The organism is Bacillus sp. FSL E2-8900 (assembly GCF_037966225.1).
Taxonomy (GTDB): domain Bacteria; phylum Bacillota; class Bacilli; order Bacillales; family Bacillaceae_G; genus Bacillus_A; species Bacillus_A cereus.
The window spans coordinates 2,165,867-2,223,537 of sequence record NZ_CP150193.1 but is presented as its reverse complement, the minus strand read 5'-3'; the positions used below and the strand labels follow the sequence as shown (position 1 = coordinate 2,223,537).

Sequence of the window (57,671 nt, the reverse complement as noted above, 5' to 3'; positions counted from 1 at the left end):
TACTGTCTACCAAGTGCCTCTTGTTCAAGAACATCAAACTGAACTGTATCATTTAAAAGCTTTTCTAAAGCATGAATGGATGATGTATCTCCAGAAAATAAAATATTTTTAATTGCTTGTACGTTATAAGTGAATTCATTCTTTCTATTTTCCGCTACTAACATGAGGAACACCTCTTCTATAATTTTTTTATTTAAGATTTAAAAGTGCTGCCGCATCTAATTGCGTAATTTCAGTTACTTCCTTACTGAATATTGCAACAGAGGCCCTATAATCTAAACTAGGCTTTACATCTTCCATCATTGTATTATTTAATAACTCTTGTCTATCCTTAAAAACCAACAAGTTTGGAGGATCATTTGGAGCTGATACTGTAATATGTACTGGCGGAATCATTAGTCCTTCACCTGTCGCTTTCAGCACCGCTTCTTTTCGAGTCCAATATGTTAAAAATCCTTCTATTTTCTGTTCATTTGGCAGTTTCATAACTTGCGCTATTTCAATGTCTGTTAATACACCTTCTGCCATTTTCATAACATCTACATTTGGATTCATTTGTTCTACATCTATGCCAACAGGTGCAGATTTTGTAAAAGCAACGACAACCCACTCACCTGAATGTGAAACGGATAATTGCGGCATACCTTCTGGTAATTGTGGTCTTCCATGCTGCACTTTACATACTGAGCACATTCGATCAATTGGTACTTGGACTGGTGACATAGAAAGTATCTTACCGAGAACTAATCTACTTACTACGCAACCTATTATAAAACGAGCTCGATCTGCCGAATGATGATACGAATTTGCTTTCTCTCGCTCTATATCATTTAGTAAATTGTAATGCCATGATTGTAAATCCGAAATTCTTGCCCACCATATTTGACAATCATTCTCATTCAAAGTTGGAATAGAATCTACAACTTTACTTTCTATCATGTAAACTCTCCTTTATTCAACGAATATCAATTTTCATAAGAAAGCATGCGTATATTGTTATTCATTGACAAGTACTTTCTCTTTTTCTGATACAAATAATGTTTTTTCTTTCTTCTTTGACATTACCTCTTTATCGGAAATACGTAAAGAAAATAGTAGTGCTATGAGCAAAAATATTGCTGATCCAATTAATGCTGCTTGATATGGTAAAAAATCGGATTGAGCGTTATTACTTCCAAAACCAGCTAGTATACTAGCTAAAACAGCTACTCCTATTGCTGAACCTAATCGATTTTGCACATTGAATATAGTAGTAGCTCTCCCCATAGAAGGCGGCGTGATATTGTTAAAGGCAGAAAATTGAACCGCACCGACAGATTGACCTAAGAAAATACCGATACCAAACAATAATGCGCGGATTTGCCACGGATTCGTATCGTGATTTACAAAACTTAATAAAACAAAGATAACCACGGTACAAATTAATCCAATAGAAATTACCTTTCGAGCTCCTAATTTCTTATATGACCATGGCACAATTTGTGAAGAAATCATTAATCCAATCGCCTCTGGAAATGTCGTAAGTCCTGATTCCAGCGCGGAAACTCCTATCACATTTTGATACATAAGTGGAAAAACAAATAACATTCCTAGTAAACCAGCTGATGAAAATAATGATATAAGGCTCATCTTTCTAAAGACTGGTTCTTTTAATAAACGTAAATCTAACATCGGTTGCTTTACTTTCAGTTCTACGATTATAAACAACGTAATGAATACACCCCCAGCTACCCCGGTACTCATAATTTCTGGAGAAATCCATCCTTTTGACGGTCCCTGGCTGAGTGCATATATGAGCATCGCAAATCCTGGTGCTGATAAAATAAAGCCGAGCGAATCAAAGCGACCAGCTGATTTTTCAACATGCTCTGCTAAAAATAGAAGTCCAAAGAGCAATGCAACGATTCCAAACGGTAGATTAATATAAAATACCCAACGCCAAGACATTTGATCTACAAAGAAACCACCGATGATAGGACCAACTGCTGGTGCTACAGCAATTGGAAGTATAATGAACCGGGAAATCTTCGGTCTTTCCTCTGGTGAAAATGTTCGAAATAACATCGCCATTCCAACCGGTGTTAAAAGCCCTCCGCCAGCACCTTGAATAATACGGAAAATATTCAATGAAGTAATATCGTTAGCCATTCCGCATAAAGCAGATGCAATTGTAAATACGAAAAGAGCAATTAAAAATACTCTTTTCGTACCAAAACGATCTCCTAACCAACCAGAAATCGGAAGGAAAACAGCTAAACTAACTAAATATCCAACATTCACCGTCCCCATTGCAGATGGAGGTACTTGTAGTTCTCTACTTATCGTTTGCAGTGCTACATTTACAATCGTTGCGTCCATCGCAGCCATAAACATCGCAGTTATATAAACGATACTTACAACTACTTTTGGATTTAGTTTTTCTTTCATTATCGTTTTCCTACTAATGTTTTTTCGCGAACTTGATTACCTTGTGGATTCAAATCTTTCCAGTTATATTCAACATATTCTAAGCAACTCTGCCTACTAGCTTCTTCATATACGACATTCCAGCCAATAGGTACATCGAGAAAAGCAGGCCAGAGAGAATACTGGCCCTCCTCATTTATTAATACTTTATATGTGTAATTATCATTTTCAAATGGATTCGTCATACTCTACTTACCCCTTTCTTATTCTGCAAATATTTCGCTAATACTTGTCCAATTTCCGTAAGTGGACCTGGCTGACATAGATCTTTATGTCTACAATCAATATCGTGCTGCACAATTTGCCCATCTAAATAATTTAGCCACGTATTTGGAGAAATAGGATCAAACCAGTCTGGTATAACAGTAGATCTAAAGAATAAGATATCTCCGTTATAAACTTTCGGTACATATTTCCCTAACAACCCTACTGAATTTACATATGTTTCTTTCAAGTTCAATATAGTCTCTTCTTCAAGACTTGCTAATGCACTTCCATCTTTACGAAGGATTTCAACTGCACTTTCCATTGTAAGTGGTTTACCATCCATGTTATCTGGGTCATATCCGCCTAAAGCAAGTAATGCGATTAACGCTTCCTCTTCAGTAGGCGCTTCCGTATTCGGTAAGAAGTGTCCAGGATAAGAATCAAGCATAACGAGTAATTCTACTTCTTCCCCTTCATTTTGTAGTTGCGCCGCCATTGCATGCACAACATTTCCTCCAAGCGACCAACCTAATAAACGATATGGTCCATAAGGCTGTACTTCACGAACATGTTTCAAGTAATCCGCCGCCATCTCCTCTAAACTTTTTGGAAGTTCTTCATTTTTAGCAATACCACGTGCTTGTACACCATAGATTGGATAATCTTTTCCTAAAGATTTCATAAGTCCTGCATAGCACCAACTTAATCCACCTGCTGGATGTACACAAAATAGTGGTAATTGATCCCCGCTTGCTCGTAATGGAAGCAACACATCAAGTGCACTTTGACCATTCCCCATCTCAAGTCTTTCAGCTAACCCTGCAACAGTCGGTGCTGCAAATAAAGTGCCAATGTTTAGTTCCACTCCAAGCGCCTCTTTCATGCGGCTCATAAGCTGCACTGCAAGGAGTGAATGGCCACCAAGATCAAAGAATCCGTCATCAATTCCAATTTGAGGTACACTTAGCACTTCTGTAAACAAGTCACATAACATTTCTTCTTGCGGTGTTCTTGGACCACGACTAGAAGATGATGCGATAAATTCTGGAGCTGGCAATGCCTTTCTATCTAATTTACCGTTTGGAGTTAAAGGTAACTCATTTACTACTACAAAAGCGTATGGAACCATATAATCTGGTAAACTACCACTAGCAAACTGACGCATTTCATTCGTATCAATCGCTTCATTATTTGATGCAACGATATAAGAAACTAACCGTTTATCCCCTGGTTGATCTTCACGTACAATAACAGCTACTTGCTCAACTTTAGGGTGCTTCATTATGACTGCTTCTATTTCTCCTAATTCAATTCGGAATCCACGAATTTTGATTTGATGATCTGCACGTCCTATATAATCTAGCGTCCCATCTTTACGCCAGCGAGCTAAGTCTCCTGTACGATACATTCTTGTACCTGGCTTTCCAAATAGATCTGCGATAAAGCGTTCAGCCGTTAATCCTGCTCTTCCTAAATATCCACGTGCAAGCCCTGCACCTGCAACATACATTTCTCCAACTACTCCAGGTGGCACTGGTTGTAAATAGTTGTCTAACACATACACTTTAAGGTCAGGTATACTGCACCCAATTAAACTATTTGCTCGTAAAGAGACGATAGTTTCATCTAATTCAATATAGCTAACATGTACTGTCGTCTCCGTAATACCGTACATATTAATAAGCTTTGGTGCGTTATGAGGATGTCGACTATACCAATCTTCTAAGCGACTTAGCTCAAGTGCTTCTCCTCCAAAAACAACATATCGTAAAGATAATTTTTGGCCAATCTCTTCATTTTCACGATCTGCTTGCATCAATTGATAGAACGCTGATGGAGTTTGGTTTAAAACCGTAACCTTTTCTTTAACAAGAAGCTGTAAAAATTCTTTCGGTGAGCGACTTACAGTATGTGGCACTACAACTAAACGCCCTCCGTATAATAAAGGTCCCCAAATTTCCCAAACCGAGAAATCAAAAGCGTATGAATGGAACATCGTCCAAACATCGTTTCCGTCAAACTGGAACCAATGATCAGTTGCTCCTAAAAGTCTTACTACATTTTGATGAGGTATCATAACGCCTTTCGGTCTACCCGTTGAGCCTGACGTATAAATAACGTAAGCAATATGTGATGGAGATAATGGCTTAATGCGTTCCACTTCATCAATATTTTCTTCACTATATTTCTCAACTTCTGCTATTACTTTTACATCATCAACTAAAACTTTTAGTGCCTCATCACATTCAATTTCCACTTCTGAATTCGTTAAAACACATGTTGGTTTCGCATCGTGTAGCATAAATGAAATACGGTCTGCTGGGTAATCTGGATCTAACGGAAGGTATCCAGCACCAGCTTTAAGAACAGCTAATAAGCTTACAACCATGTTTAATGATCTTGGCATCGCTAAAGCAACGAGTTGATCAGGACCAATCCCTTTTGCTATTAGGGATCGAGCTATTTTATTTGCTTTTCTATTTAACTCTTCATAAGTTAATTTCTTATCTTCAAAGACAACAGCTATAGAATTTGGATTTATATGAGCCTGCTTTTCAAACAATTGTGGCAATGTCATTTCTGGCGCAATTTGAAAACCACCATTCCACTTTTCTAACACTGTATTTTTCTCTGCTACAGTTAATATTTCTAATCTGCCAATTGATTGATCCGGATTTGTAGCTGCATCATCTAATAACAAAATGAATCGTTCTATTAGTTTTTGAACCGTTTCACGTTTATATAAATCGGTACTAAACTCTAGTAATCCATGTAAACCGTTCGGAGTACCATCAACCTTGTTACTCTCACTAATTTCAAATGTTAAATCAAATTTTGCAGAACCAACGCTTTGAATTTCAAGGCTCGCTTCTAAATCTGGTACATGAAACGTTGCTTCTGGTGTATTTTGAAAAGCTAACATAACTTGAAACAACGGGTGGCTGTTTCGAGTACGTACTGGATTTAACACTTCAACAAGCCTTTCAAATGGAACATCTTGATTTTCATAAGCTGCAAGATTTACCTGCTTCACTCTATTTAATAATTCTTTAAAACTTGGATCTCCTGACGTATTTGTACGTAACACTAATGTATTTACAAATAAACCAACGATATCTGAAAGTACATCATCATTTCTTCCAGCAATCGGACTTCCAATTGGTATATCAGTGCCTGCACCTAATCTTGTAAATAGTGCACTAAGCCCTGCTTGCAATACCATAAACAAACTAACTCCATTTTTACGTGCAAGCTCTACTAACCTACTATGCATACCTTCATCTATATGAAAATGAATTGTTTCCCCGCGGTAACTCGTCTCAATTGGACGCTGGAAATCTGTAGGTAACTCCATTTGGTCTGGTAAACCTTTAAGTTCTTCTTTCCAAAAATCTAATTGTGTTGAAATAAGACTCTCTGGTGTCGTTTCATCACCTAGCAATTGCTGTTGCCAAAGTGCATAATCTGCGTATTGAACTGGTAGTGTCTCCAGCTGAACTCTGTCACCTTGACATCGTGCTTTATACGCCGCTGTAAAATCTCTCGTTAACGGCTGTAATGACCAGCCATCACCTACAATATGATGTAATAAAATTAATAATACATGTTCGTTTTCACTCACTGTAAAAAGTTGCAAACGAACTGCCGGCTCAATATCGAGGTTAAAGCTATATCTTACCGCCTCTGAAAGTACACTTTCTAATTCATCTTTACATGTATTAGTTATAACCATTTCTAGATTTAAATTTTCCATATCTAAAATTTTCTGATAGGAACTACCTAATACGTTAGGGAAAATTGTTCTAAGTGTTTCATGTTTCTCAACTACATCATAAAAAGCACCTTGTAATGCTTCCCGATTCAATATTCCATTCATACGAATGACTAGCGGAATATTATAAGTAGGACTTGGACCTTCTAAACAATTTAAGAACCATAACCTGCGCTGTGCAAATGAAAGTGGAACTTCATTTGGCCTACTTGCTTTCTGAATAGCTGGTCTTGCGCTTTTTGCATGGTTTAATTGTTTCGCCAGTTCGGCAACAGTTGGTGATTCAAATAGTTTCCCAATTCCTAATTCCACACTTAACGTTTCACGAATTCTTGCCATTAAACGAGATGCGAGAAGTGAATGTCCACCCATTTCAAAGAAATTATCATCAATGCTAATTCGAGAAACACCAAGTACTTCTGCAAATAAATCACATAATATTTCTTCTTTCGGATTTCTAGCAACTCTCTCGTTGTTCATTCCATTAAAATTAGGAGCAGGTAATTTCTTTCTGTCAACCTTACCATTTGGCGTTAATGGTAATTCTTCTAGCACAACAAATGCCGATGGTATCATATAATTCGCTAAACTTTCTGAAACATAAGAACGAATTTCTGAAAGATTAATCGGTTCCTTTTCTTCTGCAACGATATACGCAATGATGCGTTTATCATTTGCACGATCTTCTCGTACCATTACTACCGCTTGTTGAATATTTTCATGTCGTTGTAATACCGTTTCAATTTCAGCTAATTCAATTCGGAATCCACGAATTTTAATTTGATGATCTGCGCGACTAATGTACTCTAACGCACCATCACTACGCCATTTCACAAGATCTCCTGTACGGTACATGCGCTTCCCTGATTCTCCATAAGGATTTGCAACAAACCGTTCAGCTGTTAACTCAGGTTTTCCTAAATATCCGCTTGCAAGTCCTTCCCCTGCAATATATAATTCACCAATAATTCCAGGTGGAACTGGTTGTAGCCCTGCATCCAATACATACACTTCTGTATTGCAAATTGGCTTTCCAATAGGTGGTATACCCTTTTCACCTTCATCAATGTTCATGAAAGTAGACCAAATCGTCGTTTCAGTTGGTCCATATAAATTAGTTATTGAACAACCTAATTCTTTTAATTTATTTGCTAAATGCGCTGGGAGAGCTTCACCACCAACAAGTATATTTAGCCCTTGTAGCTTCTCTGGATAATCAGTTACTAACGCCTGCCAAAGCGTCGGTGTAGCCTGCATAATTGTCACTCTTTCTTCTTGTAAAAGTGTCGTTAATGCTGATGGCTCTTGTATGTCTTCTTTTTGCGCAATTGTTAAACTTGCACCACTAATAAGAGGTAAATAAATTTCTAGAGCAGAAATATCAAACGCAAACGTTGTAACTGCTAATAAATGATCATTTTCATTTAATGAAAACTTTTGCTGCATAGCCATTAAAAAGTTACTTAAACCTCTCATAGGAACAATTACACCTTTTGGGTTTCCTGTTGAGCCTGAAGTATATATTGTATAGGCTGGGTTTAAAAGTGATACATCATTCTTACATGCTATATTCATACGAGAATATGTATCTAACGCTAGTTTCGTTTCTTCGTCATCTAATACAATTTTTTTCATATCCTTTTCTATAACTAACTTAGATGAAACAGATGAATGTGTTATGATACAAACTGGTTTTGCATCATTTACTATATAAGTAACTCTTTCTGCTGGGTATTCTGGATCTATTGGTAAATACGCTGCACCAGCCTTTAAGACTGCTAGCATACTAACTACCATTTCTATTGATCTAGGGAATACTAAAGCTACAAACTGATTTGGTCGTATTCCTTCTTCTACTAAATAATGTGCTAGTTCATTCGCTCGTTCATTTAGCTCTTTATACGTAAGGATTACACCGTCACAAGTAATCGCTAGTTTATTTGGATTTTTTTGCACTTGTTTTTCAAATGATATAGGTAAACTGATTAACTCATCGTCTTCCTTCGTTTCATTCCATTCCAATAAAACTTTATGATTTTCTTCAGGCAGAGTAATGTTTATTTTTCCAATCGGCTCGTTTTTCTCATAATTATTTATTACTAATTCAAATAGATTCATAAATCTTTCTTTATGCAATGCTAGCTCTGCGCCATTATATACTTCGGGATTCGCATCAAAATGAATCATTAGCTCATTTTGATCAAAACGTTTATATACATTTATCGATAAATCATCTACAGGTCCTGCTGATAAGTTATGCGTAATACCACGATTTCCAGCAAAATTAAGCCCGTAATCAAAAGGCATAACATTCACTAACGGTCCAAACAACCTTTGATTTTCACCTAGTAACTTTAAGTCTCTTCTTAATTCCTCATGACGGTATTTATAATGGCGACGTACATCTCGGATTTCTTTAGAAACTTGTTGCAATAATTCTGCAAGAGTTATATTTGGAGTTACTGTAATACGAAGTGGAACTAAATTCATTACCATACTTGGTGTATGAATAGATACAGAACCTAGACGTCCCATCATCGGTAAACCTAAAACAATATCATTTTCACCTGTTAATTTATGCATATAAATACTTGTTATAGCGACAATGAATTCCGGCCAACTTGTTAACGAAATATTGATATCTTCTAATAAAGTTTTCGTGCTAGAACTAGATAAATAAGCTGTTTCTCGTGAAAATCCATTTGATGTTCTCGGTGCTCGCTCTGCCAAGCTTACAACTTCTGGTTCATCCGCAAATTTTTCTAACCAAAAAGTACGATCTTCCTGAAATTTTTTAGACTCACGATACTCAATATCTTCTTGCACGACTTTTGTAAGAGAACCAAACGGCTTTTCATTCTTGTTTGTTTCTTCTATAAGTGATGTATACTCATTCGCCACTTTTTGGCTAAGAAGTGAAAATCCATAGCCATCCATCACAATGTGATGGATGCGCTGATACCAAAAGAAACGATTATTTTCAACTTGAATAAGTGCTTCAGTAAATAAAGTATCTTTTTTCAAATCGACTGGCATAGATAAATCATTTTTCATCCATACTTTAGCAGCTTCTTCAGGGTTTTCTTCTTTCCGAACGTCAATAAAATGCATATGAAACTGTGATTCTTCAATAACTTGCCATGGGCCAATTTCATCCTCTTCGAAGCGAACGTGAAGTGCTTCTGCTTCCATTACAACTTTACGTACAGCTAATTCAAAAATGTCTTGATGAATATTCCCGTTTATTTCTACATATTCCCCAGTATTATATATCGGATTAAGCGGATCTAATTGTTGCGCAAACCACATACCAGACTGCGCAGATGATAACGAATGACGAATCTTTTGACTGTTAGGCATTCTTTACTACCCCTTTATTATGTAGTCTATTTGTTACAGCACCTGTGCTGTTTGTGAAGATAGTAAACTGTACCAACCTGCAACAGTTGGACGTTCTGCTAAATGTGCAAAAGTGATTTCTTTCCCTTCACGATGCCACTTCTCTACTAAACTCATAATTCTGACCGAATCAAGCCCTCTATTTAATAAGTCCTCATCAATATCAATACTCTCTACTGGCTCACGAAGTAGTTGTGCAACTAGTTCATGCACTTCCTGTATAGTGATTCCTTCACTCTCATCATCTTTTACACTTTGTAAATCGTTTAGCAGTAGGTTTGTTGATGTCGTTACTGCACATCTATTAGATGCATACTCCAATGCTTGTTTATGATGCTCTAGTGAAAAATCAGCAACTGCATCTGCTACAAAGAACGGCTCTATACCATCCATAAATGCTTCACAAGCTGTTAAAAGACAGCCAATATGCGCATAAATACCGCAAATAATGAGTTGATCTTTTCCTTGTTCATTTAAAATTTCTAATAGATTTGTCTTTTTAAATGCACTATATCTCCATTTTGTGAGGAATATATCATCCTCATCAGGAGTAAGTTCATCAACAATTTTCTTTTTATCTGGTCCAGCAGGTATACCGTCACCCCAAAAGTCTTGTAATAAACCTCGTTGTTCTAACGTTTGCCCACCAGGTTGTGCTGTATAAATAACTGGTATACAAAGTTCCTTACATTTTTCTCTTATCACTTTAATATTTGAAATAAGTTCTACTTTTGGTGATTCTTTATCGCTATATGCATCAAGAAAATATTCTTGCATGTCATGAATTAAAAGCACTGCACGTTTCGGATCTGGTGTCCAATTCACTTTATTTTTTGGTAGTTCTGATTCAATTGGCATTTTATATACTGAAATAGATGGGATAGCCATCTAATCACTTCCTTCCGGTTTTTATTATTGTTTTACTGTAATAAGTTTTTCAGCAATGACTTTACGTAGTTCCTTTTTGCTGACTTTTCCGACTCCTGTTTGCGGGAATGATTCAATAAATTCAATTCGATCTGGAATTTTATAAGCCGCTATACCACGTTCTCTTAAAAACATTTTTAATTCACTTACTGCTGGAACTTGTCCGCGAGCTATAACAAAAGCACAGGTGCGTTCACCTAAATAATCGTCAGGCATAGATACAATTGCTACGTCATGGACCGCATCGTGTGCTAATAGATGATTTTCAACTTCTTCCGCAGCAACTTTCTCACCACCACGGTTAATTTGATCTTTATCTCTTCCTTCTACAATGATGTATCCTTGTTCATTTACTTTTACAAGATCACCTGTGCGATAAAATCCATCCTTTGTAAATGATCGCGCATTATGCTCTTCAGCTTTATAGTAACCACGAATTGTATATGGACCTCGTGTTAATAAACTACCTACTTCGCCCGGTTGTACATCGTTGTCATTTTCATCAACAACTCGTACTTCATCGAGTGCAGACATTGGTCTACCTTGTGTATGAATAATAATTTCTTCCGGATCGTCTAATCTTGTATAGTTCACTAATCCTTCCGCCATACCGAATACTTGCTGTAACGTACATCCAAATGTAGGGCGTATACGTCTTGCAACCTCAGCGCTAAACTTAGCACCACCTACTTGAATAACCTCTAAGCTCGATAAATCGGCATTACGAGAAGATGCAGCATCAAGCCAAATCATTGCTAATGGCGGAACGAGCGCTGTAATTGTAACTTTTTCTTTTTCAATAAGAGCAAAGGCCTCATCTGGACTACCACCAGTTGCCAATACCACTTTTCCACCCGCATAGAAAGTTCCAAATGTCCCTGGAGAACTCATTGGGTAATTGTGTGCTACTGGAAGAACTGCCATATAGACGCTTTCTGCATTCAAATTACAAATTTCAGCGCTAACACGTAAACTATAAATATAGTCATCATGTGTTCTAGGAATTAATTTAGAAAGACCTGTTGTGCCTCCTGATAATTGGAGAAACGCAACATCACTTGGCTGAACTTCTGGTAATGAGACGGGATCCATATACAGATCATTTATGTTCACAAACTCTTCTTCTTCTCCCACTACAATTACATGTTGTAAAGTTGGCACTTTCTCTTTCACTTCTCTTGCTAGTTTTCGATAATCAAAACCGAGAGCCTTATCTGAAATAACGTAAGCGCTCGCCTCGCCAAAATCACAAAAATAACTAATTTCACTGCTTCGATGTGACGGCAGTGCAAAGACAGGAAGCGCTCCAATTCGAAATAGTGCAAAACATATTTCGAAAAACTCGATAATGTTAGGTAACTGGATTACAACTCTGTCCTCTTTCTTTATTCCTAAATTTAGTAAACCTGCTGCTAAACGATCTACCTTTTTATTAAGTTCACTATATGTTATATGCTTCTTACCACTTACAACCGCGATTTGATCTCCATATTTCTCAGCCCGCTCTCTTAACACTCCTCCAAATGTTTCACCAAGCCAACATCCTTCTTCTCGGTAACGATCGGCAAATTCTTTTGGCCATTCTGTATAACCTACTAGCATTCTTTCTTCCCCCTATTTTTCATTAAGTGAACTATCTCTTAGCCCTAAAGCTTTTAGCATTGTTTGGAACTTAGCTGATGTTTCTGCTAACTCATCTTCTGGTTTTGACTCAGCAACAACTCCAGCTCCTGCATATAAACGCAGTGTATTTTCTTGTACTTCAGCACAACGAATTGTAACAATCCATTCTCCATCTCCATTTAAATCGCTCCATCCTAGCATTCCTGTAAAGAACTCGCGGTCAAATGGCTCAATATGCTGTATAGCCTCTCTTGCTTTTTCCATCGGAGTTCCGCAAACTGCTGGCGTAGGATGAAGGGCAATTGCTAATTGTAAAGAAGAAGTATTTGGATCCTTCAGTTCACCTTTCACTTCTGTAGACAAATGCCACATCGCTTCACTATGAATAACTGATGGCTTTTCTGGAACATGTAATGTATGACAATACGGACGAAGTGCAGCGGCAACCGCTTCAACTACTACCGCATGTTCATGTAAATCTTTTGGAGAAGAAAGTAATTCCTCTGCTCTTCTTTTATCTTCTACTGGGTCCTCACTACGTGGCCTTGAACCAGCTAACGGATTAGAAATAACTTGCATACCATTACGTGAAACAAGTAATTCAGGACTTGCTCCAATTAGCGTCTTACTGTTCTCTTTTTCATCTTTCGGTAAATTCACAGCAAATGTATAACCATGCTTATTATGTTCTGCTAATTCTCGCAGAAGTTTTTGCTTATCAATCTTTTCGGAAGATTTAACATCTAACGATCTGGATAGAACGATTTTCTTTAAATCACCGTCCTGTATTTTTTTAATTCCTTGCTTCACACCATTCATATAAACTTCAGGGTCTGGCATTGGCGTCATTTCAAATGTTACGTTCTCATTTGTTTCAAGCTGATTTGTTGTATCCAATTGTAAACGCTCAGAAATCCTACTATATTCTGGTACGATAAGTTGGACTTCTTTTCTACGATCAAATGGCAAAGCACCCACAACGATAGGATTTGGATTTCCAGCTTGTTTCGCATTACTTAATGTCGCTTGCACAAGCTCTGGGAAATTTTCAATTTCACGATGCTTTACTGTAGTAAACTCTCCTTCTGCTAATATCGTTCGAGTTGGTGAAGCGAAAAAGAATGAAGATTCAGTCTTATAATTTTCTAAAAGTTTTTCTGACAATTCCTTTACAGCTATATGTTCATTCATAATATAATAACCTCCTGAATTTTTATTAAACTCCTAACGTAGCACCGCCATCGACACATAAATTGTGCATTGTAATATGACTTGCTCTATCTGAGGCTAAAAATAACACGGCTTCAGCAACTTCTGAAGGTTGTGCAATTTTTTGTAATGGAATTCCGAGTCTATATGTATTTTGAGAACCAGCAATTATATTTTTAGCTCCATTCTCATCAGCCCATAGTAATCTTTGCATCTCAGTTTCAGTAGAACCTGGAGAAACTAAGTTGCAGCGTATATTGTATGCCGCAAGCTCTAGTCCTAAACATTTCATAAACATCGTCGTTGCAGCCTTTGACGCAGCATACGCAGCCATCTCCATTCTCGGCGTATTTGCCGCATTTGAACCGACTGTAACAATTGCCCCTGATTTTCTTAACATCATATTTTTACTTACCGCTCGGGACATATTGAAAACCCCTGTAGTATTTACAGAGAATGTTTTATTCCAATCTTCATCACTTAACGAATGAATTGGTCCCATACGTAAAACCCCTGCAACATTTATTAAAATATCTATTGGCGCTATTTCATTTGCAATATGATTTACCATGTCTTCAACAGCAGCGCTATTACTCACATCTAAACGAAACGTTTTCATACGTGTTTTATTTAATTCATTTTGATTTAAGAGTACATTTAACCCCTCTTCATTTTGATCAACCGCAATAACTGTGGCTCCTCTTTCTAAAAACATTTTGGCAACAACACTGCCTATGCCTTGTGCTGCACCTGTTACTAAAACTGTTTGCCCATCAAATTCCCCTAAGTTCATTTTCTCTATCCTTTCACATAAACATTAATTTCATTAAGTGACACAAATGATATTGATTTTCATTATCAGTTGTGTCGTAAAAAATAATACACTTACTAAACTAATTGGTCAAGTGCGCATTACTTTAAAATCCATTTTATTGATAATGTTTTTCATTTACTATCTTACACCGAAATGATAATGTTTCTCAATAAACTTGTCAATCTTTTTTTATTTTTCAGATAAAGTATTTTAATGCTTCTTAATAAAATCATATGTAAACGCATTAAAAGTACTTATATTATAAATAAAATTCAAAGTCCTCTTTTTAAAATTGAAGAAGCTAAACTAGAGATACGTTCATTTAAAATGCTTTATGAAAAACTCAAGTATATATTTTTTCAATATTTTTCTGAAAATATATCTTACAAATACTAATGAATGTCTTTTTTGTCATTTAAGATTTAATATATATTTCGAATACGATGTATCGATTTATTATATTTCAATATAATCCAAATCGGCATTTCACTCACTTTTACATCTATGAAAATCACAAAAGTAATTTAACCTTGTTAAAATAACTCATAAAAAAGCATCCTAATTAATAGAATAGGATGCTTTTTCGTAATCATATTGTTATAGAAGATTTATATACTTATGCTACGCTGCGATACTCTTCTTCTTTTTCTTTTTTCTGTTTAGGTGCTTGAATTAAAATTGCGATAATGAATGACACGACACATAATACACCGATCACCATGAACGTTGGTTTGAATCCACCTAGAAGTGCACCGATAAAGGAACCTGCAAGCGCCCCAAATCCAAATCCTTGATACACAATTCCGTAGTTCTTACTATGGTTTTTCATACCGAAGAAATCACCAACAATAGCTGGGAAAATAGTGATATTTCCACCAAAGCAAAACGCTACACTTGCTACACATACGAAGTAAATACCATAATTTAAATCTACAAAACTTAGAACTAAGACTGAACTCGCCATAACAACAAAAGTACCAGTAACGATTTTTAAACGCCCAATTTTATCCGATAATGGTCCTAAAATGATACGACCTAATGTATTGAAGATTGCAACCATAGCCACCGCATTAGCTGCTGTTGCTGCGCTAAGTCCTACAAGTTGAACACCAATGTCTTTTACCATACCAATTAAGTATAAGCCACTCATACATGATGTAAATAACATGATAAATAATAAGTATACTTGTTTTGTGCCTAACATTTCTTTCGTTGTGTATTCCTTAGTTTTTGTTTCATGAACTGCTCCTTGATCTGCAGCTTGATGGATTAAACAAGCACCAATTACAATCATAGCTGTAACAATTAAACCCCAGTATATAAATGCTTGCGATACACCAACTGATTCAATCAACTGTGCGTTAACGTATTTAAAGATTAAGCTACCTGAACCATATGCAGAGACAGAAATACCAGCAATTAAACCTTTACGCTCTGGAAACCACTTTATTAAATTTGATAGTGAAGTGATATATGCTGTACCATCTGCATAACCTACAACAACTCCCGCTAGTACATAAAGTAATATTAATGAGGATGCTTGTGAGCTAAGTATTAATCCTAGTCCTAATGCTAATCCAGCTATCATAATAAGTTTACGAAGTCCCCATTTTTCTTGCAATTTACTCGCAAATAAAGTTGAAAATGCTAAAGAAAGACTAGTAATTGAGAAAGTTATCGCAACAGCGTTAAGACTCCAACCGTATTTACTAACTAAAGGCTGATTGAATAAACTCCATGTATATATCGTCCCAAGCCCCATTTGTACTATAACTGTGCCAAGGACAACAAGCCATGGATTAACAGTTGATTTTTTCATACCTTTCCGCCTCCTCTTTCTATTTCAATGCTATTCGCTAAATTTACTTTTTTTATGTTCATTTTGGTCACCTCTTTTGATTTGACACCTTCATTGTATAAGATGTTTTCGTTTGTGTAAGCACTTACAAGGCGGAGCGTCAAAAACGTAGAATCAGTTACAAAAAACGAAGGATGAAATACAAAAACTACTTATTAAATACGTAACAGTTATTTAATAAGTAGTTTTTGTATAAGATCGATTTACATTTATTTTTGAACTCTTTTTTAAAAAGTGAAACAATAAAACCGTCTCTTTACTATTTATTAAAGAGACGGTTTTATTGGGTCAATTCATAAGCCTGACTTTCTTTATACGTTTATAATTGTTTCTTCAAATGTAACAATTGGCTCTACAAATTCCATCATAATGAAAGCATTTTTAATACGTCTTGTTAAAACTTCTTTTAATTCTGCACACATTTGTTCTGTAAGTGATTTTACAAATACAAAGTTGTGATAATAAATCACACTCTTCTCTTTACTTAATGGGTTTAAAAACATCCCCTCTTTTGTAACGAGAGCATTAGAATGTCCCGATAAAGTTGAAAGAAACGTCTCTAAAATTTTTATTTCTCTTTTTGAAAACGATTCTTCACAAACTACTTTAATATTCATTTCTGTTATCATTTATATATTCCCCCAACCATTTTTTCACAAGGGGATACTATAATACTATTAAATTTTCACAAGACTCCCCTTGTCGTTCATAAAATTCACCAGAAAACTAAGTTGACTAACTTGTTTTTTCCCTTTAGACATATAAATCTTTCCTTTCGTATATATTACTTCTACATTTGTAATTGATTACCTTTTTATATTAAAGTTTTCCTATGTTTTTAATTGGAATTTTACCAATTAGAGATCTTATTAATAAACGTATATTTTTCTTATACTCCTGAAAAAAACTTTACTTATCTACTTTACGTTTTGTGCTACATAGTGTCTGTCTTTTGAATAATTTGTTTCTCTGCAGTATTTAGTTTCGCTAATGCTGAAAACAATTTACTTTGCTTATAATACAGTGAAACTTTAATCAGCCCTCGCCTAACTTCTTTGCTTCCACTGAATTTTGAGGCGGGGGTCTTACTGCCCAGCAAATAGCGGGATAAACTTAAATAAAATATAACTTTTAACACAGGAGTACTTTATACTCTTCAATTAGAGAACAAATTTTTTTCCAATAAATAAAACTAAATATTCACTAATATATCTATCCGTGGTTTAATATATATAATAAAAAAATATTTCTGTCTTTAATGAGGAGGTACTATGAAAGCAAACGTAGGGGATACTATACTTTTTCAACGAAATAATTTAAAGATTACAGGATCTGTATTAAAACTTTATACTGAATCGGTCTTAGTTGAAATTACAAATGTAAGCGGTGGTACTTTTGAATTTGATCGAACAATTGTAAATCATAAAAACTATAAAGTTTTAAATACAAATACATAAAACAACACAAAATAGCCCCTGCTCAACAGCAGGGGCTATTTTATATAAAAATATTTCACTAGTTTATATACCCTAAAACATTAACAATCTTACTCGCTTTTAAATTGTTAATATGATAATAAATTTCTAAACCTCTTCTCTCTGCTCGTAACACTTTACCCTTCATTTTTGATAGATGTTGTGAAACAGTAGATTGCGGAATATTCAGTAACTCTGTTAATTGTGTTACATTACAAGTTTTTCTCGTACTTAATTCATTTACAATTTGCAGTCGGATTGGATGCGCCATAATTTTTAAAATATCTACATCTTCTTCTGAAACTAAAGTTTTTCTCATTTCACTCGTATATGTTGTCATAAGACATTCCCCTTTTATATGAATTCCATATTCATAAGATCTATTTCCAAATTTTTTAAAACCCTTGATTAAAACTTTCATATAGAAATAAAAGGATTTTAAATTTTTGAAAACAGAACTTACATTTACTTTATTTATTTATTTGGTACATATACATAATACAATGTTAATATGTGCTCTATGTGAAGTTCACATAAATTTGTGATGAAGATTTACTTAGCCACTCGCATCCTACTCATCTAATTACCCACTGCATAAAATCATCAGTTATTTTAACACATTTTAGGCGTTTGTATATACTATTTATAAAACAACTTTTATAAAGGGAGGATTCATATGCCTACAGCGTTACAAGAAGAAGTCGAAGAAGCACGGGAAACATATGTCAGTCGTATCATCTTAGTGGGAGGATCGACTTTATTTTTAGTAGGCGGGGTTATCTCAGCAATTTCAGCTTTTAAAGCTTATAATCGTTTGGAGAATACGCCGCCTTCTACAGATAATTCATAGATATTTTATAAAATAAAACGTCGCCTCCAATATGAAGAGACGACGTTTTATTATTCATACATATGACACTAAAAGTATCGGTAGATTCCCTACTCCATTTTTTAAGCTTACTTCACCACAAACCGCGTCTGACTACACCCATCCTTCTGCTTCGTTACTTCTAATACAGCTGGCATTGCGTTTTTCAGCTCTTGAACGTGTGAAATGACACCGATAAATCGTCCTGATTTTTGTAAGTCAATTAAGGCGTCTACCGCTTTCGTTAATGATTCTTCATCTAATGAACCGAATCCTTCATCAATAAACATCGTTTCGATGGAAATACCACCTTCATATGCTTGAATGACATCTGCCATTCCTAGAGCTAAGCAAAGTGATGCGTTAAATTTCTCTCCGCCGGATAGTGTTTTTACATCGCGCGTTTGGCCAGTGTATGCATCGTACACAGAAACCGCTATACAAAAGGCTTTGTGGAGGGCGTTTGATAAGGATTTTTACACAAAGTGTGACCGCTAGTGTGACCGCTAGCACAGTAAAATTTATATAATAAATTGTTACAGGACAAGAGTTTATATCTTCCTTTAACTAGCGTAGGGATTCCTGCGCTTTTTATTTTGATCAACGAAGTTAGCCTACTCTCTCTATCTCTTACACTTCCAATATAAGATTTGAGAATTTTACGTAATAGATTACGATTAACCGTATCATAACATAATTAATCGACCTAATATGTACCGTTCGTTTTAACGAGAGTATTATCAGTAAAATTTAGACTTATAACGTATTTCTACCATCCTATTGTGTCAATATCTATCCTATTTTCCGATTATACTTACGCATACGCTCTCGTGCTTGTCTCTTACGCACCCCGTCACGACATCCGTCACAGTATTTAGCTCGATTGCCTTTAGCGATAAAATAATCGTTACACACCTCGCATACCTTACCGCTCCGACCTTCGTTAAAGTACAATGCGTATAATTCTTTATCAGCCGGTAATACGTACGTTTCAAAGTATCCACAGCGTTTGCTTTCGAATTTTACTTCTTTATCGCGATAATACATCGATTGTAGGAACGGGCATTTCGCCTGGTAAACACAATTACCTTCTTTCGGAGTGTAACAAGCGCACGTTTCCCTTACTAATCGTTTGACTTTAGTTTCTGCTCTCATAATATCGCTTCCTTTCATTTGTACCCAAATAAAAAACGACGTGCCCTTCCGTAATGGAAAGACACGCCTTAATAATTACTTAAAGTATTCTTCTAAATTTATTCCATTAAAAACTAGCAAGCTACCGCCCTCCTTTAAAATACTTCTCTACGTCTTTTAACCGCTTCTTGCTCGCCAGTAATATCATCAACAAATCTTGAAAACTCCTGCTTACCTATTTGTATATTAATATTCGCCGGTTCCTTATTTCTAGACTGTTGGTTTTCGTATTGACTCGGTTTATACATGTTTGGTGTAGGTTTAGCTGATTGATATGCACCTAACCCGCTTACTCCTCTCGGTATGGAAGCACCTGTATCCACCGCTAACATTTCCGGTTTCATCCAGTCCGCCATCTGTTGCGTCGTACGTTGCACCGAACTTTTCATTCCGTCAACACCGTTAATCCAACCCTGCATCATGTTTACGCCGATCATGTCGCGCATCCAACGTGAAGGAGAGTGAATCGAGAACAGTCCGGTAAGCTTGTCCTTAATACCGTTACCTATCTCGGTTACCTTGTCCCAAATACGAGATGCCATCGAAGTTATACCATTTAACATACCTTCCATGATGTTCTTACCGATATCCAATAGGTTAATCCCTTTTAAGAACGAGATGATCTTATTCCATATATTTGATATCGTATTAGACATCGCATCTAAGATACTAGACGTTGCGGAACTAGCTGCATTCCAACCCGCAGAAATGATATTCCCTACTGCTGAAATTACTGATGAAATCACATTACGTATTCCCTCGAATATAGATTTGACTACATTCCATACCGCATTTAATACACTATAGAAAATCGATTGGACTAAATTCAACCCGTTACGTACGATTACACCTATTAAGGAAATCGCTCCATCGATAATGCTTTTAATCAACGACATTACATTTGACGTAATTCCCTTAACCGCATCCCATGCGCCACTCCAATCACCTTTCAATATAGACGTAAATAGTTTGATAATGTTCGTGATGATGCCGATAACAGATTTAATAACACCCATTACCGCTGGGAATACCGCCTGCACAATTTGTAAAATGAATTGAATCGCTGGAATTAATACACCTTTAATAATCTCGGCTGCACCTTGTAACAATGCTGAAATTATAGGAATTACAGCCTGAATAATTGCTTGAATTACCGGAAAGACCTCTTGCACCGCTTGTAAAATAAGCGGAACTACAGTCGTAGCAACTATCGTTATAATTTCCCCGAACAACTTAATAACTTCTATGATTATAGGAATAGCCGTCTCAATAATCGATTGAATGATAGGAAATACCTCTTGAACAACCGTAAGTATGACCGGTATCATCTCTTGCGCTACAATTACAAGAATCTCACCGAAAGTCTTTATAAGCATTACCCATATACCAACCGATGCTTGGATAACGTTTAATATTGTCGGGAACACTTCTTGTGCTACTTGTGAAAGCATCGGCATTACTTCAGCCGCCAATTCTGCAAACATCTGAGATAACTCCTGGACTACTTGCGTAATTGCAGGCATAATTTCAATCGTTGTATCAGCGAATAGCTTCATTAAATCCGTAACCATAGGCATGATTAATTGAATGTTTTCTCCGAATAGCTTAAATAAATCCATTGCTACCGGCATTACTTGTTTTACAACGTCTCCAAAAAGACTCATAATAGTCGAACCTAACTCGCCAAACGCTGCGCCTAACTCTGCAAATGCTGGCTGTAGCGATGCGAAACTTTCCATGATGACTTGACCGGTTTTTTGAAACTCCGGTGCTAAAGGCGCGAATGCATCGATAAAACCTTGCGCTAGTGAAGTAATTATCGGCATGATGACGGAAGCGACCGTGCTAAACACACTTTGAATCGATTCCCACGCTGACATTAACGCTGCTTTTGCCTGATCATTCGTATTCACAAGTTTAAAAATCGTAGCGCCTAATGAAGCAACAATAGCGATAACCCAACCGATAGGGCCAGATACACCTAAAAACGATAATCCCAAACGTACGATTAGCGGTGTTAATGTAGCGATTGTGTTACCGATTGATGAGAACGATGCTTTTATAAAATCTACAACTGGTGAAATCGCTGCTCCCATACCTGAAAACTTAGCGATTAATCCTTCAATAGCTGAACCGAAAGCTCCACTTATACTCTGACCGATACCGCTTAGCTTAGCGGTTACGGAACTAAAAAAAGCACCTATCGCAACGCCCATCGCTGTAAATTTAGCGGGGATAGTTGCAAGATACGCACCAAATGAGTCAAACACCGCTTTCATAGATTCCACGGCTGATATAGTTGTAGTTTTAATCGATTCCCAAGCGCTATTTACTGCGTTACGGAACGTTTCATTATGTTTGTAAAGTTGAACTAGTGCTGCTCCTAGTAGAGAAAGAGCTGCGATTACAATACCAACTGGCCCTAAAAGCGCACTGATTATAGTACCTAGGATAGTTATTCCTTCAACTAGTACGCTGATAAGTGAACCTAACTTACCTATCACTAGAAATAACTTTCCGAATACAAGTAAGGTGGCTCCTATAGCATTTATCATTATCCCAAATGCCGTAGCAACTACTAAAAATGTAGCTACAGATACCGCTGAGATAGCTACTACACTTTGCATAGTCCCTGATAAATTAGCGAACCAGTTAACCAAACTAGTAATTGAATTAGCAACAGCTTCTATAGCGGGGCCAAGCGCATCTACAAATAGTTTAGAGTTAGCGTCTATAGCAGACTCCATCATCTTAAGCGCGCCGGCCCAACCTTCGAGCATCGAGTCGGCTGCCTTTTTCGAAGCACCATCCGATTTAATAAGAGATTGCGTTAATTTATCGATTTTCTCCGGACCTGCTGAAACAAGCGCCATCATACCAGAAACAGCTTCCGTACCGAAAATTGTAGCCAGTGCTGCACCTTTTTGAGCGCTTGTCATTCCGTCCATACCTTTTTGTAATTCACCGATAATTTGAGAGAGTGACTTCATATTACCGCTACTATCAGTCGTAGTAACACCTAATTCTTTCAACATATTTGCCGCTACTTTCGGCGGTTTGACTAAACGGAGCATTGCCGATCTTAACGCTGTACCGGCCGTCTCACCTTTGATACCAGCATTAGACATGATACCGACGGATGCTGCAAGTTCTTCCATTCCAATACCCAACTGTGCTGCCGGACCTGCCGCGTACTTAAAGGCATATTGCATATCGTACACGCCTGCGGCGGTTGCATTTGCTGCTTGAGCGAGGACGTCCGCTACGTGCCCACTATCCTTCGCTTCCATACTAAATGCGTTTAATGCGGAAGTTATCGTATCGGCTACCATACCAAGGTCCTCGCCCGACGCTGCTGCCGCTGATAAAACACCAGGTAATGCATCAGTTGCTTGCACTGCTTCGAATCCTTTCGCCCCTAGTTCCGCATACGCAGCGGCTACTTCTCTTGTCGAATAAACAGACGTTTTTGCCATGTCTAAAATATCGGATTTTACTTTGGTGTAAGAACCCCCCGTTAGTACTGCTGCTCTCCTCGTTTGGCTTTCGAACTCTCTCGCATCATTTATCATTCTGCCTAGAAAAAATCCGGAAGCGGCGGCGGCTGGTGCAAAAGCATTTTGTGCTACCTGTCCTGCTTGTTGTACTCGGTGTCCCACTTCTTGAACTCGACTACTTACCTTCTGAAAAGTATTTTGCCATGGACTCATATTCGGTGGTGGAGGCGGAGTCATATTTCGCATTTGACTGTTCAATTGTTGTACGTGTTGACCCGCGCTTTGAACTGCGGAATTCCAACCACTCATATTAGGCGTTGGTATATTTATTGGTTGATTCACCGCCTGATGGAAGTTACGTATTGCTTGTGTTGCTTGTTGCATACCCCGTTGTAGATTAGATATATCTGCTAAAAGTTGTACCTCAACGCGATTAACCCCCATACCTATCTACTCCCAAGTTTTTTATATGATTGGAAATTAGATTGCAGCCCCTGGGATTTTACAAACCTTCGTAATGCTTCTAATTCAGCAAGTTCTTCGCTTAGTGCTAGGTTTAGTTTTCCGAATTTTTCTGCTTCGCGGCCAAACAGTTGTAGTAACATGCCTATATAATATTTAGTTTCAGGTGCTTCCGCTGTTTTAGTTAATTTATCCACTAATTTCTGGATTTCTTTTAAACTTTGTTCTGTTGTAATCATATAATCTCTCCTCATTTTTTGTTTGTTCATTTGAATTTATAATAGAAAAAGACCGATCGCTATAGTAAACGATGGTCTCCCTATCTCCAGATGATTGATTTCCTACGTATACGTTACACGCCTCTCTATAAACTTCTATCTTCTCCATATTGTTTAACCTCGTTCCAACCTAATATCAGTCAAACGTAAATCAAACTCATTACATACTCCGGTAATTTCTTGCATTACTTCATGTATCGTATCCACAATCTCAAATTTGAATCGAGAGAAAGCATTATTACGAATGATTTCACCAGTAGCTTTATCAAAGACATGCCAATTTACTGCTAGTCCAGCTACAGGGTGACTTCTTAGGAAAATAATTGCCATTACCTCTTTCATTTAATCTCTCCTATCACACTGTTTTTACGGATTAATGCATCGTTTGCTAATAACCGAATCTCGTTTCGTTTGTTACCCAACATAGGGACATGTTTAATAAAAACCTCAGCGCCAGTTAAACTCTCGATTTCTTTTCGGTAATATCTATTGCGAATAAGATGAGGTAAGTCAGAACGAAATATAATTTGTGTAACGCCTTCCGGAACTTCTTTTGACAATCGTTTTAATAACCACTTGATACACTTCCTCATTGAATTCACTTCCGTATCATTGATGTAAAGACTCGCTACCTTGTACGGAATGTAAATACGTTTTGCTTCATCATCGAAGTTTAAAAAGTCTATCGCTGCGCCTGCGATGTATACTCCGTTTTGAATACGTAAAGCTGCAAAATCGATTATCATTTTATCTGATTTCATGCAAAAACCACCTTTTCTATCGCTTTCAATTCTTCCAATCTAGCGTCCGTTAAGTTAAACGTGCGGATTAGTTTTACTTTTAACGAACTAGAAACCGGACGATACTCTGTCTCAACATTAGCAATCGTAGTTAATCCTACGCCCAATGTTTTTGCAAAAGCTTCTTGTGTTAATCCCTCATCAAAACGAATTAAACGAACCAACTTGCCATCGATTTTCAATCCAATTCAACCCCTTTCTTATAAACTTTTATTTTTTCATTCCAAAACTTCACATTGAAGGTAAAAGAAAAAAACGCTCCACTAAGGAAGCGCCCTCTAAATGCTTGCAAAACGAATGCGTTAAAAACTAGAACAATTAGTTTATATAATAACGACCATAATTACTTACAGTCGGTACTACCTCAAAATTTGATTGGAATTTCTCATATAATGGGATACAAAACGTACTAAAAATTAGTAGTCTCCTCAATACGTATAACCGCAAAACGGTATGAAATACAATAGTCAAACGATAAATAATTTCATAGTATCTACATTACTTATAGATAACTAAAGAAGTAGAAAGCAATAGATACAGTGATTAAAATTTCCCATCATAAGGTATAGGTAACTGAGAGGGTAAAAAATAGTAGTCTTCCCGAAAAAAATTAGTATCACTTACTAGGATAACTGAGCCATCAAAAATTAGATGTATTTCTCACTATTCCTGATACAGTATTACGTATTTGTTATTACCCTAATCCATTTTTGATTATCTTTTTATATCCCCTCATGATGCATAGATAATTAACGATATAAATTAGTACTACTTTTTATAAACTTCTTCCTCTCTCACCTTATAGGTGCGTAAAACGACATTTTGGAAGTTATAAGTTATAATTATTTTACCAAAAGTCTATCCCCTTTATAGGTGTCTAAAACACCATTTTGTGCTAGTATTTTTAGAAAAAAATTACTGTGCGTACCTTAAAGGGGTATATAAGCCAAAATTACAAGTTAAAAAATAAAAATAATCCCTTCTCTTCATACTAAAGGTGTGTAAAACGGCATTTTAGACGTTATAATTTAAAACTCTTTTCGTTTTACACCTCGTATTTAGCCCATTCTTTCAATAATCGACGCATTCGACTAGACGGTAAGTACAATTTTATCGGTTCACCATTTCGTATTCTCGAACGCCATACCCACTGTAATAAATCGGAGACTGCAAGCATTTCTTCGTCCACTTTAACGCCATGATCCCCGAAAAATGAACCCTCCATCGGATTAAGAAAACGATTAAATACATAGGCTAACGCACTTTTATTTGCATACTCGTTTGTAGCACGCATGTTACATGGAATAAACCCTTTCGTATACCCCTTGCCGCTTAAATCTACTTTCTTTTCCTTAAGAGTTGTCCATAGAATTTCTCCAGCTTTAGCTTTAGTAACATTTCGAAAGTAGTTATAAATATTCTTCTGAATATTTTCGAGTAATTCATCGTTTGCCCGTCTTAGCCACGTAGAACTTAATGCGTTGTCCGCAGTAGCAAAATCATTTAGTTTACCCTCGTATAAATCGATTAATTCAAAGATTCCTTGTCTTCCTTCATTTTCACGTTTGTACTTTATTAATTCGTAATCGGTACCGTTATACTTAACCGCCTTATATTCGCATTCCATCTTATGTAAATCGTAGTAGTATCGTTGTATCTGCCCTTTAAACAAGTACGTCATTACAAATACTTCATCGAATGTTTTAAACATTTGCGGAGGAAACGACCATATTAACCACCTACCACGATGGTAGAATAGATTTCCAGCGTTCGCCAAGAGTTTAATATCGTAGAATCGACCGCTAACGTACTCGTTATAGATCCACCGTACTTTATTATCGATAACTTTTACGTATTCAAGGTCAAGTAGCGCTTTTATGTCGTGATTGTTAATACTCGCTTTTTCAATTACGTTCATCACCTCGTCCAGTATCAACGTATAACCCGCTCCTTTGAGAAGTTCGATAAGTTCATCATCAGCCATCTGAAAAAGCGAGTGAGTCGCTACGATATCTTTGCCACTAACAATTAATTCTTTTAAACTACGTAACTTACGCCCTTCCTCATTAGCATTGTTTGGTTCTGCAAAACTACGATTGGTAACCGCCTTTTTAATCCGCTCAACCTCATCTAAATATGGTGTAATATATATGAATTTTTTATACGATGGACTTTCGTTGATATGTTGTATCGCCCAGCTCGTTTTCCCGCTACCCATAATCGAATCAATAACCGTTATTTTCTCCATGCAATCATCCCTCCGTTTAATTGCTACATCATTCCGTTACTACTTTCCGAAGAAAAAAAGTGCTAAACCGACCTCATAAACGTTGATATGACGCGGTTTATAAGCCCTCACCCTTAAAGAGAAGTATATAAAAGTGCTAAAGTAGTTAAACCCTGCATCCGCCTTTTCCGCTACGCTCCAAAGCCGTCTGCTACTATCTAATTCCTTCGCCGATAATATATTAAGTACATAATCGAAAATATATAAAGGATAGGGCGACAAGTGTAGGCGATAGCCGGAACCGAAGTCGCAAGGTTTTAATCTTTTAATAGTAAATCTATATACGGATTAAAAAGTACACACTCAACGAGTAATTATTACCCATTGGATTGGCGTGTTACAGATATACTAAGTTAGACTCCCGTTAGATACTTTTACGCAAATTTTTTTATGACGTTTAACTCCTACACTAAATAAGACGCATGACTTATCCTTTTCGCACAAAAATCCTGGATAAATTTTCGGTTATATTAAAAAAATCGTGTAAATTTTTCATTCCGCACAGTTCCTAATCACATAAACGCAAAAAAACACGCGTATAGGCTGCGTGTGTTTAAATCGTTATATATATATATAATTGCCGTCGTTGTTTTCGTCTTACCTTGCCTGGGTGTATTTTTCGACCAGTTGCCGCTGGTTTAATTCTCTCCTTCTAGTACCGCTTCAATAAATTCTAAGGCGCTCATTTCGTGTATATTTTCGATTTCTGCTTTACATTGAATTTCGGCCGATTTATAACTATCTGAATCGTAAATCGTTAACTCTTTTTTGCCGCGTTCGTACAAAGGTATTTCTCGGAAGGTTATGTTCTCTCCGTTAAACTCGTAATATACAGAATCCGATAACAAAAACGCTTCATACTTCGATTCTTTTAATCCATCTACATCTTGATAATGAAAATTAACCGTTATTTTCTCCATTTTCGTTTCCCCCTTTTATTTATAGGCCGATGACGAAAAGTCACATGCAATCATAAGGCGCCAACCTTAAGGCTCCATGCCACCTTAACGCACCACTTCGGTCGATTATTCACCTGCCTGCCTACCGCAGGCGAACGGCTACGACTCACCTTTTCGAAATTTTATAAGACGTACGCTATGAATAAATCAAGCAAAAACAACGTTCCGCCTACTCCGAAGACTCCGTAATACCAGACACGATCAGATAACGTCTCAAGACCGAAGTAACGATTTAGCTTTGCGAACATTTTCAGCGCCTCCATTAATGTAAACCCTTTGTGAGCGTTGTGATTTTCAATAAGAATTCGATAGCGTTCATGTTACTAATCTCTTCTAAGTTAAGTCCGTAGTCATTGACTGAACCTTGCAAATCGAGTATCTCTTCATCTAGAACTATGTCGCCTGTTTGATCGTAGTGAAACTTGTTGATAGATAAGCCAGCTTCATAAACACTAAGAATTAATGTATCACAGATTTTCAGCCCCTTTTCGGTGAATATAGCGGTGCTGCCGTCGTGATTCTGAATAGTTACTTTTACATTTACCTCTTCGAGATTTTTTAGATTCATTTCGTTTTATCTCCTTTCAAAATTCCGATTTTCGTAATTACAAACTTAGTATAATTCCGATTTTCGTAATTTTCAAGTGTTATTTTACGATTTTCGTAATTTAATTTATACTTAAAATAAAAAAGGAGTTTTAACCTATGGAGATTAAGGTGTTATTAAAAGAACAATTGGAAAAACGAGGATTATCCCAGAAGGATTTGTCTGAAGCAACCGGGGTAAGAGCAGCGACTATTCACGATCTGTATCACAATAAAAGCAAGCAACTTCCTATAAAGGCTATCGAAAAAATTGCTACTGAATTACAAATTGTAGATATTAGAGAACTTATTATTTTGAAAGAATCGAACCAATCGGACGCTGAATAGAGCGTTCTTTTTTATGGAAACTTCCCGACGTCGGGAACTATGGAAAGGATACGTCACCGGAGTCCGAAATAGGTATCATTTTGGCAACACGTTTTCTAAATAGGTATTTATTTGGTCACATGAAGAGATATGCGGTCTAAAGGATACCTTTTCGAAGTGCTAACGTAAATTCTATGGTCAAATATCGAGAGAATTGTCTAGGAATTTAGCGGTATATATATAAAGTAATACAAATACCTAAAGGAAAATATAGATAATTTTTGGTATAATTATACTTGCAAAAAATTCAGGGGAGTGAATCCATGAGTTTAAATATGTATTTAGAAGAAGTACAAAGCCAAACTCAAAGTATGAATGCTGTATGTACCGCTACCATTCAAGGTATGGAACAAGCTATTCAGTCGATTGATGTTTTTACCAGTGATACCGTTCTACAAGGGCAAACTTACGATAGTGCAAAAGCATTTTTCGCAGAAACTTTTCGCCCTTTAGCACAAGGAATCATTTATTTATGTGAAGAATTAATCCGTCAGAACGATGCCTTTCCAAGTCAATTTCAATCACAAGTAGCTCAGGCAGATGTAATTGAACAAGAAATATTAGAACAAATTCGAGAAATTGACCGAATGATAGCAAGTACAGAAGCGCTCAACCAAACTATGCCGATCCCAGGTATGGACGCTATGGCGAATCTTTTTATTGCCATGAGGCACAAACTTCAAGAAAAGTTAGAACACCTGTATGAATTCAATCAAACGTCTAGTAATAATTATGCTACAGCGATTCAACTAGCAGCTAGTATTGCGGCAGGTCTTGCCGAAGTTCAAAGTGGAAAAGGTTTTAGTCCCGCAAGTGGTACATTTAGTACGCAAGGGTTGAATATGGAGTGGACTACTTCTATTCAAGCGATTACAGAAGCTAGGGAACGTCAAGCGGACAATATTGTAACTAGCGATTTATCATCAGATGGTAATATCGAAGAAGGTACAATGTATGATACCCCCCCTGAAAAATCTATGCTTAGAAAAGTTTGGGACGGTATATACGTTGGTTCTGGGCAAGTTATCGGAGAGATTGTAGAAGGATTCAATTCACTAGACGATACAGTAACAAAAGAAAATATTAAGTATGCTATAGGTCATCCCCTAGAGACAGCCTCTATTGCGTGGAATACTTTTTCTGATTCATTTATGAATGATTTTTGGCATGGAGATGCTGAAAGGCGTACACAATGGGGAACACAGATTTTTATGGAACTTGGGTTAGGATGGATTGGGGATAAAGGAGCAAACAAAATTGGAAAAGTAACTTCCCTTGGAAGCACTGTAAATTCAGCAAGATTTTCAGAGAATATCCCTTCTATTTCAAGTCAATTACCATTGAAAGACCGATTTGCTTTTGCTGGCGGAGACAGTTTGCGGTCTAGATTTGATACGCCAGATTTTAGAGCAGTTGAGGAAAAGTTATCGACCTATCAATTTACTAGAGATGAAAATATTCTTAATGTAAAACCTGGTGATAGCAGTCCGCTTACTCCAGGAGGCGGACTAGAAGCGCATAAAGCTAGAGGTGGACATTTAATCGAAAGACACGTAGGAAAAACAGATGAAGAGTTGTTGCAAAGATTACAGAATGATTCTAGAATAACAGGGGCATCAACTTTTACTGATAGGGCTACCGCTGAGAAAGTAGCTAATGCTACCCTCAGTGACCCTAATAACCAACGAATTATTAGAGATTGGTTAAATAATCCCCGAAGCCGTTCTACGATAGCGTTGGATTATTATAATAATGATATTATTGGGCGTGGAGTACGGAGAGGGGCTACAACAGCTCATGATATGAAAAATGCCAAAATTGTCTTAAAAAAAGACGGCAATGGAAATTTCATTTTAACAGGTTATCCAGTTGACTAATAGGAGGAAAGAAATATATGCTATTAAAAAAAAATCCAGAAAATCCGGTTTATCAGTTCTTAGCAGCAACATTTCATCAAGATACATTTTACGAAGAAGCACTCCAAGAGTTACTTGAAGAAGAAAGTACGGAATATTTACAAGACGCTATTATTTTTCTAACTGAATTTATTCAAAGTGATTATAGTGATAAAGAAAAAAATGAGTACATACAGTTTTCAGCAGATGGGATATATTTTGAAGGATTAGAAATAACACCATTAGAATGGCTTGAACAAACAGTTAAAACGCTAAAACAAGCATTAAAAAACACTTAATAAAAAAAATCGACCGCCCGTAATAGGCGGTCTTTTTACGTCCGATTAACGTACTTCCATATACGAATTACTAGCCATAATGTAATACGTATTCCCTTTCGAATTGTGCACGCGGTATTGAGGCGAACCGTTTACGTCAACTTTGGCGTCTATATTACACGTTTTAAGGCCGTTTTTCCTAGAGTATTATCAGCGAAATTGAGTATGTACATGCGAAGTTGTATAAATACCTTCCAAACAGCTTATATACTTTAAAACGTAGAGTAGTATCTAGGGGTTAGAGCTGAAGTTTTAAATTTTGCACGGATTTTGCAAGCACCTGGTGAAGCATAATCCCGAAAACCTCCCCCGCCCCTAAATAAAAAAGCGAGTATACTTACCGACTATAATTTTGCTTCATATTCTTTTACTAGTTTATAAAACGTCGTCTTCCCTACTTCCGCCTCATTCATCGCTGCTACGGCCGTTATTTCTCCAGCTTTCCATCGTTTATATGCATCCATAAAATTATCTGTAATCGTTGCTTTCGGTCTGCCTAACTCTTTCCCTTGCTTACGTGCGTTGGATATCCCCTCAGCTTGCCGTATACGTATCTTCTTACGCTCTTCTTCGGCTATCCACGATAGTATTTGTAGTACCAGGTCAGCCACGAACGTACCGACACTATCCTTATACTTCGTCGTATCTAGTAACGGCATATCTATTACGATGATGTCTGCTTGTATCTCTTGCGTTATCTCGTTCCATTCTTTTAGTATTGCGTCTTTATTGCGTCCTAGCCTATCAAGCGAATGAACGTATAATATATCCCCTTTACGTAACACACGCTTTAGTATCTGATATTCTGGTCGGTCGAAGTCTTTACCGCTTTGCTTATCTACATATATGTCACGCTCGGAAATCCCTAACTTCTTTAACGCTTCTAACTGTCTGCCTTCGTTCTGATCCTTAGCGCTTACCCTAACGTACCCAATCTTTCTACTCTCCGCCATTCCCCTTACTCCCTTTCCTTCATGTTTGACTCGATTGTAAAATGAACATTCGTAAAAGTCAACAAAATAAACGAACGTCCGTAAATTGATTTCTAATATTAAACGAACGCCATTTCACCTAATAATCGACCTATTATCGATGGTTCGTAAAGGTATACTTTTATGAACGGAGGTAACGGACGGCTGGGTTGAAGTTTTCAAGGCACGTCTCTTCCGAAGGGGTGAAGCTGATGAAATCGGAAGTATTAAGAAAGGCGCTAAACGAGTTTCTTCTATATATAGGCGAAAAATGACCCACTTCCGAAAATTCCAGGCGGGTGTGTGTAAGACGGCGGAGACTGATAAAATGTAAACCGTTGTAAACTACCGTAATCAATCTCTTCTATATATAGTGTTGAATTAAGCCGCTTTACACTTACGTTAAAAGTTTCGGAATGGCTGTATATAACAAGCCGAAAGCTGGCGAAATGGGAAGCGTTGGGAAATCGATATTTTAGTTATTTCTATATATACGAAGGAAAACAGCTACTTCCCATCGTTAGATATTACATTAGTTACGATGCACGATTTCCGTGCGTGGGAGAAATTATCGAAAAGGTGAGATTCAGAGGGTGGACGCGCGTCACGAGCGTTCGGCTGGTAATATGAATATGTAACGTAATGCATAACGATGAGAGTTCGCTTATTTGTTCAGTTATGTTAGGTTTACGTGGATTTATTCGAGTGTATGAACGATTCGGGAAACATGCACCGGTGCATGAATTACCAACCACAATGTCCTTTCTATATGAATTAACGTCATACTCCGACGAGGAACTCGAGAAAGCGCGCGAAATGCCGGACGGATCAACAAACAGATTTATTCAAGCATTTAAAGAATCGATTTCGACATTGTCCTTTCTATAAGCGGTCTTTTTTGCGTGCTTTTTGTATGATAGAATTAAATAATATTAATTGGTATTTATGTCTGCGGGAGGGAAAATCACTTGGAAATGACAAACAAAATAAATAAACACTTTGATTTTATGTGTGAATTTTTTAGTGATATGGAAAATCAAGAACCGTTATATATTTTTATTAAAGGTCATTTATATTTAGAATCAATAATGAACAAAATGCTTGTAGATTATTTTCCGAATACCCCTAAAATGAATATATTTAATTTTTCTCAAAAACTAGAACTAATAAGAAGTATTGGTTTTATTGAATTAGAAACGTACCAAGCAATTTCAAAAGTAAACCGCTTAAGAAATAGACTAGCACATGATTTAAAAATGGATTTAGATGAAGGAGTAATAGAGGATATTATTAACTTACTCCCCAAAAATGTTAAAAAACATATATTCCAGAGGATTAAAGGAACCTCAGAAACTAAAGTAAAAAGTTTATTTTGGGGGTTATTTAATTATTTATTATTTAATTTAGAGTATCCACATTTGAGCTTTTATCTAAAGGATAAATCATTTAGTTTTATTAAAGATACATATAATAAAAAATAGATAGGTGTAATAAACAAGATAACTTTTTTGTAAAATATCACTAATTACTCCCCTTGCCAGCTATCAATTATAGGAAAACAAAAAAGGCCGCCAATTAAGGTAGCCTCTTTTTAATAACCGTACTCCTGGCAAATATCACTCGCCTTTATTGCCCTCGCTCTTTGATTTTCAAAAATGCATCTAGCGCAGCTAACATTTGATAGAACATCCATGGATAATAAATTTCTTTATCATAATCCGTTTTTTGTTTAGCATTGTTATGGCGTAATTGGAAGTTGTTTAATAGATTAAAAATATCGCTCGTATCTGCTTTAGATAGTGATGCCTTCATTTCATCACGAAGGGGCTCCATTATATTACCTAGACGGATTAACGCGTCTTTTTTATCGTCTAGTGTTGCTCCATATTTAAGGAATTTTTGTTTAGCTTCACTAATATCAGTATAGATATCTGAATCATCGTATTCTTGTGCTAAAAGATTTGATAATCCATTATCCACTAATTCACGCACATAGCCTTCATCAGTCAATTCCCAACATTTCCCATAACTGTTAAGTATTTTGTTTATACGCTTTCTATACTCTATTTTTCCGTCGCCATCAGAAAAAGGATCATTATCGTTAACATATGTATAAAACATCTCTATTAAAGTAAATATTTGAGATTCTTTATATCTGATACCGTAATCTACTGGCAAGAGTCCTTTATATCCAGTTTTAGAAAAACAAAAAACATCCATATTATCCCCACAAATACCTGAATGGAAACCTCCCCAGCTATCTTTTCCGCCATAGAATTTAATTAGGTACCCATCTTTACGTAAATTATCATGAAATAATACAAATAAATCCCTTAAGTCTCGTAGGTCATATTTATTCTTATTGACTAAACCGTGACGTTCCCCGTAATATTCATTCATCTAAATAATCCCTTTCTTTATGCCCTTTATATTTTCACTACAATTATACTAATTTCACTCTTTATTATCTATATATTATAAGGAAATATGTAAGGCCGATCTTATCCCTAATCACCGTAATTCCTCCTCCGTTTTATCAGTAAGTTATCTCGTTATTTCCGTATAAACTTAACGTCTTCCCTTCCTCTTACCGATCTTCCTTAACGTTTACACTTCGCTTAGTTAGCGGTAGTCACTTGCAATAGATGCCTTTTTTGTTTAATATGCATTTTAATTCCATTATAATTAAGATACGTTTCAAGATAAGGTGGGAGATATATGTCTATAAAGTTTATTCCAGAGAAGTTAAAGGATGAAGCAGAGGAGTTATTTACCTTTTTTGAGGAATACAATATTACTGCTAATGATGAATTTGATTTAGAATCTTATTTTTATACCGGGGAAGATACTGATCAAGATGTTTTCGTTGACCGACAGATACAATTTAGTTTCTACTTCGATAGTGGAAATAATGAATATGAAAATCATAATGTTAGCCTCGAAAGGCTGCTAGATGTAGTATCAGAAGCAAAAAAAAGAAAAACCATAGATGATTACAAGTTTATAGGAGATAAGGTCGCATTAATTCCAATTGATAGTCATGATGATTCTATTTTAAAAGCAAGGTATCAAGCTCCGGATATCGTAACACAATATATAAAAAATAAAAAATATACTATTGAAATTGTGGAGGATATAACTAGTTACGGAATGTCTCTTATTATTGAGGATTTGTATACAGAATATATACCTGCTTTCAATTACGAGGATATTTTTATAGAGATAAGATGTGACGATGGAATAGATGAAACCGTTATTGACGATTTAGCACAAGCTTATCTATTCGAATTAAAATCATCATTTAAATTAAATATACATACATCACAAAGAGTAATCCCTGAATTAACTGACACAAATGATGAAGAAGATGATGACATACCTTCCAGAGCTCGACCTTTATTAGAGGGGAAAGGGATTAGAGAGTTGTTACAAATATATAATTCTACATTGTCCACAGCTGATGCAGAAATTTTAATGCTGAATTATACAAAAGTAATAGAATACGTATCTCAAACAGTTATTCAACAAGAATTAATTGAAGAGGCTTTAAAGAAACTAGCTAGTCCTAAAGCACTAAAACCAGATGCAGAATATATACTTGAATTAGGTAAAGTATTTGAAGATTACCGCAATAACAAAAAAGAGCATCAGGCAATAAAATTAACAGTTCAAACTTGCTGTGATATTTCTGAAATTTTATCAATAGCCCCCCCTTTCTTAAAGGCGACAAAACGATTAGTTTCAGCTAACACTCCAGATAATAAACAAAAAGCGATTGAAGAAGTATCTACCGCCATCAATAATACAAGAAATATGTTTGCCCATGCGAAAACTAATTACGAAAAAAAGGGAATGGAGTGTCCAAAAGAGCAACTTTACGAATTTGTTATGTGTGTTGATATTCTTGCTCAACAAGTAATAAGGTGGTTTGATAATCAGCGAGAAGAAAATAGAGTTGTGTAGCTTGGGATGATTGGAGCGCTTTGCATAGCGCTCTCTTTCTCACTACTCCCCAAACATCTCATCAAGCTTCTCTGCAACCTCACGCTGCATTGTCGGTAGCACATGACTATAGGTATTCAAAGTCGTCTGAATATCCGTATGCCCCAACCGTTCTGATATCAGCTTTACATTCACGTTTTGCTGAATCAGCATAGTTGCATGTGTGTGGCGTAGGTCATGGAATCGTATCTTAGGTAATCCGAGTTTCTCCGTTAAGTTATAGAATTCTATGCGACCATTTCTAGGGATTAACGGGTTTCCTTTACGTGCACATATTACTAGATCATTATTCTCGTAATCTCTACCGTGATATAAACGTTCTCTCTTTATCATTTCACGATGTATCTCTAACTCTTCGATTAGTTTTATCGGAAAATGTATATTACGTATACTTGCGTTATTTTTAGCGCCTACTTTAATTTCCCCCGTCTGGGTTAACGTCTGTCTTATGTAAATTATCCTATTTTCGAAGTCGATGTCGCTCCAACGTAGCCCCATGATTTCGCCTTGACGCATACCCGTCAGTAATGCGATGACACAGGCAATATAAAATCGAGTAGGACGATAAACATTCTTACCCTCATTTATAAAATGGTTTACTTCCTCTAACGTCCATACATTTATTTCCTCTGTTTTTCTTATCTTAGGTAATGTAATTCCTATGGTAGGATTTTCTTTAATAAGCTTTAAAACCTGCGCCTTTTTTAACGAAGCACTTACTATTCGGAATATAAGGTGAACTGTATAAGCCGAATAATTAGTTTCCATAGCTAAATTATTAACGAATGATTGCATATGTATTGGTTGAATCTTTTGCAATCCAAAGTGACCAATACGTGGTTTAATTACATTTTTTATATACGTCTTATGGATATCGAACGTTGACTTTTGCAGATAAAATGAACGCTCCTTCATCCATTCATCAACATATATACCATATTTCATCGTCGATAGATCCGTAAATTCTTCGTCTAGCATTTCAGCTTGCAATTTCACCATCGCTTCGTAGGCTTCCTGTTTAGATGTAAAGCCCCTTCGCTTCACTTGTCGACGCTTTCCTGTGAATGGATCCTTCTTTCTATCAAATGAAAAGTACCAACTCTCTCTGCTCTTATCGAATAAAACGCTCCCTTTCACTCGCCATCCCTCCTCTATATTACTTTCGTAGTATTTTATCATTTTCCTCTTAGAGAAAAGAATACATCCTCCTTTCTACGCAAAATAAAAACGCCTCTATTTAAGAGACGCCGAATAATACCATATTTTCTATCCTTCTAAATGGCTTATTATATATCGTTGCTTATTTATGTCTTGACGTTTTAATGCCGTCATTAATTCTTGATTAACCTCCGAAACAGGTAACGGTTCACCGTTCGTATCAAATAATCTTATGCCCAACTTACTTAGTATTTTTATATTGTTACGATTCCTACTCACTTGCGTATAACTTATGATAGTACGTAAATTAATCCCAAAACTTATCATACTAACCGACTCTCCCTTTTCAATATAAACAGATACGGACATACTTCTATTTATCCACGGAGAATCCTTTGAAGTTTAATATCCTTATATATTTCTCAATACATTAGCGGAGTATCTTTTATATAAATACTTTATCGATAATATATAAGATAGTAATTCTTTTCGTTAGAAAAGGATTACCGGTAAGTATGAACGTTAGTGAATACTTACCGAATAGTACTTATACTCTTAATCTCTTAATAGTAAATCTTTATAGTAAGTAAATATATATACGGAGTAAAAAGTTCACACTCAATGGGTAAAAATTACTCATTCAATGTGTAATAATTACTCACTGGATTAATCGTACTACAAATACGATATGATATCGTCACTACTATCCTGATTATCTTCGTATCTAGCCTTTCTTTCATAACGCTCTTTAACATCTTTCCCCGTTGTTACTTCCGCTTTCTGACGTTTCTCCCACGCTTGTGGAAACCTCGAATAGAATTCACGTTCTTCCTCTATCGGCTTAAGTAACGTATAAGTATCGTTTGTACTACCACCACGTTTACTTACTTCGATAAGGTCAGCGTCCTCTAAAACGCTGATGTGTTTACCGACTGTTTTCCTCGACATATTTAACGCTAACCCTATTTGATCATGCGTAGGAAACGCGTAACCGTATTGCGGATTGTACATCGCGATAATATATCCGTACACTAGAATGACATTACCGTTAAATCCAGGTAAGTACGTGTAGTGACGCATTACAGACGTAGGTATAGCCGTGAACCCTTTCGATAAATCAAACGGTAGTGCGCGTTGCTTTTCGTTTTCCATATATAAAACCTCCATATAAAATATATTCGATATAAACAAACCGCTACTTAACGTATATAAAAAGCTACTTAGGCTTATTCGCTGCCCAAGTAGCTAGTGCTTCGTCTAATTCTGGCGAACTCTTATACTGCCAAAACTTACGTAATGTATTCTCGTTTAATGCCATGCAGATATAACGTATACCACGCTCTCGTAAAAATACGTGTAACGCTGGCGAATAACAGTAAAAGTACCCTTTGTTTTCCATATATAGAACCTCCGATAGATTAAAGTAAAATAAAAAAAGCGGTCGCAATGACCGCCGTAAGTTTAGTTGAAATATTCGCTTGTTTTAACGGCGCGACTCGTAAGTCCGTCGAATAATGTATCTTCAAATTCGTAGTTGTAATCGTCTGCTTCTTCGTATGTAGCGAACGTTAATAATTCAGCGCTACCTTCTTTGCAGAGTAAATACGTTTTACCTTCCGTGTCTTTAATTTCAATCGCGTAGTTATCTACCATATTATCGTCTCCTCTTCGATTATAATACGTAAAAAAGACGCCCTTGAGGGACGTCTTTTAATAGGATACAAAAAGCTATAAAATAAGTAGTTAAACGATAGATAAACATACATGAACTATAATAAATTGACCAACAAACCAAATTTTTCACTAAGTTTCTGATCTGCTTCCTCTTGCTTATCTTTCAAAAGATTTTTATCATATTTAGCGAAAAATAGCTTTACTATTTCACTCAACTCCCGGTTAGAAAAAACTATATCCTCCACATTAATACTTTTCTTCTTAATCATAATAGTTTGTTTAACGATGTTTAAAATTTCTTTATTTCTCGTTGTCAAATAAACCGCACTATATAAGTTACTCGTTGCTCTCCCCATTGTCTGTCCTATAGTATAACAATAATATTTAATCTTCTTCTCATCTAATTCAATTATTTTAGATAATATCCACACTAAATATTCTCCGATAAGTTTTTTATCCTTCTCATCTTCCTTAGTTCTTACATATAAGGTTGCCAACTTAGAAGCAACTATCAAACAAGCCAGATATATCGAATTATCTCTATAGTCATTTAAAAAATACAGTAATCTCCCTTTCTTATCCTCTTGTATCAATACTAACAACAAATTACTTAGTGGAACCCCTACTAAATATACATCTTCATTATATTCTTTAAGTTCCCTACTCACGTCAAAATATTTTATCTCAGTTGGTATGTAGTTTGTTACACTCCACGGCATCATTCTAAGCTTTTCAAAATACTCATAAACTTTTCTCGATTTTTCTAAGTCCGTAAAATTTTTATTTTTATCGATCAAATTATAACAATCATTCATAAAATTACCGTATAAAGGCTGTAAATAAAACATATTTTTCTTTTTTCCTAATCTTGTGTAGGAGAAATCATTGTTAAATCCAAAATAACCATATTTCATTGTAACTTCTATAGAGCCTAATATTAACTTTTGATTCTGTTCAAGGATTACTTTACTTTCTGCTGCAGAAATACTTATCAAAATTTGCTCTAGAAGTTCGTTGATTCGAAATGAAGATAAATACACTTCGTGCCTAATGAACAAACTAATCATTCTATTGTATTGACTAAGGGCTTCTGTATATAGTCCCTTTTTTACTAACTCTTCAATAGCTGAAACCCACATTAATATGATATCAGGTTTGCTTGAGATTTCAGTATAGTTTTCTTGAATTTTACTTTTATAGTTTATCAATGATAAATTCGCTATTCTCTCGTATATGTAAAAGTTTCTATGATATTCTATATCTCCTTTTAGAATTTTTTCTATAGCATCTTCATTTAAATCAAATAGATACTCTGAAAATTCTTCCTGTGCCCCTATCTTCATTCTCGGTTTACGCACTATCTTTATATTTTCCGTGTAATACATACTAGCAACCTTATTAATACTTAGTGCTTGGCTGTTGGAATAAAGAATAATTTTGATAACAAACAAACTTAACAAAAACAAAGTTATTAGAAACACATTAAAAATTATACTAGAAGAACTATCGGTAATATATATCCAAATATTAGTAAACAAAAGACAAAATACAGAAACACTTATAAATATAATATTCCCTAAAACAGACTTAGCAAAGGCAATTTTATAAATAGAAATCCCAAAAACTTTTTCTTTTTTAAGATTGGTTATTAATGAAAACAAAGATAAAATAAGAAAGGTTGTACTGATTTGTGAAAACAAAAATTGTCGATTTAGTGTTTCATCAGATATAGTAGGTATTAGACTCAAAATTCCCTCTAACCATTCCCAATTCAAAACCCTGAATTTTTGTAATAATGTCGTAATTATCAATACGACTATTCCTATTTCTATATATCTGACAAAGGTAAACAAAGAATAGGTTATTGGGTATCTTATCTTCCCCTCCACCTTAAAATATACTTTTCGGAAAAAGTTTTTTATGTTTCTCATTTTGCGCCTTATTTTTTGATACTTCCCCAGTTTATATCCCTCTCCCTCATTATAGAAAAACACTTGATCTGATGTTCAAACTCAGTATTCACCTAGAATCTATCATATTATTTAATTAGGATAATATTGTATTTTTTATTTTAAATCTTATTTTGCCGTTTGTCCATAAAAGCTGATGTAATCAAAAAAAGACCGCAATATAAGCGGTCCTGTACATCTTTTCTGTTGCCGCCCTTAAGGCTACTTTACAATTTCCTCCCTAACAACATAATTCATAATAGGCTGTATCCCTATAAACTCCCTGTACTTCGCCACACGTTCCTTATTCCTAGACTTTGTGGTATCACTTCGTAACATTTCGTTAACTGTACGCTTTCTTCGTCTAGGAATACGGTGGTCTAACGAATCTGCTGCTAAAGCGAAAGCTGCCTTTAACGAAACTCCACTGCCGTTTCCCTTCCTCTGACGAGTACCTTCCTGCCTACGTTGCATTTGCGTATCACTTAAAAAGTGATTTTTAACAGTTTAGAAGTCGCTAAAAATCGTGTCGTTATTTCTTTTCTCAATTTCTAATTCAATACGTTTTTTATACTCCAAGCATTTTTCATAATCAAGGTAATAATTTAAATTTTTATAGCGAATATAACCTGAGTTTGATATATATGTTATATTCTCTTTAATTTCAGATTCATTTAAACTAACATCCAAATATGAAATAATATGTATATCCTTATCTACCTCTGCCACCATACATTCTGGATCAAACGAGAATTTTTTCATTATATTAGATTTTTTATTTTTAAGTAACAGGAATAAATCTAATACGCTAGTAGTTTCACCGAACAATCCCAATTCTCGATTTTCACCAACAGATTGTACATGGCTTATCTCGTAAAAGAAATCATTATCAACAGAATAACGTTCTTTTAACATCCGTATCCCATCCCATATAGGATATCCAGTATACATTTTTTGAATTATAATTATTTTCTTATACATGAATTCTTTATAAAAACGCTCCATTTCAGATTTGTATTGAGTTATATCTCCAATATAGTTTATATAGTCTTCTAATATTGGATAAATTATTACCTTGTCAAAATTTTCTTGATCAATGTCATAATACAAATCTAATATATTTAGATAAATTGGGACTCTCTTACTTTTCATGATACCTTCTAGTATTTCCTCTTTTCTATCACCGTTGTCAATAAAAATAAAATTAGCAGCAAAGTATTCCATAAACGACTTATGTGACCATCTATACGTAAACCCTTCTTCTATAAATAACGGTACATTATAAATTAAATCTTGGAAAACATCATGAGGCTTTACATTTTCAAAATAAGGACTATCTATCGATTTTTCAATCAAAGATAATAATTTATCTTTATTGTATTCAATTCGATTTTCCTTCAAACAAATAAACCCTAATTTCCTTAAAAGTTTATGCAATTGATCTGTTGATAATCCGCTATATTTTTGACGCTTATAACCATCCTTAGATAGGTCATGTTCCTCAAACAATGCATCATATACTTTTCTATAAAATTGATCTTTTTTTACTGGTACATCTCGCTTATGTTTATAAGTTAAGTATATTAAAGAAACAAGAAAGGGAACTTCTAAAAATTCTACTAAATCCTTAAATGCATCTTGTTCTAAGTTCTCATTTATTTGTTTAATAATTGAGTCTGACAAGTTAAAACCTAAAATCCTGTCATACTTTTCAATCATTTCGCAAGCTTCATTATACTGCATTCCATTAATATGAAATTTTTTAAACTGACCAAAACTAGAAAGGACATTATCATTTCTCGACGTAAGTAAGAATATATTATTATTCGATTTCGCAATAAATTCTTTTAATTTATGTACTATTTTATCTTTATACTCAAAAGGAATCTCATCGAATCCATCTAGGAAAAATATAAAATCTCCTCGATTTATAATCTCTAACACTAATTGTTTATCGTGTTCTTTATGAATTGAATTAAGCTGGGTTATTATTAAGTCTACTATGTCAGTTTCTTCTTGTAATTTTCTTAACTCAATAAATATAGGAATACCTTCATTTTTCTCTATACAAGAAATAAATAACTTTTTCATAATAGTTGATTTCCCCATACCTGCACTATCTTCTATTATAACTTTTTTGTATGTATTAAAAAGACCACTATCATAATCCGTAATGTAATAGTTTTCCCCATAAGTTTCACTACTAATTTTTAATGGTTGGTATATTTGATCTATATCCACCTGATTATTCCCAAGAGCAATAACATTAACAAATTTATTTTGTTCGTATGTTCGAACAAGATAATCATTAAAAACCTCAATAAATGAACTCTCTAATTGACTATCTATGTTTCTTCGTACTTTAATATCCTCCAACTTTGGTTGTACCCATTTATCAATAATTGCCCCCACACTCTTCTTTATAGCTTCTGTAGTCATGGCAGTTACTAATGGATTTGTAATAAATTCATTTAGCATATAATAATAACCCCTTCTATTATTTTTAACTATATTATGTATAAATATATTTTTATACTGAATTAACAATAATACTTTAGTGTATTTTACCATAACTACCAAAAATGTTCCTACTTACCTTATAAAATTTTACTAAATAGATAATAAAAAAGCTAATCAGTGTAAAAATTAATTTAAAGAATAAATTTACAAAAAACATTTTCACCCATTTGGTCTTTTACGGAATAATTCATACGTATTCTTTATTTATTTTTAATAATAACTCCTAACCGCATGCACTCTCGTAAACTCCCGATATACTTTCCCTCTCTCCTCGTTCCTAAACTTCGCTTCTCTATCGATTTGCCACGTTTCTTTTCTAATTCGTTTCCTATGTACCGGAGGCTTGTAGCTTTTCCGATTAACGCTGTATTCCTCTGCTGTACCTTCCTAACAAATTTTTATTAATTCTTCATTTTAGGCGCACGATTTCACTACTTTGTGCAACCTATAAATACGTAAGGAATATAAGAACGGAAATAATAGGTAACCAGCGCCCTAGTCCGTAATAAGCCTTAGTAATGCATATAGTTAAATACATTGTTGAAAGGGCGACGCTTTCAAATACTCTACTACGCGTTGCACATCGTTTAAAAAATCCCGTAATGGCATTTAACTGACTTCCATACTCCGCTTTAGATTGCCTATTTAACGCATGAAACTAACCTTAGTAATGTTTTAAGAATACGTATTGTTTGATGAAATCACGTGTGTGCTCCGAAAACTCCATTACCATACCGGATATTTCAGTTTCGTTCGTAATCCTGTAAACATTTTCGGATATATCCCCATAACGTTCCCGATACAAACGTAATTGTTCTTCTGATTCGGTGTCTTTTACGTATTCGACTTCCGGTTGTTTATTACGTTCTTCTGTTAGTAGTTGACCGAGTACTTGTTTATCTTGTTCGGCTTGTTTCAACGCCTTTTTTACTTCGCGTAATTCACGGACCGTCATTTCGTCTACTGTTTTGGTTTCGCCAGTTGACGGGATTGTGTGCGATTTATCTCGTTGTTCTTCTGGCATTGTGGAGATAAGGTATAAGGCTTCAAGCCCAATTTGATTCGACGTCGAATCATTTACATCTAACTCTTCGTAGACAGTTATAAACTTTGTCGCTTGATTTCTACTCATACCAATAGAATTGCACCATGAAGCCCATCTACCATGTACCAAATCATTTTCTTTTACGTGTTTCAGGCGCTTTCCTATCTCGAAAATAGCTTCACCCGCTACTCGTTGGTAAGCGTTTATTTCTGCGGTGATTACGTTAATGTCATTAGATAACTTCGCTATTTCATAACTCATTAATAACACCTCCTTAGTATTTAAAACCTGACAACTTCGCTCACGCTCGTTGTATCTCATTATCTATTAGCGGCGTTCTTTTATATAAGTAATTACCGCCGAATATATTAATGATGGAAGGATATTTCGATAGAAATAGACTTCAGGGTTTTAGCTCTTAATCTTTTTCTAGTTAAAAGATAGTTCTTGTTAAGAGTTAGTTCTTGTTAGTGTGAACTACAACCATGTGTGGAAGTTACCATATGTGGTCATACGTCACATGGACTAATAGATTCCGGCTCATTTCCGAATATTGTTAGTTGACTGATCGGTAGAATCGTATATACCGTATTCTCCCACTGCTGCGTACGCTCGTGTCTGCGTCTTTCCTTAACGACCAAGGGTTTTCCATCCCAACGATACTCACATAGCTTTTTGATGCGTCTATTCGCGCTCTCACGACTTATATTTAATCGTTTAGCAATCATATCTTGTGTTGGATAACATTCACCATCTTCGTCCATGAATGATGCTAGTACACATAAAGTCGTCCATCTTTCAGGACCTAAGTCCGCTATTAAACCGGAGTGTACTGCGTCAACATACATCTTTAGAAAGATACGTGTCTCTCGCTTTCCACTCGTAATTGAATATTCCGTTTGGGCTTCGATTGATACTAAGTTGCTATTTTCGCTCACTGTACTCACCCATTTCCACCTCCGTGTAATGCCTTGTGAACTCCTTACATTTACTATGACGCGAGACTTTGTAAACTCGCGCACTTTTCATAAATAAATTTCGGATTTATTTTTCTCATCGCTTATATAAACGTTTAGGCTTTTGAAATTGAGCCAATGTTTTTTACTTTTTTCTACCTTTTATACCCCTATACAATTTGTGACTTTAGTTTTAGAATACAGGTAATGGAAGATATAACCTCTTTCTTGTGACTTTTTAAAGGAGGACATAAGATTGAGTGGTACAGTAAGTAAAAATAAGGATACAGGTAAATGGGATTTTATCTTCGCTATTAAAGATCCAATGACAGGCAAGCGTAAACAGATACGCCGTAGAGGTTTCGCTTCTAAACGAGAAGCAAATGAAGAAATGACGCTCTTAAAGGCTGATTATCTTAACGATGATTTTCTTAAGCTTTCCCATATGTCATACGAAGCATTTATGGAACAGTGGTTTAAAGAAAGGCAAAATCAGCTTCAAAAATGTACCTTTCGAGCAAATTACACGCATTACTTAAATATAATAAAACCTCGTCTCGGACACTTGAAGATTCAAGATATTACAACGATGCATCTACAACACTATATTAACTCGTTAATCGAGGAGAATCGTTACTCAAAAGGTACAGTGAATTTAACTTTCAGTTTTATACGAACCTCTTTAAAAAGAGCGAAAGTACTTAAACTTATAAAGAATAATCCGGCAACTGATGTTGTTTTACCTAGAGTAACTAAAACTGAAATGGAAGTATGGACGTTGGATCAGGTAAATTACTTTTTAAGTGGAAGTAAGACGATGAGGAACGCTACGAGATTTCGTATTAGCTTTTCAATAGCGATATTTACTGGAATGCGTCAAGGTGAAATTTTGGGGCTACGATGGAAAGATATCGACTTTGAAAACAATAGAATATTTGTCAGACAAACGTTATCTGAGCGCGGGGAATTAAAATACGGTGCAAAGAATAAAACGAGCATACGTACGATTCATATTCCGAAGCTTTTAATAGAAGAGTTAAAAACTCACCGTAAGTTTGTTGAGTACGAAAAAGAAAAAGCCGGTGATAAATACACCGACTTAGACTTAGTTCTCCCCTCCAAATACGGAAAGCCGTTAGATTCTCGTAGCATACGTAGATCATTTTATAATGTAACCGAGAAACTCGGATTACCTAGAATACGATTTCATGATCTACGACATACTCACGCTACGCTGTTGATACAACAAAACGTTAATGTAAAATTAATTTCAGAACGACTAGGTCACGCTGATATAGGTACGACATTAAATACCTACAGTCACGTGTTACCTGATATGCAACGTTCTGTAGCTGAAAAGCTCGACGAAGTCTTCGAAAAGTGTGACCGCTAGTGTGACTCGGCCTTAAAATTTCGAAAAAACGAGAGGAAGAATCGACGGTGAACTAAGCTTACTTCACCACAAACCTAGTCTGACTACACCCATCCTTCTGCTTCGTTACTTCTAATACAGCTGGCATTGCGTTTTTCAGCTCTTGAACGTGTGAGATGACACCGATAAATCGGCCTGATTTTTGTAAGTCAATTAAGGCATCTACCGCTTTCGTTAACGATTCTTCATCTAATGAACCGAACCCTTCATCGATGAACATCGTTTCGATGGAAATACCGCCTTCATATGCTTGAATGACATCTGCCATTCCTAGCGCTAGGCAAAGTGATGCGTTAAATTTCTCTCCACCGGATAGTGTTTTTACATCGCGTGTTTGGCCAGTGTATGCATCGTACACATCTAAACCTAATCCACTTTGACGATTTCTCTTTTCAACTCGTTCACTTCGTTTTAAATAAAATTGTCCGTTTGATAATTTACGTAATCGTTCGTTTGCAATTTGAACAATTTGTTCTAAATACTCAATTAAGATGTAACGTTCAAATGATATACGGCTCTCGTTATCACCTTTCATTACTTCATATAAGTCAACAAGTTCTTGGAAAGCTTTTTCTTCCTCATGAATTTGCTCATCAATACGTCTAATGTTTTCATGTAAATCCGAAATATATGTTACCGCATTTTGCGCACGTTGACGTTTTTCTTTAATGATATCGAGATTAATTTCTAGTTCTTTTATGTGTTCACCTAAAGATGTAATGTCCATATACTCTTTATCTTTTAATTCTGAGTTTAACTCTTCGATTTGTTTTGCAAGCACTTCAAGCGATGAATAATAACCTTGAATTTCTTTTTGTAACATCTCCATCTCGGCATCGCTTAATTTGGCTTCTTTATACGTGAATTCATCTGTAAACCCACTTTGTTCTAGCTCTTTCATAAAGCGTGCGAAAGTCTCTTCTTTCTTTAATTTTGCACTTTCAAATTGATTAGAAGCACCTTTTTGTTCTGCTTGAATACGTATATTTTCATTTTGCCAATGCTGATACGCTTCCTGGACTTTCTTCCATTCGTCTTCCATTAACCTAAGTTCCTGCATAGCTTGGTCAAACTGTGCTTTCCAAGCTTGTACTGTTTGTAAGTTTTCTGGAATATTTCGTTTATCATGTTCATATGACGTACGAAGTTGCATACACTCCATTTCTGTACGGTGCTGCATTGTTTCCACTTCTCGTTTTTGTTTCTGAAGTTCTTCTATTTTTTCTTCTACGCTTTTCATGTTCGCAGCAATCTGCTTACGTGTCTCTTCACTTGCTTTTAACGTATTCACGTCTGCAGCTAATTGTTTTCCTTTTTGAACAAGTGCACTATATGTTTCAGCTAATTTTTCCGAATTGTAGCCGCGCTTCACAACTTCTTCTATCACTTGTTCATATTGTAGTCGATAGAAATTCCATTTCTCCTCTACTTGCACATGTAATTTTTCAGCAATGTTCTTCTTATCTCTTAAATTGTTTAACTCTTTTTCATCGATCGCATTACTTTGCTCTGTAGCTTTTTGCGGATGATTCGTACTACCACATACCGGACAAGATTCACCGTCATGTAAATGAAGAGCTAATATACCAGCTTGTTCACTTAACCAGCGGCGCTCCATGTTTTCATATGCACGAACTGCCACTTGCATTTTATTAGTTGCCGCTTCTTTTTCTTGCTCGAATTTTTGTTTTTCTTGCCAAACATCATATGCTTGCTTTAAAACTTTTGCATCTTCTCGCATATTCGTTAGTTCTTCTACTTTAGCTACATATTGCTCAAGTGCTTGTTCTAATTGCTGCAATTCATCAGACATTCTCTGTTTTTGGTTTGTATGCTCTTCTAGTTGTTGATCTAACTTTTGCATACTTTCTTTTAATTTCCCTATTTGAATTTCGGCATTTTGTAAATTCAGCTTTCTCTCAGCTAATGATTCAATGATTGCTTGTAACTCTTCTAATCTTTGAACAAGTTTTTTAGCCTCTTCTCGTTCAGCTTCTTTATTCTTTACTACTTCATACTTCTCCTTAGCAAGTTCAAAGCTGTTCATTATCTGTTCTTGTTTGACAATTATCTGTTTTAACAAACTTTCAACTTTCTGCTCATTTTCCATCGCTTCTTCATACCATTGTTCAAATGGTAATAAGCGCTTTGCTTGTTCCGCACGTTTAAAGGATTTTTCTTTCCTTTCAATTGCTGCACGGTTCTCTTGTAAAGTGTTATATTTCTCATTCTTTTGTTGTAAATCTATAAATTTCTCATTTATAGATTTTGCTGCATGAAAACGTGTTTCTGCATCCTTTAATTGCTTCGTTTGAACATCTTGTTCTACTTGTAATTGCTCAACCTCTGCTTTATACACGGTTGTTTCTTGTTCTAACGCTTCTACTACTTGATGCGTATTTACATGTTCTTGTGCCACTAATGTCTCTAATAATGCTCCATCACGGATTGGTAATTTAAAAACATTACGGAAATAGAGCTCTCTCTCTTTTTGTTTTTCTTGCAAGACATCTTTCCATTGTTTTCTCTTTTGATCAAGTAACTCACGCATTAATTTATAACGATCCGTTTTAAAAATACGACGTAAAATCTCTTCTTTGTTTTCCGTCTCAGATGTTAATAGTTTTCGGAATTCCCCTTGGGGTAACATAACAATTTGGCTAAATTGATGTTTACTTAACCCAATTAAATCTTCCACTTTTTTGTTTACGTCTGTTACATGAAAACGATCGACGGCTGGAACGTTTTCTCCATCAATAACTTCATATAATTCTACTGCATGTCCTGTAATGGTCTTATTCCCTTGTTTTTTATGTCCAAGTTGTCGTTTTATTTCATAGCGTTTCCCTTTTAACTGAAAGGTTAATTCAACACTTGTATAAACATTATCATCAGCAAATTGACTTCGAAGCATGCTCGTATCACTACGTTCTTCTCCACTAGCCTCACCATATAACACATAACAAATCGCATCAAAAATCGTTGTTTTTCCAGCTCCCGTATTCCCAGAAATAGCGAAAATACGATGTTCTCCAAGATCTTCAAAATCGATTACTTCTTTCTGTTTATATGGCCCGAATGCTGTCATAATAAGCTGAATCGGTCTCATCCTCGTTCACCTTCCCGTTCTTGCGCTGTTTGTAATACATCTATAAATAGGCGTTCTTTCTCTTCTGATAAATCTAACCCTTTCATTTCTTTATAGAAAGCCTTTAAAAGAGATAAATCATCCGTTTTATGTCTTGAAACCGTTACTTCATTTGTATCTGTGAGTTCTCGCCTTTGCATCGCTCTTTCAACGTGCATTGCATTTGGATATACAGATCGTATTTTCTCCATTGGCTGTAAGACAGGGTTTTCGTCTAATAATTTTACAAATACGTAATCTTCACTTACTGGGTGCTGTAATAATTCATCTATTTTCGCTTCTACTGTTCGCATTTTACGACGTGGTGAAAGTAACCTTTTTTCAATTGCTACTTCACCAGTTTCATTCAGTTCTACAATGTAATAACCTTTTTTATGTTTCTCTTCAGAAATTGAATAGGCAAGTGGTGAACCTGAATATCTAATGGTCTCATTACGTACGAAATGCGCTTGATGTAAATGTCCAAGCGCTGTGTAATGAAACTTATCAAAATAATGACTATTTACATATTCAGCACCACCAATTGAAAGTGGTCGTTCTGCATCACTTGTATTCTCCTCCGCTTCTCCTGAAGAAGTTACAAATGCATGTCCAACAAATACATGTCTAGCTTCTTTATCCATCGTTTCAGAGAGCTCATTCATAAAAATGCGCATCGCATCATCATGAGAACGTACGTCTTCATTTTTCAACACGTGTCTAACTATGCTTGGGTCTGCATACGGTATTAGATGGAAGTGAACCTCTCCATATTCATCATTTAGTACAACAGGTTCGTACGGGAATTGAAATTGACCTGCAATATGTAATCCTTGTTTTTTCATTAAACTACTTCCAAAATGGATACGATCCGGACTATCATGATTACCAGCTACTGCAATAACTGGTGTTTGTAAATCAATAACTATTTTTTGCAGCACATCATTTAATAAGTCTACTGCTTCTGTAGGTGGAATTGCTCGGTCATATAAATCCCCTGCAATAATTACAGCATCTGGTTTTTCTTCTTCAACAGCCTGTACAAACTGATCTAATACAATCTTTTGGTCTTCAGTCATATACACGCCATGAACAAGCTTTCCTAAATGCCAATCCGCTGTATGAAATAACTTCATATTTTTCTACTCCTTTTAATTTACTGATTTTAGTGAAACGAGTTGATAGTTTATTGTAGTTTTTCCGTTCTCCCACTCTAGCTTCAATATCGTTGCACTTCCAATTCTTTCTTCATTTGATTTATATAAAGGCAATATTTCTTGAACTGTAAATAAGTGATAACCATCCAATATTAATTGAAATATATTTTCTTCAATATGTAATCTTACTTCTTTTTCATTTGAAATAATTTTTGTGTGCATCTCAAATTTCATGATAGATACAACCCCTTTTTATAATCTCTACATTTTAATAGTATAGTGGCTATGCAAGATTGACAAGTACATACACAGCAAAGTACACACTTTTCTATTGTTATATGCTTTATGTATTTTATATAAAATACGGTATGTGAAATTTTACATTTTCCCCAAAATAAAAATGCCTATTGTGACATCTTTATTTTTGTATAAAGTCTTTCATTACATAATATAAAACGGTAATTAAGACGATTGCGACGAAAAATGAGAACACTGCGACAATGTAGCCATCTTTATTTAATAAAATACAGAATGAAATAGATATTATAAAAATCGGAAATACGAGACGTACTTTATCCTTCACTTCTTCTGTCGTATCTGTATGATGAAAATACTGCGTTATTCCTATCATTAAAAAAGACAAAATAATAACCGACAATAGTAAAGGTCCTGGCATTCCGATTTCTCCTTTCTCTATTTCTAATTCAGTGTAAAATTTTTTATTACAATTGTACGATTTCTTTTTTCTTCAAACACACTTTTAGAATTGATAATGAACATTTCACACCTATATAATAGCGCTTTTATCATTATAACTTCAAATAATTACACTTACAGTAATGTTGTAATATTCCCCCTCAGTCTCTGAAATCCTGCAAAGATAACTCGTCAAAATATGCAGTGACCAAATTAATATTTACCGTCAACTTTTGACAAAATTTATAAAGGACATTTCAGTACATATCAAGAATTAAGAATAAGAAGATATGTAAGGGAGGATGCATTATGACTGAACAAGTTTTATTTTCTGTTAGTGAAAACGGCGTTGCGACAATTACTTTAAACCGTCCAAAAGCACTTAATTCTTTATCTTATGACATGTTACAACCTATCGGACAAAAACTTAAAGAGTGGGAACACGATGAGCGTATTGCACTTATCGTGTTAAAAGGAGCTGGCACAAAAGGTTTTTGTGCAGGCGGCGACATTAAAACTCTTTATGAAGCGCGTTCCAATGAAGTGGCATTGCAACATGCAGAACGTTTTTTTGAAGAAGAGTATGAAATTGATACATATATTTATCAATATACAAAACCGATTATTGCTTGTTTAGATGGAATTGTAATGGGCGGTGGTGTCGGTCTTACAAATGGTGCGAAGTATCGCATTGTAACTGAGCGTACGAAATGGGCAATGCCAGAGATGAATATCGGCTTCTTCCCAGACGTCGGAGCTGCATATTTCTTAAATAAAGCGCCTGGATATACAGGACGATTCGTTGCTTTAACAGCATCTATTTTAAAAGCTTCTGACGTATTATTTATTAATGCTGCTGATTACTTTATGACATCTGATTCATTACCAGAGTTTCTTACTGAACTTGAAAGTGTAAATTGGCATAAAGAAGATGATGTACATACTAATTTAAAAGAAGTTATTCGTACATTTGCAACTGCTCCAAACTTAGAAAGCGAGCTTGCTCCTTCATTAGAAGTAATCAATTCACATTTTGCTTTCGATACAATTGAAGAAATCATCCATTCATTGGAGAAAGATGAAAGTTCCTTTGCTCTAAAAACGAAAGAAACACTGTTATCAAAATCCCCTATTTCACTAAAAGTAACATTAAAACAGTTTATTGATGGAAAAGATAAATCCGTTGAAGAATGTTTCGCTACGGACCTTATACTTGCTAAAAATTTCATGAGACATGAAGATTTCTTCGAGGGAGTACGCTCCGTTGTCGTTGATAAAGATCAAAATCCGAATTATAAATATAAACAGTTAAGTGACGTTTCAGAAGAAGATGTGAATCGTTTCTTTAACTTACTTAATGCATAAAATGAAATTGTCATGAGGGGAGGTTTTGTTCATCCCCCACCTAACTTCTTTTCTTCAGCTAAATCTTGTGCGGTGAAAATCTTACTACCCGCAAATAGCGGTATAAAATCGAGGCTATATAGTAGTGTAATTAGAGCTACTATATAGTCTTTTTTATTTAATTATTTTTAATAAAATTTAATTTTATTAAATCCATTTTTGTGCTACACTGATTTTAATCAAATATTCTAAAAATAAAAAGGAGGGACGGCTATGATAGAAAATTATCTTCTTTTCATCATTATGTCTATTTGCCTCATCATTTTACCTGGTCCAGATACAGCAATGGCTACGAAAAATACATTGGTTGCTGGTAAAGTCGGTGGAGTGAAAACAGTGTTTGGTACATGTATTGCACTATTAATTCATACTTTAGCTGCTGTAATTGGTCTTTCTGCACTTATTGTAAAGTCAGCTCTTTTATTTTCTATTTTCAAGTACGTTGGGGCTCTCTATTTAATATATATCGGTATTAAAGCCCTTTTAGCAGTAAGAAACAAAGAAAACTTAGATACAAATGATCTATCTTTGAATAATGAAAACGAACATACTTCTTGCTTTCGCCAAGGATTTCTTACAAATTTATTAAATCCTAAAGTAGCAGTCTTCTTTTTAACTTTTTTACCACAATTTTTAAATCCAAATCATAATACATTTATTCAACTTCTTGTAATGGGCCTTACTTACCTCGTTTTAACAGTCATTTGGTTTGCATTTTATATATTTTTAATTGATAAAATTAGTGCTTTTATGAAAAAACCGAAGACGCAACGTTATATTCAAGGGCTAACAGGAGTCGTCCTAATTGGATTTGGTATTAAACTAGCTTTTGAAAAAAATAATTAACAAGACGAAAACCACCACTATTAATAGTGGTGGTTTTCATCTAATAACTGATTTGGTTGTTTACTCTATATTAAAACCAGCGCTCAGTTACAACTTTTTTACGTGTATAGAATTGAACGCCATCTGTACCATTTGTACCTAAATCACCAAAGAATGAAGCTTTATTTCCTGCAAATGCGAAGAATGCCATTGGTGCTGGAACGTTTACGTTTACACCAATCATACCAGCATCGATGTTATCACGGAATGTTTGTGCATGTTTACCATTTGACGTATAAATAACCGCACCATTTGCAAATTTAGATTGATTTGTTAGTTTAATACCTTCTTCTAAATCTTTAACACGTACAATACTTAATACTGGAGCAAAAATTTCATCTTGCCAAATTTTCATTTCTTGATTCACGCCATCAAAGATTGTCGCACCTACAAAGTAACCTTCTCCAACTTCTTCATTAATTTTACGGCCATCTACTAATAAAGTTGCCCCATCTGCTACACCGCTATTAATATAGCCTAAAACGCGCTCTTTATGAGATTCACGGATTAATGGTCCAACATAGTTATCTTCGTTAAAGCCATCGCCTACTTTTAATTTTTTCGTTTCTGCTACTAATACATCAATAAATTCATCAGCAATTTCATCCACTACTGCTACTACTGAGCATGCCATGCAGCGCTCTCCACTACTTGCAAATGCAGATCCAATTACACCTTGTACTGTTTTCTCAAGATTGCAATCTGGCATTACAATCGCATGGTTTTTCGCACCTGCTAACGCTTGTACACGTTTTCCGTGTTTCGTACCTGTTTCATATACGTAACGAGCTACCGGCTCAGAGCCAACGAACGAAACAGCCTGAATATCTTTATTTTCTAAAATGCTATTTACAACATCTTTTCCGCCTTGCACTAAATTTAATACGCCTTTTGGGAAACCTGCTTCATAGAATAATTCTACAAGTCGCTCCGCTAAAAGTGGCGTTCTTTCAGATGTTTTTAATACGAATGTATTACCGCAAGCAATTGCAAGTGGGAACATCCATAACGGAATCATCATCGGGAAGTTAAACGGTGTAATGCCAGCAACAACTCCGATTGGGTAGCGCCAAATCGATCCATCAATTCCGCTAGCGATATTCGGAAGTGCTTGACCCATCATTAAATTTGGCGTAGATGTTGCAAGTTCTACCGCTTCAATACCACGCTGTACTTCACCTGTTGCATCCGTTAGCGTCTTACCATTTTCTAGCGTAATGATTTTTGCAAGCTCATCTTTGTTTTCTTGTAATAGCTGTAAATATTTATATAAATTTCTTGAACGATTTGGAACTGGTACTTTAGACCATGTTTCGAATGCTGCTTTTGCCGCTTCAACAGCTTTTTCAACATCTTCTTTTGGAGATAATGGAACGTAAGCGATAATTTTTCCAGTCGCTGGATTTGGAACTGCTTCTACTTCCGTACCTGTCGATTCAACCCACTCACCGTTAATGTGATTTTTTACTCGTTTAATTTCAGTTGTAATCATTGTATTCTCTCCTTTGTATAATTTATTTTTGATTAGAAATTAATTGCTCGCTAACTTTCTTATATAAAGCAGCCATATCATTTTCACCATATCCAGCTTGACTCGCTTCGTCATATACGTTTAATAACATTTCGCTTACCGGTAAATGGAGTTCGCTTTCCTTAGCTAAGTCAACTGCAAATCCTAAATCTTTCTTCAATAAGTTCACAGTAAATCCTGGCTCGTAGTTTTCAGGTGCTATAAAACTTTTATAATTACGTTCATAAATTCTACTTTGACCGTAACTTACATTTAAAATATCAAACATTTTATCTAAATCCATATTGTTCTTTTTCGCTAATGTTAAAGCTTCACTCACACCAGCTGTATAAAAACCAATTAATAAGTTATTAATTAACTTAACAGTTGTACCACTATCAATCTGCTCACTAACGTGGAAAATGTTCGCGCCTAGTACGCCCATGATAGATTCCGTTTTCTCATATACGTCTTTTGATCCACCAACCATAAACGTTAATGTACGGTTTTCGGCTCCGATTACACCACCGCTCACAGGTGCTGCTAAAAAGTCTACTTTCTTTTCCTTTGCAGCTTCCTCTAACTGTTTATTTAACTGCGGCGATACCGTACTTGTATCAATGAAAACTACATTCGAGTGACCATTTTCAAATAATCCTTCTGCTCCAAAATATACCGCTTCAACAGCGCGAGGTGAAGGTAAACTTGTAAAAACTACATCACATGTTTCTGCTAGTTTTGAGATTGATAGACCGATAATTCCGCCTTCTTTTTCAAAGGACGCTTCCGCCTCTTTATTTAAGTCCACGCCATATACTGTGTAACCTGATTTAACTAGATTTTTTGACATTGGAAGGCCCATGTTACCTAAACCGATAAAACCAATCTTTTTCATATCGCTTTCCTCCTATTTACACAATATATTTCCCGCGATTTATAATAGCTTTCGCAATTTCTCTCTTCTTCGTAAATACGTTCGTGTATAAAGGCACTAATAATTGACGGATTTCAGCTAAAATCACATGTCTATCTTGTTCTTCTGTGACAGCTGCTGAAAGTACAGAAATCGTCGCTTCTTCTACTTTACGGTATCCTTCTTCACAAATAACATCCGTTATTAATTGCTTCGTACGTTCTTTTTCCTCACCATTTTTACGTACCGCTTTTCTCGTACGTAAAAATGCTGATTCCATGACGTACACGTCCGTCAACATATTTGAAATTACACGTGAATATTCTTGTTCTTGGTCAATTTTTAGGCCTGGAGTTTTAGAGAGCGTTTTCAAAGATTGTTTCAACAATTTTTTCGCTAATAAAATGTAACGATGGTTTCTTTCTACATTTGCTACATCACTTTCTACTTCAGTATCTTCTAATTGTTCGATTTGCTTCATTAGCATTTTAGCAACTGTTAATCTATTAATTTCGTTCGTTCCTTCAAAAATACGACTAATTCTAGCATCACGATATAATCGTTCTACCTCATACTCTTGCATATAACCGTAACCACCATGAATTTGTACAGCTTCATCTACGATATAAGCAAGTGTTTCAGAAGCATTTACTTTATTTAGTGCACATTCAATTGCAAATTGGGACATTTTCTTCATAAGATCTTCATCGCTCTCATGAATTGCTTCATCGATTACACCTGCCGTACGATAAGCTGCACTTTCGGCTCCATATGTAGCAATGATCATATTTGCAATTTTCTCTTGAATCATCGTAAAGTCTACTAATTCCGTTTGGAACTGTTTTCGCTCTTTTCCATATTGAACCGACAAACCAATTGCTTGTTTTGCTGTTCCAATATTTCCAAAAGCAAGTTTAAGTCTAGCAAAGTTAAGAATATTAAGGGCTACGTGATGCCCTTTCCCAACTTCCC

At 35.6% G+C, this 57,671-nt stretch carries 52 protein-coding genes and 1 pseudogene (2 of these 53 running past the window's edge); 11 read left to right on the top strand and 42 right to left on the bottom strand.

The genetic code is table 11. The features are described from left to right. The 11 genes from NST90_RS11500 to NST90_RS11450 all read right to left on the bottom strand — a co-directional run. Positions 1-164 carry the 5' end (the start) of a hypothetical protein gene (locus NST90_RS11500; RefSeq protein WP_000959126.1) on the bottom strand. The gene continues 379 nt to the left of window position 1, outside the view, so only the first 164 of its 543 coding nucleotides appear in the window; its start codon is at positions 162-164; the stop codon falls past the left edge of the window. A gap of 25 nt (positions 165-189) precedes the next feature. Beyond that, on the bottom strand, positions 190-939 hold the full coding sequence (gene sfp / locus NST90_RS11495; RefSeq protein WP_025709703.1) for a 4'-phosphopantetheinyl transferase Sfp: 750 nt from the start codon (positions 937-939) through the stop codon (positions 190-192). 57 nt (positions 940-996) lie between these two features. Beyond that, positions 997-2,427 carry an MDR family MFS transporter gene (locus tag NST90_RS11490; protein ID WP_061113418.1) on the bottom strand — a complete coding sequence of 477 codons (1,431 nt, stop codon included), beginning with the start codon at positions 2,425-2,427 and terminating at the stop codon, positions 997-999. After that, positions 2,427-2,651 (bottom strand): MbtH family protein, encoded by a 225-nt coding sequence (locus NST90_RS11485; protein ID WP_000184059.1) that lies wholly within the window; start codon positions 2,649-2,651, stop codon positions 2,427-2,429. The genes NST90_RS11490 and NST90_RS11485 overlap by 1 nt, the downstream gene beginning before the upstream one ends. Continuing rightward, positions 2,648-9,805, bottom strand: a complete 7,158-nt coding sequence (locus NST90_RS11480) for a non-ribosomal peptide synthetase (protein ID WP_283748179.1) — start codon at positions 9,803-9,805, stop codon at positions 2,648-2,650. The genes NST90_RS11485 and NST90_RS11480 overlap by 4 nt, the downstream gene beginning before the upstream one ends. A 33-nt stretch (positions 9,806-9,838) precedes the next feature. Continuing rightward, positions 9,839-10,732, bottom strand: a complete 894-nt coding sequence (locus tag NST90_RS11475) for an isochorismatase family protein (RefSeq protein ID WP_061113420.1) — start codon at positions 10,730-10,732, stop codon at positions 9,839-9,841. A gap of 24 nt (positions 10,733-10,756) precedes the next feature. Continuing rightward, a complete protein-coding gene (locus NST90_RS11470; RefSeq protein WP_283748180.1) occupies positions 10,757-12,373 on the bottom strand; it encodes a (2,3-dihydroxybenzoyl)adenylate synthase in 1,617 nt (538 codons plus the stop codon). Positions 12,374-12,385: 12 nt separating this feature from the next. Then, the gene (gene dhbC / locus NST90_RS11465) at positions 12,386-13,585 is read right to left on the bottom strand and encodes an isochorismate synthase DhbC (protein WP_046392673.1); all 1,200 of its coding nucleotides are present in this window, start codon (positions 13,583-13,585) and stop codon (positions 12,386-12,388) included. A gap of 25 nt (positions 13,586-13,610) precedes the next feature. Then, positions 13,611-14,396 carry a 2,3-dihydro-2,3-dihydroxybenzoate dehydrogenase gene (gene dhbA / locus NST90_RS11460; RefSeq protein WP_001048437.1) on the bottom strand — a complete coding sequence of 262 codons (786 nt, stop codon included), beginning with the start codon at positions 14,394-14,396 and terminating at the stop codon, positions 13,611-13,613. A 637-nt stretch (positions 14,397-15,033) separates the two neighbouring features. Further along, the gene (locus NST90_RS11455; RefSeq protein WP_006918566.1) at positions 15,034-16,236 is read right to left on the bottom strand and encodes an OFA family MFS transporter; all 1,203 of its coding nucleotides are present in this window, start codon (positions 16,234-16,236) and stop codon (positions 15,034-15,036) included. A gap of 350 nt (positions 16,237-16,586) precedes the next feature. Beyond that, the gene (locus NST90_RS11450) at positions 16,587-16,904 is read right to left on the bottom strand and encodes a hypothetical protein (protein WP_000627304.1); all 318 of its coding nucleotides are present in this window, start codon (positions 16,902-16,904) and stop codon (positions 16,587-16,589) included. Positions 16,905-17,546: 642 nt separating this feature from the next. Between NST90_RS11450 and NST90_RS11445 the strand changes: the two genes are divergently transcribed. Beyond that, positions 17,547-17,732: a YkvS family protein gene (locus tag NST90_RS11445; RefSeq protein WP_000646793.1), complete on the top strand. Its 186-nt coding sequence runs from the start codon at positions 17,547-17,549 to the stop codon at positions 17,730-17,732. A 58-nt stretch (positions 17,733-17,790) separates the two neighbouring features. Here NST90_RS11445 and NST90_RS11440 read toward each other — a convergent pair whose 3' ends face one another. Then, entirely contained in the window at positions 17,791-18,090 is a 300-nt protein-coding gene (locus NST90_RS11440) for a metalloregulator ArsR/SmtB family transcription factor (protein WP_000214801.1), read from the bottom strand. Between the two features lie 336 nt (positions 18,091-18,426). On the opposite strand from NST90_RS11440, the gene NST90_RS11435 reads away from it, so the two are divergent. Next, positions 18,427-18,600 carry a hypothetical protein gene (locus NST90_RS11435; RefSeq protein ID WP_001141668.1) on the top strand — a complete coding sequence of 58 codons (174 nt, stop codon included), beginning with the start codon at positions 18,427-18,429 and terminating at the stop codon, positions 18,598-18,600. Positions 18,601-18,707: 107 nt separating this feature from the next. On the opposite strand, the pseudogene NST90_RS11430 reads toward NST90_RS11435, so the two are convergent. From NST90_RS11430 to NST90_RS11380, 11 genes and pseudogenes are all read right to left on the bottom strand, one after another. After that, positions 18,708-19,046: pseudogene (locus NST90_RS11430) on the bottom strand (SbcC/MukB-like Walker B domain-containing protein); the annotation flags it as partial. 364 nt (positions 19,047-19,410) lie between these two features. Beyond that, positions 19,411-19,773 (bottom strand): cysteine-rich VLP protein, encoded by a 363-nt coding sequence (locus NST90_RS11425; RefSeq protein WP_205753375.1) that lies wholly within the window; start codon positions 19,771-19,773, stop codon positions 19,411-19,413. A 134-nt stretch (positions 19,774-19,907) separates the two neighbouring features. Next, complete coding sequence (locus NST90_RS11420) at positions 19,908-23,693, bottom strand: phage tail tape measure protein (protein ID WP_098220947.1); 3,786 nt, start codon at positions 23,691-23,693, stop codon at positions 19,908-19,910. A gap of 62 nt (positions 23,694-23,755) precedes the next feature. Continuing rightward, positions 23,756-24,010, bottom strand: a complete 255-nt coding sequence (locus NST90_RS11415) for a hypothetical protein (protein ID WP_098220943.1) — start codon at positions 24,008-24,010, stop codon at positions 23,756-23,758. A 153-nt stretch (positions 24,011-24,163) separates the two neighbouring features. Then, on the bottom strand, positions 24,164-24,391 hold the full coding sequence (locus tag NST90_RS11410) for a hypothetical protein (protein ID WP_098220942.1): 228 nt from the start codon (positions 24,389-24,391) through the stop codon (positions 24,164-24,166). Further along, on the bottom strand, positions 24,388-24,810 hold the full coding sequence (locus NST90_RS11405; RefSeq protein ID WP_240523646.1) for a hypothetical protein: 423 nt from the start codon (positions 24,808-24,810) through the stop codon (positions 24,388-24,390). The genes NST90_RS11410 and NST90_RS11405 overlap by 4 nt, the downstream gene beginning before the upstream one ends. Then, complete coding sequence (locus NST90_RS11400; protein ID WP_165851654.1) at positions 24,807-25,031, bottom strand: helix-turn-helix transcriptional regulator; 225 nt, start codon at positions 25,029-25,031, stop codon at positions 24,807-24,809. The genes NST90_RS11405 and NST90_RS11400 overlap by 4 nt, the downstream gene beginning before the upstream one ends. 863 nt (positions 25,032-25,894) lie before the next feature. Then, on the bottom strand, positions 25,895-27,097 hold the full coding sequence (locus tag NST90_RS11395) for a hypothetical protein (protein ID WP_098220940.1): 1,203 nt from the start codon (positions 27,095-27,097) through the stop codon (positions 25,895-25,897). Between the two features lie 677 nt (positions 27,098-27,774). Beyond that, on the bottom strand, positions 27,775-28,056 hold the full coding sequence (locus tag NST90_RS11390; protein WP_098220939.1) for a hypothetical protein: 282 nt from the start codon (positions 28,054-28,056) through the stop codon (positions 27,775-27,777). Positions 28,057-28,217: 161 nt separating this feature from the next. Then, positions 28,218-28,343 (bottom strand): DUF3961 domain-containing protein, encoded by a 126-nt coding sequence (locus NST90_RS11385; protein ID WP_118043260.1) that lies wholly within the window; start codon positions 28,341-28,343, stop codon positions 28,218-28,220. Between the two features lie 14 nt (positions 28,344-28,357). Further along, on the bottom strand, positions 28,358-28,663 hold the full coding sequence (locus NST90_RS11380) for a hypothetical protein (RefSeq protein ID WP_309306795.1): 306 nt from the start codon (positions 28,661-28,663) through the stop codon (positions 28,358-28,360). A gap of 137 nt (positions 28,664-28,800) precedes the next feature. Between NST90_RS11380 and NST90_RS11375 the strand changes: the two genes are divergently transcribed. The 3 genes from NST90_RS11375 (at position 28,801) to NST90_RS11365 (ending at position 31,261) form a co-directional block, all read left to right on the top strand. Next, positions 28,801-29,028 carry a helix-turn-helix transcriptional regulator gene (locus NST90_RS11375; RefSeq protein WP_098220937.1) on the top strand — a complete coding sequence of 76 codons (228 nt, stop codon included), beginning with the start codon at positions 28,801-28,803 and terminating at the stop codon, positions 29,026-29,028. A 302-nt stretch (positions 29,029-29,330) separates the two neighbouring features. Beyond that, a complete protein-coding gene (locus tag NST90_RS11370) occupies positions 29,331-30,944 on the top strand; it encodes an RNase A-like domain-containing protein (RefSeq protein ID WP_098220936.1) in 1,614 nt (537 codons plus the stop codon). A 17-nt stretch (positions 30,945-30,961) separates the two neighbouring features. After that, entirely contained in the window at positions 30,962-31,261 is a 300-nt protein-coding gene (locus NST90_RS11365) for a contact-dependent growth inhibition system immunity protein (RefSeq protein ID WP_098220935.1), read from the top strand. A gap of 383 nt (positions 31,262-31,644) precedes the next feature. Here NST90_RS11365 and NST90_RS11360 read toward each other — a convergent pair whose 3' ends face one another. Further along, positions 31,645-32,253, bottom strand: a complete 609-nt coding sequence (locus NST90_RS11360) for a recombinase family protein (RefSeq protein WP_098220934.1) — start codon at positions 32,251-32,253, stop codon at positions 31,645-31,647. Between the two features lie 660 nt (positions 32,254-32,913). Between NST90_RS11360 and NST90_RS11355 the strand changes: the two genes are divergently transcribed. Together NST90_RS11355 and NST90_RS11350 are read left to right on the top strand one after the other, a co-directional pair. Next, positions 32,914-33,159 carry a hypothetical protein gene (locus NST90_RS11355; protein ID WP_133300459.1) on the top strand — a complete coding sequence of 82 codons (246 nt, stop codon included), beginning with the start codon at positions 32,914-32,916 and terminating at the stop codon, positions 33,157-33,159. Positions 33,160-33,239: 80 nt separating this feature from the next. Next, positions 33,240-33,752, top strand: a complete 513-nt coding sequence (locus NST90_RS11350) for a hypothetical protein (RefSeq protein ID WP_098220933.1) — start codon at positions 33,240-33,242, stop codon at positions 33,750-33,752. 145 nt (positions 33,753-33,897) lie between these two features. Here the strand turns inward: NST90_RS11350 and NST90_RS11345 are convergent, their stop codons facing one another. Next, complete coding sequence (locus NST90_RS11345; RefSeq protein WP_098220932.1) at positions 33,898-34,671, bottom strand: hypothetical protein; 774 nt, start codon at positions 34,669-34,671, stop codon at positions 33,898-33,900. A 318-nt stretch (positions 34,672-34,989) separates the two neighbouring features. Between NST90_RS11345 and NST90_RS11340 the strand changes: the two genes are divergently transcribed. Beyond that, a complete protein-coding gene (locus NST90_RS11340) occupies positions 34,990-36,234 on the top strand; it encodes a hypothetical protein (RefSeq protein WP_098220931.1) in 1,245 nt (414 codons plus the stop codon). A gap of 42 nt (positions 36,235-36,276) precedes the next feature. On the opposite strand, the gene NST90_RS11335 is transcribed toward NST90_RS11340, so the two are convergent. The 10 genes from NST90_RS11335 to NST90_RS11290 form a co-directional block, all read right to left on the bottom strand. Further along, positions 36,277-37,410, bottom strand: coding sequence for a tyrosine-type recombinase/integrase (locus tag NST90_RS11335; RefSeq protein WP_098220945.1), 1,134 nt, complete (start codon positions 37,408-37,410; stop codon positions 36,277-36,279). 129 nt (positions 37,411-37,539) lie between these two features. Then, a complete protein-coding gene (locus NST90_RS11330; RefSeq protein WP_086423377.1) occupies positions 37,540-37,758 on the bottom strand; it encodes a hypothetical protein in 219 nt (72 codons plus the stop codon). Positions 37,759-38,106: 348 nt separating this feature from the next. Beyond that, complete coding sequence (locus tag NST90_RS11325; RefSeq protein ID WP_098220930.1) at positions 38,107-38,583, bottom strand: winged helix-turn-helix domain-containing protein; 477 nt, start codon at positions 38,581-38,583, stop codon at positions 38,107-38,109. Between the two features lie 64 nt (positions 38,584-38,647). Next, complete coding sequence (locus NST90_RS11320; RefSeq protein ID WP_098220929.1) at positions 38,648-38,830, bottom strand: hypothetical protein; 183 nt, start codon at positions 38,828-38,830, stop codon at positions 38,648-38,650. 62 nt (positions 38,831-38,892) lie between these two features. Further along, entirely contained in the window at positions 38,893-39,084 is a 192-nt protein-coding gene (locus tag NST90_RS11315; protein ID WP_098220928.1) for a hypothetical protein, read from the bottom strand. A gap of 116 nt (positions 39,085-39,200) precedes the next feature. Then, complete coding sequence (locus tag NST90_RS11310) at positions 39,201-40,916, bottom strand: hypothetical protein (RefSeq protein ID WP_133300460.1); 1,716 nt, start codon at positions 40,914-40,916, stop codon at positions 39,201-39,203. A 360-nt stretch (positions 40,917-41,276) separates the two neighbouring features. Next, positions 41,277-41,528, bottom strand: a complete 252-nt coding sequence (locus tag NST90_RS11305) for a hypothetical protein (protein WP_098220926.1) — start codon at positions 41,526-41,528, stop codon at positions 41,277-41,279. Positions 41,529-41,561: 33 nt separating this feature from the next. Beyond that, positions 41,562-43,532, bottom strand: a complete 1,971-nt coding sequence (locus NST90_RS11300; RefSeq protein ID WP_165851655.1) for an NACHT domain-containing protein — start codon at positions 43,530-43,532, stop codon at positions 41,562-41,564. A 706-nt stretch (positions 43,533-44,238) separates the two neighbouring features. Continuing rightward, entirely contained in the window at positions 44,239-44,880 is a 642-nt protein-coding gene (locus NST90_RS11295) for a DUF3102 domain-containing protein (protein ID WP_098220924.1), read from the bottom strand. 248 nt (positions 44,881-45,128) lie between these two features. Beyond that, the gene (locus tag NST90_RS11290) at positions 45,129-45,566 is read right to left on the bottom strand and encodes a helix-turn-helix domain-containing protein (RefSeq protein WP_000108901.1); all 438 of its coding nucleotides are present in this window, start codon (positions 45,564-45,566) and stop codon (positions 45,129-45,131) included. A gap of 265 nt (positions 45,567-45,831) precedes the next feature. On the opposite strand from NST90_RS11290, the gene NST90_RS11285 reads away from it, so the two are divergent. Next, entirely contained in the window at positions 45,832-46,968 is a 1,137-nt protein-coding gene (locus NST90_RS11285) for a site-specific integrase (RefSeq protein ID WP_098220923.1), read from the top strand. Between the two features lie 58 nt (positions 46,969-47,026). Here NST90_RS11285 and NST90_RS11280 read toward each other — a convergent pair whose 3' ends face one another. The 4 genes from NST90_RS11280 to NST90_RS11265 form a co-directional block, all read right to left on the bottom strand. Next, positions 47,027-50,116 (bottom strand): SMC family ATPase, encoded by a 3,090-nt coding sequence (locus NST90_RS11280; RefSeq protein WP_001247461.1) that lies wholly within the window; start codon positions 50,114-50,116, stop codon positions 47,027-47,029. Further along, positions 50,113-51,270, bottom strand: coding sequence for an exonuclease SbcCD subunit D (locus NST90_RS11275; RefSeq protein WP_283748182.1), 1,158 nt, complete (start codon positions 51,268-51,270; stop codon positions 50,113-50,115). Before NST90_RS11275 ends, NST90_RS11280 begins: the two co-directional genes overlap by 4 nt. Positions 51,271-51,285: 15 nt before the next feature. Beyond that, positions 51,286-51,525, bottom strand: coding sequence for a DUF2584 family protein (locus NST90_RS11270; RefSeq protein ID WP_000667346.1), 240 nt, complete (start codon positions 51,523-51,525; stop codon positions 51,286-51,288). A gap of 184 nt (positions 51,526-51,709) precedes the next feature. Then, entirely contained in the window at positions 51,710-51,967 is a 258-nt protein-coding gene (locus tag NST90_RS11265) for a hypothetical protein (protein ID WP_001119404.1), read from the bottom strand. A 329-nt stretch (positions 51,968-52,296) separates the two neighbouring features. Between NST90_RS11265 and NST90_RS11260 the strand changes: the two genes are divergently transcribed. Together NST90_RS11260 and NST90_RS11255 are read left to right on the top strand one after the other, a co-directional pair. After that, entirely contained in the window at positions 52,297-53,352 is a 1,056-nt protein-coding gene (locus NST90_RS11260; RefSeq protein WP_000139776.1) for an enoyl-CoA hydratase/isomerase family protein, read from the top strand. A 252-nt stretch (positions 53,353-53,604) separates the two neighbouring features. Further along, positions 53,605-54,237: a LysE family translocator gene (locus NST90_RS11255; protein WP_000572360.1), complete on the top strand. Its 633-nt coding sequence runs from the start codon at positions 53,605-53,607 to the stop codon at positions 54,235-54,237. Between the two features lie 70 nt (positions 54,238-54,307). On the opposite strand, the gene NST90_RS11250 is transcribed toward NST90_RS11255, so the two are convergent. The 3 genes in view from NST90_RS11250 to NST90_RS11240 are tightly spaced (at most 22 nt apart) and all read right to left on the bottom strand, a layout consistent with a single transcriptional unit that may run on beyond the window. After that, positions 54,308-55,768, bottom strand: coding sequence for a CoA-acylating methylmalonate-semialdehyde dehydrogenase (locus NST90_RS11250; protein WP_000633344.1), 1,461 nt, complete (start codon positions 55,766-55,768; stop codon positions 54,308-54,310). 22 nt (positions 55,769-55,790) lie between these two features. Continuing rightward, entirely contained in the window at positions 55,791-56,681 is an 891-nt protein-coding gene (locus NST90_RS11245; protein WP_000719409.1) for an NAD(P)-dependent oxidoreductase, read from the bottom strand. Positions 56,682-56,697: 16 nt separating this feature from the next. Then, on the bottom strand, positions 56,698-57,671 hold the 3' portion of the coding sequence (locus NST90_RS11240; protein ID WP_000415992.1) for an acyl-CoA dehydrogenase family protein. 736 nt of this gene lie beyond the right edge of the window; the window shows 974 of its 1,710 coding nt (coding positions 737-1,710); its start codon lies beyond the right edge, outside the window; the stop codon is at positions 56,698-56,700.

Bases quoted from the DNA above. Each gene is read 5' to 3' on its own strand.
- sfp (WP_025709703.1), bottom strand. From the start codon at position 939: ATGATAGAAAGTAAAGTTGTAGATTCTATTCCAACTTTGAATGAGAAT.
- NST90_RS11490 (WP_061113418.1), bottom strand. From the start codon at position 2,427: ATGAAAGAAAAACTAAATCCAAAAGTAGTTGTAAGTATCGTTTATATA.
- NST90_RS11485 (WP_000184059.1), bottom strand. From the start codon at position 2,651: ATGACGAATCCATTTGAAAATGATAATTACACATATAAAGTATTAATA.
- NST90_RS11480 (WP_283748179.1), bottom strand. From the start codon at position 9,805: ATGCCTAACAGTCAAAAGATTCGTCATTCGTTATCATCTGCGCAGTCT.
- NST90_RS11475 (WP_061113420.1), bottom strand. From the start codon at position 10,732: ATGGCTATCCCATCTATTTCAGTATATAAAATGCCAATTGAATCAGAA.
- NST90_RS11470 (WP_283748180.1), bottom strand. From the start codon at position 12,373: ATGCTAGTAGGTTATACAGAATGGCCAAAAGAATTTGCCGATCGTTAC.
- dhbC (WP_046392673.1), bottom strand. From the start codon at position 13,585: ATGAATGAACATATAGCTGTAAAGGAATTGTCAGAAAAACTTTTAGAA.
- dhbA (WP_001048437.1), bottom strand. From the start codon at position 14,396: ATGAACTTAGGGGAATTTGATGGGCAAACAGTTTTAGTAACAGGTGCA.
- NST90_RS11455 (WP_006918566.1), bottom strand. From the start codon at position 16,236: ATGAAAAAATCAACTGTTAATCCATGGCTTGTTGTCCTTGGCACAGTT.
- NST90_RS11450 (WP_000627304.1), bottom strand. From the start codon at position 16,904: ATGATAACAGAAATGAATATTAAAGTAGTTTGTGAAGAATCGTTTTCA.
- NST90_RS11445 (WP_000646793.1), top strand. From the start codon at position 17,547: ATGAAAGCAAACGTAGGGGATACTATACTTTTTCAACGAAATAATTTA.
- NST90_RS11440 (WP_000214801.1), bottom strand. From the start codon at position 18,090: ATGACAACATATACGAGTGAAATGAGAAAAACTTTAGTTTCAGAAGAA.
- NST90_RS11435 (WP_001141668.1), top strand. From the start codon at position 18,427: ATGCCTACAGCGTTACAAGAAGAAGTCGAAGAAGCACGGGAAACATAT.
- NST90_RS11425 (WP_205753375.1), bottom strand. From the start codon at position 19,773: ATGAGAGCAGAAACTAAAGTCAAACGATTAGTAAGGGAAACGTGCGCT.
- NST90_RS11420 (WP_098220947.1), bottom strand. From the start codon at position 23,693: ATGCAACAAGCAACACAAGCAATACGTAACTTCCATCAGGCGGTGAAT.
- NST90_RS11415 (WP_098220943.1), bottom strand. From the start codon at position 24,010: ATGATTACAACAGAACAAAGTTTAAAAGAAATCCAGAAATTAGTGGAT.
- NST90_RS11410 (WP_098220942.1), bottom strand. From the start codon at position 24,391: ATGAAAGAGGTAATGGCAATTATTTTCCTAAGAAGTCACCCTGTAGCT.
- NST90_RS11405 (WP_240523646.1), bottom strand. From the start codon at position 24,810: ATGAAATCAGATAAAATGATAATCGATTTTGCAGCTTTACGTATTCAA.
- NST90_RS11395 (WP_098220940.1), bottom strand. From the start codon at position 27,097: ATGGAGAAAATAACGGTTATTGATTCGATTATGGGTAGCGGGAAAACG.
- NST90_RS11390 (WP_098220939.1), bottom strand. From the start codon at position 28,056: ATGGAGAAAATAACGGTTAATTTTCATTATCAAGATGTAGATGGATTA.
- NST90_RS11385 (WP_118043260.1), bottom strand. From the start codon at position 28,343: ATGTTCGCAAAGCTAAATCGTTACTTCGGTCTTGAGACGTTATCTGAT.
- NST90_RS11380 (WP_309306795.1), bottom strand. From the start codon at position 28,663: ATGAATCTAAAAAATCTCGAAGAGGTAAATGTAAAAGTAACTATTCAG.
- NST90_RS11375 (WP_098220937.1), top strand. From the start codon at position 28,801: ATGGAGATTAAGGTGTTATTAAAAGAACAATTGGAAAAACGAGGATTA.
- NST90_RS11370 (WP_098220936.1), top strand. From the start codon at position 29,331: ATGAGTTTAAATATGTATTTAGAAGAAGTACAAAGCCAAACTCAAAGT.
- NST90_RS11365 (WP_098220935.1), top strand. From the start codon at position 30,962: ATGCTATTAAAAAAAAATCCAGAAAATCCGGTTTATCAGTTCTTAGCA.
- NST90_RS11360 (WP_098220934.1), bottom strand. From the start codon at position 32,253: ATGGCGGAGAGTAGAAAGATTGGGTACGTTAGGGTAAGCGCTAAGGAT.
- NST90_RS11355 (WP_133300459.1), top strand. From the start codon at position 32,914: ATGCATAACGATGAGAGTTCGCTTATTTGTTCAGTTATGTTAGGTTTA.
- NST90_RS11345 (WP_098220932.1), bottom strand. From the start codon at position 34,671: ATGAATGAATATTACGGGGAACGTCACGGTTTAGTCAATAAGAATAAA.
- NST90_RS11340 (WP_098220931.1), top strand. From the start codon at position 34,990: ATGTCTATAAAGTTTATTCCAGAGAAGTTAAAGGATGAAGCAGAGGAG.
- NST90_RS11330 (WP_086423377.1), bottom strand. From the start codon at position 37,758: ATGATAAGTTTTGGGATTAATTTACGTACTATCATAAGTTATACGCAA.
- NST90_RS11325 (WP_098220930.1), bottom strand. From the start codon at position 38,583: ATGGAAAACGAAAAGCAACGCGCACTACCGTTTGATTTATCGAAAGGG.
- NST90_RS11320 (WP_098220929.1), bottom strand. From the start codon at position 38,830: ATGGAAAACAAAGGGTACTTTTACTGTTATTCGCCAGCGTTACACGTA.
- NST90_RS11315 (WP_098220928.1), bottom strand. From the start codon at position 39,084: ATGGTAGATAACTACGCGATTGAAATTAAAGACACGGAAGGTAAAACG.
- NST90_RS11305 (WP_098220926.1), bottom strand. From the start codon at position 41,528: ATGCAACGTAGGCAGGAAGGTACTCGTCAGAGGAAGGGAAACGGCAGT.
- NST90_RS11300 (WP_165851655.1), bottom strand. From the start codon at position 43,532: ATGCTAAATGAATTTATTACAAATCCATTAGTAACTGCCATGACTACA.
- NST90_RS11295 (WP_098220924.1), bottom strand. From the start codon at position 44,880: ATGAGTTATGAAATAGCGAAGTTATCTAATGACATTAACGTAATCACC.
- NST90_RS11280 (WP_001247461.1), bottom strand. From the start codon at position 50,116: ATGAGACCGATTCAGCTTATTATGACAGCATTCGGGCCATATAAACAG.
- NST90_RS11275 (WP_283748182.1), bottom strand. From the start codon at position 51,270: ATGAAGTTATTTCATACAGCGGATTGGCATTTAGGAAAGCTTGTTCAT.
- NST90_RS11270 (WP_000667346.1), bottom strand. From the start codon at position 51,525: ATGAAATTTGAGATGCACACAAAAATTATTTCAAATGAAAAAGAAGTA.
- NST90_RS11265 (WP_001119404.1), bottom strand. From the start codon at position 51,967: ATGCCAGGACCTTTACTATTGTCGGTTATTATTTTGTCTTTTTTAATG.
- NST90_RS11260 (WP_000139776.1), top strand. From the start codon at position 52,297: ATGACTGAACAAGTTTTATTTTCTGTTAGTGAAAACGGCGTTGCGACA.
- NST90_RS11255 (WP_000572360.1), top strand. From the start codon at position 53,605: ATGATAGAAAATTATCTTCTTTTCATCATTATGTCTATTTGCCTCATC.
- NST90_RS11250 (WP_000633344.1), bottom strand. From the start codon at position 55,768: ATGATTACAACTGAAATTAAACGAGTAAAAAATCACATTAACGGTGAG.
- NST90_RS11245 (WP_000719409.1), bottom strand. From the start codon at position 56,681: ATGAAAAAGATTGGTTTTATCGGTTTAGGTAACATGGGCCTTCCAATG.